50 protein-coding genes (2 of these 50 cut by a window edge) are annotated in these 57,671 nt (G+C 69.7%); 22 read left to right on the top strand and 28 right to left on the bottom strand.

Going from position 1 to position 57,671, the window contains the following annotated elements; genetic code table 11:
• The 4 genes from BUB75_RS21010 to BUB75_RS21025 all read right to left on the bottom strand — a co-directional run.
• Positions 1-1,525: the 5' end (the start) of a CHAT domain-containing protein gene (locus tag BUB75_RS21010; protein ID WP_073259354.1), read on the bottom strand. It extends 2,153 nt beyond the left edge of the window; the window shows 1,525 of its 3,678 coding nt (coding positions 1-1,525); the start codon lies at positions 1,523-1,525; its stop codon lies beyond the left edge, outside the window.
• Positions 1,526-1,533: 8 nt separating this feature from the next.
• Positions 1,534-3,093: a long-chain-fatty-acid--CoA ligase gene (locus BUB75_RS21015; protein WP_073259356.1), complete on the bottom strand. Its 1,560-nt coding sequence runs from the start codon at positions 3,091-3,093 to the stop codon at positions 1,534-1,536.
• Between the two features lie 141 nt (positions 3,094-3,234).
• A complete protein-coding gene (locus tag BUB75_RS21020) occupies positions 3,235-4,092 on the bottom strand; it encodes a hypothetical protein (protein WP_178379943.1) in 858 nt (285 codons plus the stop codon).
• 76 nt (positions 4,093-4,168) lie between these two features.
• On the bottom strand, positions 4,169-6,829 hold the full coding sequence (locus tag BUB75_RS21025) for a LuxR C-terminal-related transcriptional regulator (protein WP_073259360.1): 2,661 nt from the start codon (positions 6,827-6,829) through the stop codon (positions 4,169-4,171).
• A 265-nt stretch (positions 6,830-7,094) separates the two neighbouring features.
• On the opposite strand from BUB75_RS21025, the gene BUB75_RS21030 reads away from it, so the two are divergent.
• Positions 7,095-8,333, top strand: a complete 1,239-nt coding sequence (locus BUB75_RS21030; RefSeq protein WP_073259362.1) for an alpha-hydroxy acid oxidase — start codon at positions 7,095-7,097, stop codon at positions 8,331-8,333.
• Positions 8,334-8,351: 18 nt separating this feature from the next.
• On the opposite strand, the gene BUB75_RS21035 is transcribed toward BUB75_RS21030, so the two are convergent.
• The gene (locus BUB75_RS21035) at positions 8,352-8,765 is read right to left on the bottom strand and encodes a hypothetical protein (protein WP_073259364.1); all 414 of its coding nucleotides are present in this window, start codon (positions 8,763-8,765) and stop codon (positions 8,352-8,354) included.
• Between the two features lie 149 nt (positions 8,766-8,914).
• Here BUB75_RS21035 and BUB75_RS21040 point away from each other — a divergent pair, with 149 nt between their 5' ends.
• Positions 8,915-9,346, top strand: coding sequence for a hypothetical protein (locus BUB75_RS21040; RefSeq protein ID WP_218617678.1), 432 nt, complete (start codon positions 8,915-8,917; stop codon positions 9,344-9,346).
• On the opposite strand, the gene BUB75_RS21045 is transcribed toward BUB75_RS21040, so the two are convergent.
• Positions 9,347-10,360: a LacI family DNA-binding transcriptional regulator gene (locus BUB75_RS21045; RefSeq protein WP_073259366.1), complete on the bottom strand. Its 1,014-nt coding sequence runs from the start codon at positions 10,358-10,360 to the stop codon at positions 9,347-9,349.
• Between the two features lie 211 nt (positions 10,361-10,571).
• Here BUB75_RS21045 and BUB75_RS21050 point away from each other — a divergent pair, with 211 nt between their 5' ends.
• The 4 genes from BUB75_RS21050 (at position 10,572) to BUB75_RS21065 (ending at position 15,696) form a co-directional block, all read left to right on the top strand.
• Entirely contained in the window at positions 10,572-11,855 is a 1,284-nt protein-coding gene (locus BUB75_RS21050) for an ABC transporter substrate-binding protein (RefSeq protein WP_073259367.1), read from the top strand.
• A 65-nt stretch (positions 11,856-11,920) separates the two neighbouring features.
• Complete coding sequence (locus BUB75_RS21055) at positions 11,921-12,862, top strand: carbohydrate ABC transporter permease (RefSeq protein ID WP_073259369.1); 942 nt, start codon at positions 11,921-11,923, stop codon at positions 12,860-12,862.
• 58 nt (positions 12,863-12,920) lie between these two features.
• The gene (locus tag BUB75_RS21060; RefSeq protein ID WP_073259371.1) at positions 12,921-13,745 is read left to right on the top strand and encodes a carbohydrate ABC transporter permease; all 825 of its coding nucleotides are present in this window, start codon (positions 12,921-12,923) and stop codon (positions 13,743-13,745) included.
• Between the two features lie 16 nt (positions 13,746-13,761).
• Complete coding sequence (locus BUB75_RS21065) at positions 13,762-15,696, top strand: cellulase family glycosylhydrolase (protein WP_073259373.1); 1,935 nt, start codon at positions 13,762-13,764, stop codon at positions 15,694-15,696.
• Here the strand turns inward: BUB75_RS21065 and BUB75_RS21070 are convergent.
• Entirely contained in the window at positions 15,638-16,702 is a 1,065-nt protein-coding gene (locus BUB75_RS21070; RefSeq protein WP_073259374.1) for a zinc-dependent alcohol dehydrogenase, read from the bottom strand. The genes BUB75_RS21065 and BUB75_RS21070 overlap by 59 nt on opposite strands.
• Positions 16,703-16,777: 75 nt before the next feature.
• Between BUB75_RS21070 and BUB75_RS21075 the strand changes: the two genes are divergently transcribed.
• From BUB75_RS21075 to fxsT (BUB75_RS21085), 3 genes are all read left to right on the top strand, one after another.
• Positions 16,778-18,478: an IlvD/Edd family dehydratase gene (locus BUB75_RS21075; protein ID WP_073259376.1), complete on the top strand. Its 1,701-nt coding sequence runs from the start codon at positions 16,778-16,780 to the stop codon at positions 18,476-18,478.
• Between the two features lie 136 nt (positions 18,479-18,614).
• On the top strand, positions 18,615-20,075 hold the full coding sequence (locus BUB75_RS21080; RefSeq protein WP_143175332.1) for a hypothetical protein: 1,461 nt from the start codon (positions 18,615-18,617) through the stop codon (positions 20,073-20,075).
• Between the two features lie 628 nt (positions 20,076-20,703).
• The gene (fxsT, locus tag BUB75_RS21085; protein ID WP_178379944.1) at positions 20,704-23,259 is read left to right on the top strand and encodes an FxSxx-COOH system tetratricopeptide repeat protein; all 2,556 of its coding nucleotides are present in this window, start codon (positions 20,704-20,706) and stop codon (positions 23,257-23,259) included.
• Between the two features lie 32 nt (positions 23,260-23,291).
• Here fxsT (BUB75_RS21085) and BUB75_RS21090 read toward each other — a convergent pair whose 3' ends face one another.
• From BUB75_RS21090 to BUB75_RS45365, 4 genes are all read right to left on the bottom strand, one after another.
• A complete protein-coding gene (locus BUB75_RS21090) occupies positions 23,292-24,572 on the bottom strand; it encodes an aKG-HExxH-type peptide beta-hydroxylase (RefSeq protein WP_073259381.1) in 1,281 nt (426 codons plus the stop codon).
• Positions 24,569-25,786, bottom strand: a complete 1,218-nt coding sequence (locus BUB75_RS21095; RefSeq protein WP_073259383.1) for an FxsB family cyclophane-forming radical SAM/SPASM peptide maturase — start codon at positions 25,784-25,786, stop codon at positions 24,569-24,571. The genes BUB75_RS21090 and BUB75_RS21095 overlap by 4 nt, the downstream gene beginning before the upstream one ends.
• Positions 25,783-25,971, bottom strand: a complete 189-nt coding sequence (locus BUB75_RS21100; protein ID WP_073259385.1) for a hypothetical protein — start codon at positions 25,969-25,971, stop codon at positions 25,783-25,785. Before BUB75_RS21100 ends, BUB75_RS21095 begins: the two co-directional genes overlap by 4 nt.
• Positions 25,972-26,305: 334 nt before the next feature.
• A complete protein-coding gene (locus BUB75_RS45365; RefSeq protein ID WP_143175334.1) occupies positions 26,306-26,518 on the bottom strand; it encodes a hypothetical protein in 213 nt (70 codons plus the stop codon).
• Between the two features lie 243 nt (positions 26,519-26,761).
• Here BUB75_RS45365 and fxsT (BUB75_RS21105) point away from each other — a divergent pair, with 243 nt between their 5' ends.
• Positions 26,762-29,647: an FxSxx-COOH system tetratricopeptide repeat protein gene (gene fxsT, locus BUB75_RS21105; protein ID WP_084741553.1), complete on the top strand. Its 2,886-nt coding sequence runs from the start codon at positions 26,762-26,764 to the stop codon at positions 29,645-29,647.
• Positions 29,648-29,671: 24 nt separating this feature from the next.
• On the opposite strand, the gene BUB75_RS21110 is transcribed toward fxsT (BUB75_RS21105), so the two are convergent.
• Entirely contained in the window at positions 29,672-30,817 is a 1,146-nt protein-coding gene (locus BUB75_RS21110; RefSeq protein ID WP_084741554.1) for a S1C family serine protease, read from the bottom strand.
• 105 nt (positions 30,818-30,922) lie between these two features.
• Entirely contained in the window at positions 30,923-31,423 is a 501-nt protein-coding gene (locus BUB75_RS21115) for a hypothetical protein (RefSeq protein ID WP_073259389.1), read from the bottom strand.
• Between the two features lie 184 nt (positions 31,424-31,607).
• Here BUB75_RS21115 and BUB75_RS21120 point away from each other — a divergent pair, with 184 nt between their 5' ends.
• Both BUB75_RS21120 and BUB75_RS21125 read left to right on the top strand, forming a co-directional pair.
• Positions 31,608-33,098 carry an HNH endonuclease gene (locus tag BUB75_RS21120; protein ID WP_073259391.1) on the top strand — a complete coding sequence of 497 codons (1,491 nt, stop codon included), beginning with the start codon at positions 31,608-31,610 and terminating at the stop codon, positions 33,096-33,098.
• A 237-nt stretch (positions 33,099-33,335) separates the two neighbouring features.
• Entirely contained in the window at positions 33,336-34,442 is a 1,107-nt protein-coding gene (locus BUB75_RS21125; RefSeq protein WP_073259393.1) for a hypothetical protein, read from the top strand.
• A gap of 140 nt (positions 34,443-34,582) precedes the next feature.
• On the opposite strand, the gene BUB75_RS21130 is transcribed toward BUB75_RS21125, so the two are convergent.
• The 3 genes from BUB75_RS21130 to BUB75_RS21140 form a co-directional block, all read right to left on the bottom strand.
• Positions 34,583-35,749, bottom strand: a complete 1,167-nt coding sequence (locus BUB75_RS21130) for a hypothetical protein (RefSeq protein ID WP_084741555.1) — start codon at positions 35,747-35,749, stop codon at positions 34,583-34,585.
• Between the two features lie 232 nt (positions 35,750-35,981).
• Entirely contained in the window at positions 35,982-36,383 is a 402-nt protein-coding gene (locus BUB75_RS21135; protein WP_143175335.1) for a hypothetical protein, read from the bottom strand.
• A 52-nt stretch (positions 36,384-36,435) separates the two neighbouring features.
• A complete protein-coding gene (locus BUB75_RS21140; protein ID WP_073259398.1) occupies positions 36,436-37,296 on the bottom strand; it encodes a S1 RNA-binding domain-containing protein in 861 nt (286 codons plus the stop codon).
• A 110-nt stretch (positions 37,297-37,406) separates the two neighbouring features.
• On the opposite strand from BUB75_RS21140, the gene BUB75_RS21145 reads away from it, so the two are divergent.
• Both BUB75_RS21145 and BUB75_RS21150 read left to right on the top strand, forming a co-directional pair.
• Complete coding sequence (locus BUB75_RS21145; protein ID WP_073259400.1) at positions 37,407-38,084, top strand: nSTAND1 domain-containing NTPase; 678 nt, start codon at positions 37,407-37,409, stop codon at positions 38,082-38,084.
• An 81-nt stretch (positions 38,085-38,165) separates the two neighbouring features.
• Positions 38,166-38,495, top strand: a complete 330-nt coding sequence (locus BUB75_RS21150) for a hypothetical protein (protein WP_073259402.1) — start codon at positions 38,166-38,168, stop codon at positions 38,493-38,495.
• Positions 38,496-38,533: 38 nt separating this feature from the next.
• Here the strand turns inward: BUB75_RS21150 and BUB75_RS21155 are convergent, their stop codons facing one another.
• The 4 genes from BUB75_RS21155 to BUB75_RS48875 all read right to left on the bottom strand — a co-directional run bounded on the left by BUB75_RS21155 (position 38,534) and on the right by BUB75_RS48875 (position 41,024).
• A complete protein-coding gene (locus BUB75_RS21155; protein ID WP_073259404.1) occupies positions 38,534-38,758 on the bottom strand; it encodes a hypothetical protein in 225 nt (74 codons plus the stop codon).
• A gap of 217 nt (positions 38,759-38,975) precedes the next feature.
• Positions 38,976-39,482, bottom strand: coding sequence for a DinB family protein (locus BUB75_RS21160; protein ID WP_073259406.1), 507 nt, complete (start codon positions 39,480-39,482; stop codon positions 38,976-38,978).
• Between the two features lie 257 nt (positions 39,483-39,739).
• Positions 39,740-40,672 carry a dephospho-CoA kinase gene (gene coaE, locus BUB75_RS21165; protein WP_073259408.1) on the bottom strand — a complete coding sequence of 311 codons (933 nt, stop codon included), beginning with the start codon at positions 40,670-40,672 and terminating at the stop codon, positions 39,740-39,742.
• A complete protein-coding gene (locus BUB75_RS48875) occupies positions 40,647-41,024 on the bottom strand; it encodes a transposase family protein (RefSeq protein ID WP_425430895.1) in 378 nt (125 codons plus the stop codon). Before BUB75_RS48875 ends, coaE begins: the two co-directional genes overlap by 26 nt.
• A gap of 172 nt (positions 41,025-41,196) precedes the next feature.
• On the opposite strand from BUB75_RS48875, the gene BUB75_RS21175 reads away from it, so the two are divergent.
• Positions 41,197-41,712: a GNAT family N-acetyltransferase gene (locus tag BUB75_RS21175; RefSeq protein ID WP_245806296.1), complete on the top strand. Its 516-nt coding sequence runs from the start codon at positions 41,197-41,199 to the stop codon at positions 41,710-41,712.
• A gap of 10 nt (positions 41,713-41,722) precedes the next feature.
• On the opposite strand, the gene BUB75_RS21180 is transcribed toward BUB75_RS21175, so the two are convergent.
• The gene (locus tag BUB75_RS21180; protein ID WP_073259414.1) at positions 41,723-42,457 is read right to left on the bottom strand and encodes an SDR family NAD(P)-dependent oxidoreductase; all 735 of its coding nucleotides are present in this window, start codon (positions 42,455-42,457) and stop codon (positions 41,723-41,725) included.
• A 94-nt stretch (positions 42,458-42,551) separates the two neighbouring features.
• On the opposite strand from BUB75_RS21180, the gene BUB75_RS21185 reads away from it, so the two are divergent.
• Positions 42,552-43,430, top strand: a complete 879-nt coding sequence (locus BUB75_RS21185; protein WP_073259416.1) for a LysR family transcriptional regulator — start codon at positions 42,552-42,554, stop codon at positions 43,428-43,430.
• Here the strand turns inward: BUB75_RS21185 and BUB75_RS21190 are convergent.
• Entirely contained in the window at positions 43,406-44,791 is a 1,386-nt protein-coding gene (locus BUB75_RS21190) for a toll/interleukin-1 receptor domain-containing protein (protein ID WP_073259418.1), read from the bottom strand. The genes BUB75_RS21185 and BUB75_RS21190 overlap by 25 nt on opposite strands.
• A 198-nt stretch (positions 44,792-44,989) precedes the next feature.
• Here BUB75_RS21190 and BUB75_RS21195 point away from each other — a divergent pair, with 198 nt between their 5' ends.
• A complete protein-coding gene (locus tag BUB75_RS21195; RefSeq protein WP_084741557.1) occupies positions 44,990-45,388 on the top strand; it encodes a nitroreductase family deazaflavin-dependent oxidoreductase in 399 nt (132 codons plus the stop codon).
• Between the two features lie 6 nt (positions 45,389-45,394).
• Here the strand turns inward: BUB75_RS21195 and BUB75_RS21200 are convergent, their stop codons facing one another.
• The 5 genes from BUB75_RS21200 to BUB75_RS21220 form a co-directional block, all read right to left on the bottom strand.
• Positions 45,395-45,928, bottom strand: a complete 534-nt coding sequence (locus BUB75_RS21200; protein WP_073259419.1) for a hypothetical protein — start codon at positions 45,926-45,928, stop codon at positions 45,395-45,397.
• 9 nt (positions 45,929-45,937) lie between these two features.
• Positions 45,938-46,600 carry a response regulator gene (locus BUB75_RS21205; RefSeq protein ID WP_073259421.1) on the bottom strand — a complete coding sequence of 221 codons (663 nt, stop codon included), beginning with the start codon at positions 46,598-46,600 and terminating at the stop codon, positions 45,938-45,940.
• Positions 46,597-47,895: a sensor histidine kinase gene (locus BUB75_RS21210; protein WP_073259423.1), complete on the bottom strand. Its 1,299-nt coding sequence runs from the start codon at positions 47,893-47,895 to the stop codon at positions 46,597-46,599. The genes BUB75_RS21205 and BUB75_RS21210 overlap by 4 nt, the downstream gene beginning before the upstream one ends.
• Positions 47,892-49,025 (bottom strand): hypothetical protein, encoded by a 1,134-nt coding sequence (locus BUB75_RS21215; protein ID WP_218617681.1) that lies wholly within the window; start codon positions 49,023-49,025, stop codon positions 47,892-47,894. The genes BUB75_RS21210 and BUB75_RS21215 overlap by 4 nt, the downstream gene beginning before the upstream one ends.
• Positions 49,026-49,147: 122 nt before the next feature.
• The gene (locus BUB75_RS21220) at positions 49,148-49,819 is read right to left on the bottom strand and encodes an HNH endonuclease (protein ID WP_218617682.1); all 672 of its coding nucleotides are present in this window, start codon (positions 49,817-49,819) and stop codon (positions 49,148-49,150) included.
• A gap of 188 nt (positions 49,820-50,007) precedes the next feature.
• Here BUB75_RS21220 and BUB75_RS21225 point away from each other — a divergent pair, with 188 nt between their 5' ends.
• The 5 genes from BUB75_RS21225 to BUB75_RS21245 are packed head-to-tail and all read left to right on the top strand — an operon-like array spanning position 50,008 to position 57,101.
• Positions 50,008-52,269: an NACHT domain-containing protein gene (locus BUB75_RS21225; RefSeq protein ID WP_073259429.1), complete on the top strand. Its 2,262-nt coding sequence runs from the start codon at positions 50,008-50,010 to the stop codon at positions 52,267-52,269.
• A complete protein-coding gene (locus BUB75_RS21230; RefSeq protein ID WP_073259431.1) occupies positions 52,266-52,679 on the top strand; it encodes a hypothetical protein in 414 nt (137 codons plus the stop codon). Before BUB75_RS21225 ends, BUB75_RS21230 begins: the two co-directional genes overlap by 4 nt.
• Positions 52,676-54,301, top strand: a complete 1,626-nt coding sequence (locus BUB75_RS21235; protein WP_073259433.1) for an esterase/lipase family protein — start codon at positions 52,676-52,678, stop codon at positions 54,299-54,301. Before BUB75_RS21230 ends, BUB75_RS21235 begins: the two co-directional genes overlap by 4 nt.
• A 13-nt stretch (positions 54,302-54,314) precedes the next feature.
• Entirely contained in the window at positions 54,315-55,178 is an 864-nt protein-coding gene (locus BUB75_RS21240; RefSeq protein WP_073259435.1) for a DNA/RNA non-specific endonuclease, read from the top strand.
• An 18-nt stretch (positions 55,179-55,196) separates the two neighbouring features.
• Positions 55,197-57,101, top strand: a complete 1,905-nt coding sequence (locus tag BUB75_RS21245) for a M36 family metallopeptidase (RefSeq protein WP_073259436.1) — start codon at positions 55,197-55,199, stop codon at positions 57,099-57,101.
• Here BUB75_RS21245 and BUB75_RS21250 read toward each other — a convergent pair.
• On the bottom strand, positions 57,070-57,671 hold the final stretch of the coding sequence (locus tag BUB75_RS21250) for a Dyp-type peroxidase (RefSeq protein ID WP_073259438.1). The gene runs 1,015 nt beyond the window's last position; only the last 602 of its 1,617 coding nucleotides appear in the window; its start codon lies beyond the right edge, outside the window — the gene reads right to left on this strand; it ends in the stop codon at positions 57,070-57,072. The two genes, BUB75_RS21245 and BUB75_RS21250, sit on opposite strands and share 32 nt — an antisense overlap.

Below are 57,671 nucleotides of genomic sequence, written 5' to 3' on the forward strand. Positions count from 1 at the left end.
GGCCGCCGTGGGCATCCCGGCGGGCGCGGGTGTGGGCGTGGCGCAGTTGGCGGACCGTGGCGACGTTGGCCAGCCGCGCGGCGGTGAGCGGATCGTCCGGCCGCAGCGCGGCTGCCGCCTGTTCCGCGGCGTGCACCGCGTCGTCCAGGTCGGCGGGCATGCGCAGTCGCTGGAAGCGGGCGTGCAACGCGGACGCGAGGTTGGTCCAGGCGGCAGCGGTCTCCTGCGGTGGCGCGGCGGCTTCGTCCACGGCCTCCCGGCCGTACCGGACGGCGGCGTCCAGGTCGTCGGTGGCTCCGGTGAGCAGGAACCGGGCCCGCGCGGCGTCGCTCAGGTTGATCAAGCAGCGACGGCGCAGTGGCGTACCCGGCCCGCAGCGGTCCAGCGCTGCGGTGACGGCCGCCGTACCGGCTTCCAGGTCGGCCTTCGGGTCCGGCCCGGCACCCCGCTCGAACCGGAGGAGCAGCGCCGCGCCGAGGATGGCGAGGAAGAGCCCTCGCTCGGTGGAGGCCGGTGGGGTGGCCGCCACCGCGGACCCAGCGACCTCCACGGCCTCGGTGATGTCCGCTCGGCGTCCGATGAGGAGATACTTGATCCGGAGCGCGGCTGCCAGATTCGCCAGGCGGCGCGCACCGAGCGCCGGGTGCGCGGACCGGCTGCGCACCGCCCGGCGGCAGAGGCGCACGGCCTCGGTGGCGTCGCGCGAGTTCTGCTGCTGCTCGGCGCGGGTCGCCAGGGCGATCGCCACGGCGATCAGGTGGTCCGGACGATCGGGGTGCCTGACCGGGATGAGGTTCGCGGCCGCCTGCGCTGCCTCGACCGCCTCGTCGACGTCGGCGGCGTCCCCGGTGCCCGCGTGCCTGCGGAGCAGCGCGGTGCTCAGATGCAGCGAGTAGGCGGCCGAACCGGGAAGGTCCCGGTCCCTGGCCAGGGCGACCGCGCGCCGTCCGGCGTCGATCGCTTCGTCGAGAGCCGACCGGTCGCCGACGAGTTCGTGGCGCATCTCGAGCATCGCGCTGAGGTTCGAGAGGTACTCGGGGAGCCATTCGTCGTCGTCGGTGGTTCGCGCCACCGCCTCTCGGGCCGCCTCGATCGCCGCGCTCGCCAGCTCGAGCCGATCGTCGGCATCGAGCGGCAGTTCCGCGAGCTGCGCGAGGGAGGCGGCGAGCGTCGAGTAGTAGCGCCCCAGGTCGGGGTCGTCGTCGGGGACGCCGAGGACGGCCTCCTGGGCGAGCGAGACCGACTCGGTCAGGTCCTCGACCCGGCCGGTCCGGCTCGCGCGGACGCCGAGCGCCGCGGCCAGGTTCGCCTGCCGGTTGGCGCGCACGAGCGCGACGTCGTGGGCTCCGGACGCCTCGCGGGCGTCCGGAGCGTCCACAGCGTCCAGCGCGCGGCGGGACAGCGTGACCGCGCGCTCCAACGCGGTCGGGGAGCCGGTGCGAAGGGATTCGTGCAGCGCCTCGATACTCGCTGCCTCGTCGTCCCCGGTCGCAGTCGTCCCGGTCGCACCGGACGCGGCCCCCACTCTGATGGCTAGCTGAGTTCCCGCTTGAGGATCTTCCCGGTGGCGGTCATCGGCAGCGCGTCGACGAACTGGACGATGCGCGGGTACTTGTACGCGGCCATCTGCTCCTTCGCCCAGGCGACGAGTTGCTCCTCGGTGGTCGTCGCGCCCTCCACCGGGATGATGAACGCCTTGATCTCCTCGCCGTGGCTCTCGTGCGGCACGCCGATCACGGCGGCCAGCGAGACGTCGGGGTGGGTCATCAGGACCTCTTCGATCTCCCGCGGATACACGTTGAAGCCGCCGCGGATGATCATGTCCTTCGAGCGGTCGACGATGTAGTACCAGCCGTCGGCGTCGCGGCGCGCCAGGTCTCCGGAGCGGAACCAGCCGTCGCGGATGGCCTCCTCGGTGGCTTCCGGACGCTGGTAGTAGCCCTTCATGATGTTGTGGCCCTTGATCGCGATCTCGCCGACCGCGTCCGGCGTCCACTCGATCTCGTCCCAGGTGCCCGGCTGGAGCAACGTCATCTGGACGCCGGGGATCGGCGTGCCGATCGAACCGGGCCGGGCCGGCTCACCGAAGTGCGAGAAGCTCGCGACCGGCGAGGTCTCCGACAGGCCGTAGCCCTCCAGGATCGTGACGCCGAACCGCTTCTCGAAGTCCCGGTGCACCTCGACCGGCAACGCGGAGCCACCGGCGGCGGCGACCCGCAGGTTCCGGGCGATCTTCGCGACGTCCACCGAGTCGTCCAGCGCGCCGAGCAGCCCCCAGTACATCGTGGGGACGCCGGCGAAGAACGTGACGTCTTCCTTCTGCATCAGGGCCAGCGCCGGTTTCGCCTCGAACCGCGGTAGCAGGACGACCGTGCCGCCGAACGCGAACGCGCCGTTCTGGATGACGGTCTGGCCGAACGAGTGGAACAACGGCAGCACGCAGAGGAACGTGTCCGGCCGCTCGGCGTCGGCCTGGAACAGGTCGGTACCGATCAGCGCGTTGTCGCGCATGTTGCGGTGACGCAGTTCGGCGCCCTTGGGCCGGCCGGTGGTGCCGGACGTGTAGAGGATCACCGCGGTGTCGTCCTCATCCACCGCGACGGACTCGAACGTGCCGGGTTGGCCGGCCATCCCGGCGCCGAGCGTCTCGGCACCCTCGATCGGGGACGCCGCCGCGGGATCGACGGTGATCACGAAGAAGTGCTCGCAGCCGGGGATCTCGTTGAACCCGGCCCAGCCCTCGGCGCCGATCGGCAGTTCGGGCGTGCCCTGGAAGCAGAAGTACGCCTTCGCGTCGGAGTCGTCGAGGTGGTACGCGACCTCGCGGCCCTTGAGCAGGATGTTCAGCGGGACGACCGTCGCTCCGGCCTTGAGGATCCCGTAGTAGACGATCGGGAAGTACGGCAGGTTGGGGCAGGAGAGCGCGACCTTGTCCCCCGGCTGGATGCCGCGCGCGACCAGCAGGTTCGCGACCTGGTTCGCGGCGCCATTGATCTGCGCGTAGGTCAGCCGGAGGTCGCCCAGGACAACCGCGACGCGCTCGGGATAGGTGGCGGCGGAGTCCTCCAGCAGCGAGGAGAGAGTCTTCGGCATCGTTGCCCTTTCTCAGTGGCCGGCCGGACGCGTCGATCGTAAACGCAGGGCCGGACGCTGAGCACCAATGGCGCACTTCAGCCGGGTGGGCCGGGACAGTTTTCGTCCCGGCCCACCCGGTGGCTCGTACGGCGCGCGTCGCTAGACGATGCAGCGCACCCGGACGACCAGGCGCTCCTCGGGCCGCAGATCGACGGCCGCGGCGAACCACGCCTGCCGATCGTTGACGTTCGAGCTCGACACCCGGAGCGTGTGGATGAGGCGTCCGTTGACCGAGTCACCGTTGTTGACGTTGGTCATGTACGCGCCACCGGTGAGCGGCCGCATCCCGAACGGGCAGTTGGCGTACCCCTGCCCGACCCCGTTCACCGGTGCGAACGTCTCCTGGCGGGGCTGCGAACCGGTCAGCGGTGCGCACAGCGTCCTGATCACCAAACGATCGGTCGGTGCCGAGGTGTGGCCGGTCACCGTCCAGCCCCTGCCGTCCGCCGTGGGATAGCTGCCGACCAGCCGGGTTCCGCTGGTGGAGAAGAAAGCCTGCGAGGTCATGAAGTTCCCGCCGCCCGCGTAGGCCAGCTTGCCCACCGGGCACATCGCCGTGCCCGTGCGCAGCGTCGAGGGGGACGCCTGGGCGGTGAACGTCGCGATGCTGGTGTCGGTCGCCTGCGACACCGGCGCACACGTGGCCTGCAGGTTCATCGAGCCCGTGCCGGGACCGAGGATCTTGCCGGTCGCCCTGAGCATCCGGCTGCCGCCCGCGGTCGGGTTCACGCCCAGGCTGGTGATCGTGCTGGTGCCCGCGCCCGCAGCGACCACGATCTCGTCGTTGTTGCAGAACGCGGTGGGACTCACCTGCTGACCGGCCGTCCCGGTCGCGGTGACGTTGACCTCCCGGAGGGCGACGCCGCTGAACGCGGCGGCGGCCGGTGAGGCGGGTAGAACGAACAGCGCTCCGGCTGCCGCTATCAGAAATACCGAACACATTCGTAGTAAGCGCATGGAGGCACCCCGTGGTTGATGGCCGTTTGCCACGGCTGACGCTAGGGAGGCTCCGCGCGGGGAACGTAGGTAGTCGTTACTCAACCGGACCGCTGTCGGGCCCGCGCAGGAGCTCGGCCAGCTCCCTACGGGTCCGGACGCCGAGCTTGGCGTACGCGCGTTGCAGGTGGTTGTCGACGGTGCGGACCGACAGGTGCAGCGCGTCGGCGATGTCCTTGCTGCGTGTCGCGGCGACCGCGAGGAGGACGACTTCCCGCTCACGCGCGGTGAGCGCGTACGTGGCCTCCCCGCTCGCGAGCAGCGGAGTGCGCGCGCCCGGACAGTGGGCGGCATAGGTGCGGGCCGCGTGCGCGGCGGCGGTCGCGCGCCGGGCCCGGCCCGCCCGGCGCCAACCGGTGGCCGCGCGGGTAGCCGCTTCGGCCGCGAGGAGGTGGGCCCCGATCGTCGCGAGTTCGGTCGCCACCGCGAGGAGCCGCTCGGGGTCGTCGTCGGCGAGCGCGGTGGCCAGGTGCGCACGGGCCGGCGCGAACGCGCCGTCGCACCGGAGGCTCAGGCCCCCCAATCGGTCGGCGACCTCGGCGGCGCCACCCAGCCGGGCGACGTCGGTCAGGAGCAGCATCTCCGAGGTGAGGTGTCCGGTCTCGCCGGCGGCGGCTGCCGCGTCGGTGAGGACGGTACGGGCTCGGGACAGCCGGCCACGGGCGACCTCGAGCCACGCCTCCCCCAGGCACTCCTCACCGGCCTGGTGCCCCATGACCGGGTACGACCGCATCCGCGCCAACGCGCTCTCGGCGGTGTCGACGTCGCGGAGGACGGCGGCGGTGGCGGCGAGGCCGCCCCAGGCCTGGAACAGCGGCCGGATCTGGCCGTGCGCCCGACCCTGGGTGATCGCCTCCGCGTACCAGCGGCGCGCGGTCCGCACGTCGCCGGCCAGCCATTCCGCGCGGCCCCGGTAGACGGCGGCCCACACCCGGGTCTGCGCGGCGTCGTTGTCCACCAGCGTGGCCAGCACGCGATCGGCGACCGTGACGGCCTGCGCCAGGTCTCCCGCGTCGGTCGCCGCGAAGATCACCGGCACCAGCTGTGACGCGGGGTGCGCCGGGCCGAGCGTCCGATCGTCGACCGACACGTGCGCGGCGTGGGCGGCCAGGCCCCACTCGACCGCTTCGGTGCTCCGGCCGACGAAGGCCAGCCCGGCCGTCTTGGACATCGCGGCGAGCAACCATCCGTTGAGGTCCCGCGCGTCGTCCACCTCGGGTTCCAGCTCCTCCAACAGCGCCAACCCGTGCTCGGGCCGCCCGGAGATCGTCAGCAGGGCGCCTTCGTTCAGCGTGAGCACCTGCCGACCCGCCCGGCTGACGACCTCCTGACGCTCGGCGTCGTTCACGCCGAGGGCGTCCTCGGTGCGCGCGGCGACCCAGAAGAGGTTCCAGGTGCGGAGCATCGCCGCGGCGGTTCTCTGCTGCTCGGTCCCGGCGGCGCGCTGAGCCCGCGCCAGCATTTCGTCCGCCTCGCGCCACCGCCCGAGCTGGACCAGCGCGTCACCGTGCAGGAGCAGGGAATCGTGGTCGCGATCCGGGTGCGGAATCGCGGTCAGCAGCGCGAGCACGTGTTCGTAGTCGTGGGCGTGCCGTGCCAGCGCGGCCGCACGGCGCAGCAGCACCGGATCGGCGTTGCCGACCGCCGCCAACTGCCAGGACGCGATATGCAGCGCGTCGTCCCGGCGCCGGCCGCCCCGGGCGCTGACCCGCTCGATCTGCTGCAGGAGCAGTCCGCGCCGACGAACCACGGAAAGGTCTTCCCGCAGCGCCTCACCGTAGAGCGGGTGGCTCAACGCGACGACGGCGCGGCGTCGGTCCTGCCGGACGTGGACGAGCCCGGTGTCCTCCAGGCCCGCGACGATTTCGGTCGACGCGGTGGCCGCCGCGTCGGCCAGCGACACCGGCGCGCAGACCGCGAGCAGCTCCAGCAGACGGCGCGCGGCCGGCGACGCGGCGGCCAGCCGTGTCCTGATCACCTCGCTGAGCCGCGACGTCGTGGGCAGCGAGCCGTCGGCGAGTTCCCAGATCTCGCCGTGCCAGGCCAGCGACCCGGCGTCCAGCGCGGCGTGTACCAGCTCACGCAGGTACAGCGCGTTGCCTCCGGACACCTCGAACAGCCGGTGGAGCGTGCGGTGGCTCAGCGGCGCGCCCAGCGCGGCCCGGAGGAGCCGTTCGGTCTCATTCCGATCGAACGGCGCCAGATCGATCCGGCAGGCGGCGTCGCCGTGCACCAGCGCTTCCACCGAGTCCGCGGCGGATCCACCGGTGCGCACGGTGGCGATGAGCCGAGCCACCCCGGCGTCCGTGAGGTAGCGGAGCAGCGCCGCCGACGTCGCATCCAGGAGGTGGAGGTCGTCGACGACGATCGCCCAGCGGTGAGGTGGGGAAGATTTCAGTGCGCGCGCGGTGTCGGCGAACAGCGCGACCGGGTCGGACAGGTCGCTGCCCACCGGCACCAGGTGAGCGACCGCGCTCAACGGCACCGCAGCGGACGCCGCACTCGCCGTCACCCGCGCTCCGGTGTAGCCGCCGGCGACCGCGCGGGCCAGGAGTTCGTCGGCCAGCCGTGACTTGCCCACTCCGGCGGGGCCGCAGATCGCCACCGAGCGGCAGCCGCGCCGGCGCCACGCGCGCTCGAAGATCGCTATTTCCGAGCCCCGTTCCGTGAAGGGCCACGGCGACTCGCGAGGAGTCATTTCGATAATCTGTTCTTCACGGCGTTTCTCCCGCGGCCCGATGGTGAATGGCATTTCGCCGGCGAAGCTCATTCGCGCGCCGAATAGCCCTACCGCGAAAAACTTAACTACCTGCGACGATGGCTCTCCAGGTAGTTTTACCCAGAGTGGAATTGTGTCCGATGGCGGACTGACGAGTGCCCGGCCCACCCGCCCCGCCGGACGACGGCCGGCGGCAATATCCTCGTCCTAGCTCGTTACGAGCCTTGCACCCTGAGGAGACACGGTGGTCCAGCGACAGATTCCCAAGCCCGCCGAGATCTTCGAGCTCCTGCAGTTCAAGAAGCCGCAGTTCAACGGGCGCACGCGTCGGCTCGACGCCGCGTTGACGATCGAGGACCTCCGCCGGATCGCCCGGCGCCGCACCCCCCGCGCGGCCTTCGACTACACCGACGGCGCCGCCGAGGCCGAGCTCTCGCTCCGCCGCGCCCGGCAGGCGTTCGCCGACGTGGAGTTCCACCCGTCGGTCCTGTCCGACGTCGCGAACGTCGACACGTCCACCACGGTTTTCGGTGGCCCGTCGGCGTTACCGTTCGGCATCGCGCCCACGGGTTTCACCCGGCTCATGCAGACCGAGGGTGAGATCGCGGGGGCGGGTGCGGCCGGCGCGGCCGGTATTCCGTTCACGCTGTCGACGCTCGGCACGACGTCGATCGAGGACGTCAAGGCGGCGAACCCGACCGGACGCAACTGGTTCCAGCTCTACGTGATGCGTCAGCGCGAGATCTCCTACGGGCTGGTCGAGCGCGCCGCGAAGGCCGGGTTCGACACGCTGTTCTTCACCGTCGACACCCCGGTCGCCGGCGCGCGGTTGCGCGACAAGCGCAACGGGTTCTCGATCCCGCCGCAGCTGTCCCTCCGCACGATCGCCAACGCCGTACCCCGCCCCTGGTGGTGGTACGACTTCCTCACCACGCCGAAGCTGGAGTTCGCGTCGCTGTCGTCCACCGGCGGCACGGTCGGCGAGCTGCTCGACGCCGCGATGGACCCGACGATCAGCTTCGAGGACCTGCGGATCATCCGGGAGATGTGGCCCGGAAAGCTCGCGGTCAAGGGCGTGCAGACGGTCGAGGACGCGAAGAAGCTCGTCGACTTCGGCGTCGACGGGATTCTGCTGTCCAACCACGGCGGCCGCCAGCTCGACCGCGCGCCGATCCCGTTCCACCTGCTGCCGGACGTCGTCCGCGAGGTGGGCAACGACGTCGAGGTCAGCGTCGACACCGGCATCATGAACGGCGCGGACATCGTCGCCTGCATCGCGCTCGGCGCGAAGTTCACGCTGGTGGGCCGCGCCTACCTCTACGGGCTGATGGCCGGCGGCCGCGCGGGCGTGGACAAGACGATCCAGATCCTGACCACCGAGATCGTCCGCACGATGAAGCTGCTCGGCGCCCACAGCCTCGAGGAGCTGACCCCCCAGCACGTCACCCAGCTGATCCGGCTGGCTCCGATCCGGCGGCCCTGACGAGTCCGAACGGAGTGCTCACGGGCGTGCGTAGTAGGCGCGGCTCCGCGGGGAGAACACGAGGAGCAGCAGTACCAGGACGGAGGCCGCGAGCCCGGCGGCCGTGAGCACGCCGTCCTCGACCCGGGTGACGTCGACGACGCGGTCGGCCCCGGGCGAGACGGCGGCGGCACCGGCCGCGAGCTCGGACACCGTGTTGAGGACCGCGATCACGACCGCGACGACGTACGCCGCGCGCCATCCGCGCCAGAGGCCGAACACCAGCAGTGCCCACAGGCCGCAGAAGACCACCGGGACGACTGCCCACGGCTCGGCGTCGAGAACTTCGGTGACCGCGATGTAGGCCAGGCGGACGGGCGCGATCGCGAGCAGCACGGTGGCGATCAGCGCCGGTACCGGTGGGCGCGTCGGACGGCTCGGCGCGGAATGCATGCAGGACCCCCGTGGAGATGGACGAGTCAACATCCACGAGCGTCGCGTCTCGGGGCCGGCCGATCGGTTTCCGGCCCGACAGCACGGCTGTACCGGCGGGAACACAGCGCCCGGTGAACTCCGCCGCGCCGGACATCGTCAATGGACGTATGAAGCGGATGTTTCTGGGTGCTCTCGTCGTTCTCCTGGCGCTCGGCGCCTGCGGCTCCCCCGATGCTCAGTCGTCCGAGCCGACCGCCGCGGCCAGCAGTCCGTCGCCCCCGCCGGTCGCGACCGGAACCGTCGAACAGCTCGCCGCGCGGCTGGGATGTCAACCGCAGATCAGGACCGAGGCCGCGGAGCTTCGGCAGGGCGTCTGCCGAGCCGCGACCGGCGAATTCACCGTGACGACGTTTCCGCAAGAACGCTTCAAGCTGACCTGGCTGGACGCCGCGGCCGGCTGGGGCGGCTGGTACGTCGTGGGGCCGCTCTGGGCGGTCAGCGCGAGCACCAAGGCCATCGCGGACGACTTCCGGCAGACGCTGGGCGGGAGCCTCATCGACGGCTCGAAGATCCCCAAACCCGTCGGCCCGGGGCAGTAATCAGACCGTCGCGGTGCTTCCGCGCGGCACGAGATGCGCACCGGGCGCCTGGACGCTCGTCGTGGCGCCGGTCGTGACCAGCTCGAGCAGGCTTCGGGCGGCGTTCGTGCCGTACGCGGCGACGTCGCGGGAGAGCGCGGTGAGCGGCGGGTGGACGATCCGGCAAAGCATCGAATCGTCCCAGGCGACGATCGAGAGGTCGCCGGGCACCGCGATCCCCATCTCCTGCGCCACCGCCAGGCCGGCGACCGCCATCAGGTCGTTGTCGTAGATCAGCGCGGTCGGCCGGTCGGGGGCGCTGAGCACCCGGCGGGTGACCCGGGTGCCCTCCTCCGCCGTGTAGTCGGCCGGCACCGTCACCGCGTGCTGGACGCCGAGCCGCTCACAGACCGCGGCGAACGCCCGGGTGCGGATCTCGGTGTGCAGCAGCTCGGGCATGCCGCCGACCCGGGTGATCGTGCGGTGCCCGAGCGCGCAGAGGTACTCCACGGCCTCGACGACCGCGGCGGCGTCGTCCGACCAGACGTTGGGTAGCCCGCCGAAGTCGCCGGGTCCGGCGATCACGATCGCGGGGAGCTGGAGGTCGCGGACGACGTCGAGCCGGTCGTCGTCGGTGTGCAGGTCGACGATCAGCACACCGTCGACCCGCCGTTCCCCCGCCCACCGGCGGTAGACCGCGATCTCGGCGGCGTGGTCGGGGACGACCTGGAGCGTCAGACCGTAGGAGCGCGCCGAGAGCTCGGCCTCGATGCCGCTGATCAGCTCCATGAAGAACGGCTCGACGCCGAGGACCTTCGCCGGACGGCACAGCGCCAGGCCGACCGCGCCCGCGCTGGCGCCGTTCAGCGCGCGCGCTGCGAGGTTGGGCCGGAAGCCCATCTCCGCCGCGATCGTGAGGATCCGCTCGCGGGTGGCTTCCGAGACGCCGGGCCGGTTGTTCAGCGCATACGACACCGCGCCCTTGGACACGCCCGCTGCGCGGGCGATGTCGGCGCTCGTGGGCCGCTTGTTCACGGGTCCCCTTAACGTTCAGTACTTTCTTGACGCGTTCAGCTCGGCTCGCAGTGTAGCGCCTACCAGCGCGATCGTGGCCAGGAGCGTCCGCCCATTGACAGCGTTGCGCCCGACCTCTAGCTTCTGGTGCTTATCCGGTTAAGCAACTCGGCGCCCCGCGCCGGAGCACCTCGTATCCCCAGGTCAACGCTGACTTCGAAGGTGGAACCCCATGCGCAAACGGATCGTCGCCGGGCTCGTCGCGGCGGTGTTAAGTGCGGCATCACTGGCCGGCTGCGGCGGTGAGGACGACGGCAGTGGCCGGCCCGAGGGTGAGATCACGGTCCTGACCAACCGCACCGACATCGTCGACACGGTCTTCCAGGAGTACAAGAAGAAATTCGAGGCCAAGTACCCCGACGTCACGGTGAAGTTCGAGGCGATCACCGACTACGAGGGCGAGGTCCGGATCCGGATGAACTCGCCGGACTACGGCGACGTCCTGCTGATCCCCAACTCGGTCACCGCCGACCAGCTGCCCTCGTTCTTCGAGCCGCTCGGCTCCGTGGACGAACTCAAGGACAAGTACCGGTTCGTCGCCGCCGAGCAGACCTACCAGAAGCAGGTCTACGGCATCGCGATCGTCGGCAACGCCCAAGGCTTCGTCTACAACAAGCGAATCTGGCGCGAGGCGGGCATCACCGATCCGCCGAAGACACCCGCCGAGTTCCTGGCGGCGCTGCGCGCGATCAAGTCCAAGACCGCGGCGACGCCGCTGTACACGAACTACAAGGACGGCTGGCCGCTGACCATGTGGGAGTCCGACCGCGGTGCGGTCAGCGCGAACCCCGACGCGGTCAACGAGCTGGTGGAGGACGACACGCCCTGGGCGCCCGGCCGTGAGCACCACATCATCGACTCCCTCCTGTACGACGCCGTCCACTCTCGACTGACCGAGGCGGATCCGACCACGACGAACTGGGAGGCGTCGAAGACCGACCTGGCCGCCGGGAAGATCGCGACGATGCGCCTGGGCTCCTGGGCGATCAGCCAGATGCAGGGCGTCGCGAAGGAGCCCGCCGACGTCGGCTTCCTGCCGTTCCCCACCCAGGTCGACGGCAAGTTCCACTCGGTCATCTCGGGTGACTACAAGAACGCGGTCAACATCAACTCGAAGCACAAGGCGGCGGCGCGGGCCTGGGTGACGTGGTTCGCCGACGAATCCGGCTACGCCGCCGACCAGGGCGGCATCCCGCCCCGGCTCAGCGACCCGATGCCCAAGAACCTCGACGACTTCGCGACGTGGGGCGTCAAGTACTTCGAGCTCAACCCGGCGCCGGAGGGCAAGGAAGGGCTCGACAAGCGGATCGACGCGGCCGCCGAGATCGGGCTGCTGGACCAGAAGTACCGGCAGCGCCTGGTGGACGCCGCCCGCGGCGCCCGCGAGGAGAGCAAGGACGCGATCTTCGCCGACCTCAACGAGCGCTGGGCCAAGGCGCGCAAGACCACGCAGTGATTCCCGGCCCCGGGCGCCCGACGGTGGGCGCCCGGGCACCGCACGCGCCTCGAGGACGGAGCCCCATGGTTTCCCCGCCACGTACCGCGGACCGGGTGGCGCCCCCGGCCGCCCCGGCACCGCCCGCGGTCCCCCGGCGCCGCCGCCGCGGCATCGCGACGCCCTACCTGTTCCTGCTGGTCCCGCTCGCGTTCCTGGTCGTGTTCACCTACGTGCCGGTGGTGAACATCGTCTGGTACAGCCTGACGTCCTGGGACGGTCTGGCGCCGTCCAAAACGTTCGTCGGCGTCGACAACTACGTCGAGATCGCCACCCGCCCGGACCTGCTCGTGGTCTTCCGCACCAGCCTGTACTACCTCGGCGCGTCGGCGGTGCAGATCGTGCTCGCGCTCTACTTCGCCACCGTGCTGAGCTTCAACGTCCGCTTCCGCAACGTCTTCAAGGGGATCATCTTCTTCCCCTACCTGATCAACGGCGTCGCGATCGCGATGATCTTCCTGTTCTTCTTCCAGCCGGGTGGGACGCTCGACTCGACGCTGCAGGCGCTCGGGCTCGAGGGTCTCTCCCGCCAGTGGCTCGGCGACTCCGGCACCGTGAACTACTCGCTCGCCGGCACGTCGGTCTGGCGCTTCCTCGGGCTGAACTTCGTGCTGTTCCTCGGCGCGATCCAGTCGATCCCCGGCCAGCTCTACGAGGCCGCGGAGCTGGACGGTGCGAACCGGTGGCACCAGTTCCGCCACCTCATCCTGCCCGGCATCCGGCCGGTGGTCGGCCTGTCGGTCATCCTCGCGATCTCGGGCTCACTCTCGGTGTTCGAGATCCCGTACATCATGACGGCGGGCGCGAACGAGAGCGCGACGTTCGTGATCCAGACCGTCGAGTTCGCGTTCAAGTTCCGCAAGTACGGGCTCGCCTCGGCGATGGCGGTCGTCCTGCTCGCGCTGATCCTGCTGGTGACCTGGGTGCAGCGGCGGATCATCCCGGACGAGAAGGCGGACCTGACATGACCGCGTACCCCGGCACTCTCCTCCGCTCCGCTCCGATGCTCACTTCGGAGAGCGCCTCGTGACCGCGCGCCTGGCGTCCGCCGCGCGCTACCTGTCGCTGGTCGGCGCCTGCCTGGTCGTGCTGCTGCCGATCGTCGTGCTGGTGCTCGCCGCGTTCAAGACGCGCGACGAGTACGCCACGACCGGCCCGTTCGACCCACCGCGCGACTGGTTCCACCTCGGCAACTTCGCGACCGCGTTCACCGACGGTGGGATGCTCCGCGCGTTCCTCAACACGTCGATCATCATGGTGATCGCGCTGACCGGGACCGTCCTGATCGGCTCGATGGCTGCCTACGCGGTGGACCGGTTCGAGTTCCGGTTCCGGCGCACGGTCATCGGGCTGTTCCTGTTCGCGACGCTCGTGCCGAGCGTGACCACCCAGGTCGCGACGTTCAAGGTCGTCACGAGCCTGGAGCTGTTCAACACCCGCTGGTCGGCGATCGTGCTGTTCCTCGGCACCGACATCATCTCGATCTACATCTTCCGCCAGTTCATCCAGGGCATCCCGCGCGAACTCGACGAAGCCGCCGAGCTCGACGGAGCGAACCGGCTGGCCATTTACTGGCGGATCATTCTGCCGCTCTGCAAGCCCGCGATCGCGACCGTCGTGATCGTCAAGGGCATCACGATGTACAACGAGTTCTACATCCCGTTCCTTTACATGCCGGACCGGGATCTCGCCGTCGTCTCGACGTCCCTGTTCCGGTTCAAGGGCCCGTACGGCGCCCAGTGGGAAGTGATCTCCGCCGGCGTCCTGCTGGTGATCGTGCCCACGCTGATCGTCTTCCTCGCGCTGCAGCGGTTCATCTACAACGGCTTCACGGCCGGCGCGACAAAATAACCCCGAAGGAGCCTGCGTGAGCGTTTCCCGTCCGAGCCCCCAGCTACCCCTGCCGGCCCCGTGGGTGGGCGTCAACTACTGGTCCCGCCGTGGCGGCCCGCTGATGTGGCGCCAGTACGACGACTCGATCGTGCGCGAAGAGCTCGCGACGCTCGTCGATCACGGCCTCACCGTCACCCGGTCGTTCCTGTACTGGCCGGACTTCCAGCCGGCCCCGGACCGGATCGACGAACAGTACGTCGAGCGCTACCACCAGTTCCTGCGAGCGTGTCAGGACCTCGGCATCGGCACGATCCCGACGTTCATCGTCGGGCACATGTCCGGCCAGAACTGGGACGTCGCCTGGCGGAACGGCCGCGACCTCTACGCGGACGGGTTCATGCTCGGCCAGCAGGCGTTCTTCATCCGCGAGATGGTCCGCCGGTTCGGCAGCGCCCCGGCCGTGCAGGGCTGGTTGATCTCCAACGAGATGCCGCTCTACGGCGGCCCCACCACCCGGGAGCACGCCAGGGCCTGGGGGCTGATCTGCGCGCAGGCGGTGCGGGCGGGCGGCTCGGACCTGCCGGTGTCGCTGGGCGACGGCGCCTGGACGATGGAGGTCACCGGCGCCGACAACGGCTTCCGCCTCGCCGACCAGCACGACGTCGTCGACTTCGTCGGGCCGCACTCGTACCCGATGGGCGACGATCAGCTGCGCCAGTTCGTGCGCGCCGCGTTCGTCAGCGAGCTGTGCCACGTCGGCAAGCCGGTCGTGCTGGAGGAGTTCGGCGTCACGTCCGCGTTCGTCTCGGACGAGAATGCGGCCGACTACTACCGGCAGGTGCTGCACCACAGCCTGCTGGCCGGTGCCACCGGATGGATCGGCTGGAACAACACCGACTTCGACCTCGCCGACACCGACCCGTACCGCCACCACCTGTACGAGCTGAACTTCGGTCTCACCGCCGCGGACGGCACGCCCAAGCCCGCGCTGGCTGAGCTCGCCGCGTTCGCCGGCGTCCTCGAGGCGGTCGACGTCGCCCGCTGCCGCCGGGCGACGACCGGCACCGCGATCCTGGTGCCGTCGTACCTCGACACCGACCACCCGATGATCGACGACGTCGAGCGGACGATCATCCCGGAGATCACGCTGCACGCGTACCTGGCGGCGAAGCGGGCCGACCTGGCGCCTGCGCTGCTCCGCGAGTCCACGTGGCTCGACGCGGCCGGGCAGGCCGAGGCGGCCGAGTTGCTGCTCGTTCCGTCCGCCAAGGCGCTGACCGGGCCGATGTTCCCGGAGCTGGTCCGCCGCGCCGAGGCCGGTGCCACCGTGTACGTGGGATGGTTCGCGGGCGCCGGATCCGGCCAGCGCGGCGCCTGGTGGCCGAACCTCGAGCCGATCTTCGGCGTCCGCCACCGGCTGCGCTACGGGCTGAACGAGCTCTGCGACACCGACATCGTCGAGGTGACCGCAGTGACCGACCTGGGCGACCTCAAGTCCGGTGCGACGCTGCGGCTCCGCCCCGCCGGTCCCCCGGCCACCCGGGCCTACCTGCCGGTCGACGTCACCGACGCCGAGGTCGTGCTCGCCGACCAGGCGGGCCGGCCGGTGCTGGTCCGCCGCCGGATCGGCTCCGGTGCGCTCTACCTGGGGACGCTGCCGGTCGAGTACTTCGGCGCGGTCCGGCCCGACGCCCACCCCGACGACGAGGTCTGGCGGCTGTACCGGGCGCTGGCGGCCGAGGCCGGCGTCCGCCCCGCGGTTCGGGTGGACAGTCCGGCGGTGACCACGGACTACCTCGTCCACGAGGACGGGACGCGGTTCGTCTGGCTGATCTCGCTCGCGCCCGAGCCGCTGTCGATCGTCCCGGACGCGCCGGGGCGGCTGACCGACGTCCTGACCGGCGAGGACGTCACCGAGCGATGTGACCTCCCGGCGTACGGGGTGCGGGTGGCGCGCCTCGAGGAGTGACCGGATCGACGTGGATCTTCGGTCCCGGCCCGGCTCCGGGCGGGCGCACCCCCGCCAGCACCGCGGCGACGTCGTCCAGGCCGACCGTCGCGGCCACGAGCGGCCGGGGGTCCACGGCACCGCTCGCGAAGGCGTCGATCGCGTCGGCCAGGCCCGGTGAGGCGGAGAGGATGCCGACGGCCGTGACGTCCTTGAGCGCCACCGTGCGGGTGTCGATCAGGCTGGGTCGCCCGGCGAGTCCGATATAGACCACTCGGCCGCCGGGCTCCACCCGGTCGAGCGCCAGCGCCGGGAGGTACGCCGCGTTGGAGGCGTCGACGACGGCGTCGAACGGCAGGTCGGGAAGGGTTGCCTCGGACCAGACGTGGTCGAAGCCGAGGCTCCCCGCGAACGCGAGCGAGTCCGCGGTCTGCCCGAGCAGATGCACCTCGACGCCGTCGGCACGCAGGAACAGCGCGGTCAGCAGGCCGATCGTGCCCGGGCCGAGCACCAGGGCACGGTCGCCCGGCCCGACCCCGGCGGCCTGCGCGGCCCGCAGCGAACCACCGCCGGGCTCGACGAGCGCGCCGAGCACAGCGTCGACCGTGCCGGGCAACGCGTGCAGCGACCACGCGGGAACCGCGATCTGCTCCGCCAGCGCGCCCGGCCGGCCGCCGCGGATCCCGACCTCCTGCCGGTGCTCGCAGACGTGCTGGTGTCCTCGGCGGCAGCGGCGGCAGGTCTGGTCGCCGAGCATCGTGTCACCCATGACCCGGCGGCCGAGCCACGCCGGGTCGACCCCGTCGCCGACCGCGTGCACGACACCGCACCACTCGTGACCCAGCCGCAGCGGGTAGGCAGCATGGCCTTCGTGCAGGTAGGCCATCTCGCCGGTGAAAAACTCGACATCGGTGCCGCAGACGCCGACCCGCTCGACGTCGACCACCACCTCACCCGGCACCGCGACCGGCGCCGGTACCTCCTCGACGGTGGCTCTTCCCGGCGCGTGCAGGACGAACGCTCTCATCCTCCGATCGTGGTGCGCCACCGCCATCGGCAGGAAGATAGGTGGACGTCTCGATGGTGGAAAGGCGGCGGTTCGATGACGCTCCGCAGCGCGCACTGGTATGCCGGGGACTACCGCAACGCCTACATCCACCGAGCCTGGATGCGCCGTGGCTCCCCGGGCGACGCGTTCGACCGTCCGCAGATCGCGATCGCCAACTCCGCGTCGGATCTGACGCCCTGCAACGCGCACCTGACCGAGGTGGCGCGCTCGGTGGCCAACGGCATCTACGAGGCCGGCGGCATCCCGCTGGAACTTCCGGTGGTGTCGCTCGGCGAGACCAACGTCCGGCCGACCGCGATGCTCTGGCGCAACATGGCCGCGATGGCCACCGAGGAGATGCTCCGGGCCAACCCGATCGACGGCGTCGTCCTGCTCGGCGGGTGCGACAAGACGATCCCCTCACTGCTGATGGCCGCTGCCTCGGTCGACTTACCCGCCGTCGTGGTTCCCGGCGGTCCAATGCTCACGGGGACGTTCCGCGGCGTACCACTCGGCTGCGGAACCGACGTATGGCGGCTGTCCGAGGAGGTCCGCGCCGGAACGCTGTCGCAGGCCGACTTCACCCGCTCAGAATCGTCGATGATCCGCAGCCGCGGTCACTGCAACACGATGGGCACCGCGTCGACGATGGCGCTGGTCGCCGAGGCCCTCGGCACCACCGTCCCCGGCATCGCGGGCACCCCCGCCCCGGACAGCCGCCTGCTGGAAGCCGCCCACGGCACCGGGCGGCTCGCCGTCGAACTCGTCACGGCCGACCGGAGGCCGTCGACGATCCTGAACACAGCGTCCTTCCACAACGCGATCGTCGCGCTCGCCGCGATCGGCGGCTCGACCAACGCCGTCGTGCACCTGCTGGCGATCGCCGGACGCCTCGGCGTCGAGCTCACGCTCGACGACTTCGACCGGATCGGCTCCCGGGTCCCGGTGCTCGTTGATCTCCTTCCGGCCGGCCGGTTCCTCATGGACGACTTCCACCGCGCCGGCGGCCTGCTCGCGGTGCTGCGCGAGGTCCGCGACCTGCTCGACCCGTCCGCCCTGGCCGTGACGGGGAAACCGCTCGTCTCCTACCTGGACGACGCGTCGATCTGGGACGCCGAGGTGATCCGGCCCCGCACGGAGCCGCTCGTCGCCGAGGGCGGCATCGCGGTGCTGCGCGGGTCGCTCGCACCGTCCGGAGCGCTGATCAAGCCCGCGGCCGCCACGCCGGAGTTGCTCCGGCACCGCGGACGGGCCGTCGTCTTCGACTCGATCGAGGACTTCCACGCCCGCATCGACGACCCCACGCTGGACGTGGACGCTTCGTCCGTGCTGGTGCTGCGCGGCTGCGGCCCGCGCGGGTACCCGGGCATGCCGGAGGTCTCGAACATGCCGCTGCCGCGCAAGTTGCTGGCCCAAGGCGTCCGGGACATGGTGCGGGTCTGCGACGGGCGGATGAGCGGAACCGCCTACGGCACCGTCGTCCTCCATGTCGCTCCCGAGGCCGCCGCAGGCGGCCCGCTCGCGCGAGTGCGCACCGGGGACCCCATCTCGCTCGACGTCGGCGCGCGCCGCATCGACGTGGAGGTCGCGCCGGACGAACTCGCCGCCCGAACCCCGAACACCGACGGGTTCGCCGACCCGCGACGCGGCTGGGAACGCCTCTACGTCGACCATGTCCTGCAGGCCGACACCGGCGCCGACCTCGACTTCCTCGTCGGTTCCAGCGGCTCGGAGGTCCGCCGCGAGTCACATTGAGGCGCTCCGCACCCTTCAAAGTGTACGGAGTGGACAGTCGGGGCCGTCGCCTATCCGACAGCGACGCGGACGCGGTCCGGCGGGCACCTAGGCTCCAGCGGACGCGGGTGTCGGGTGGGCAGGAGCGGGAGCGTCGGTGGAAGACCGTCCAGTGTTCGTCGTCCGACGCGGTGCACGGCCAGAGCCCCAGCCACCCGAGCCGCCCGTCGCCCCGCCGACCGTCACCGCGCAGGCGGTCGGCTCGGAGCCGGCCACTTCGCAGGCAGCCGCACCGCGGCCGGCGATGTCGCAGTCAGCCGGCTCGGAGCCGGCTGATTCGCAGACAGTCGCGCCACAGTCGGTCGCCCCTCGGTCGATCGCACCGCAGGCGGCTGGTCCGCAGGCCGTCGCCTCGCGCTCGGACGAGCCGAAGCCACACGACGCAGAGGCTGCCGAGGCAGATCCGACCGACAAGGACCCCATCGGCACGGATCCGACCGCCGGGGATCCGACCGCCGGGGATCCGACGGCCGGGGATCCGGCCGCCGACGATTCGGCCGATCCGGACCCGGGCGAGGCGGAGTCCGTCCCGCGTCTGGCCCGACCGCCATACCGACTGATCGCCGGCTATCTAGCCCTGGCCCTCGGGCCGCTGCTCGCAGCCGCTGCCGTTCTCGCCGCTTGGGTCGCCGTGCAGGAGCATCGGCTGTCCGAGCTCACCAGCCACCTGACCGCCTCCGCGACCGGCACGATCACCTACGTCGAGGAAGACCAGGTCACGGTCGAGTGGACCGACCTGAACCGAACGCTCGGCGAAACCCGGTTCGCGATCCGCGACGACGCCTACCTCTCCGAAGGTGAGAAGTTCCGGATCCTCTACGACGCCGCCGACCCCAACGACCGGACCACCACAATTCCCGCCGACGGCTACCCGGCGATCAGCCCCTTCGACGAAGAAGTCTGGTACCTCGTCGTGAAGATCGCCATCCTCGTGGCGGCAATTCCCCCGCTGATCGCCTGGACGATCCGCGCGCGGCTGTGGACCCTCGGCGCCCGCGCCACCCGGCGCGACACCGACGAACAGCGCAGCGTCCTGGTCACGGCGTACACCGCCGACCAGCGCAAACTCCGCACGTCCTCCTGGCTGTCGATGCCCACGCCGCAGGACATCTGGCCGGATGGTCGCAACCGCCCGGAGAAGGGCGACCGAACCCTTCTACGGGTCATGTGGCGCCCCGTCTGGCACGAGCTGCGCCGCGACACGCCCGCCACACTGCACTGCGCGAGGCCGAATCCCCGTGGCCGCCTGGTCGTCTCCGCGGTCGAACTTCCCGACGGAACCCTGCTGCTACCCGCCGGAACACTGACCACCATGGTGCAGCCGATGTCGTGGCGTCTCCGCACACGCACCCAGGCCGAGTTCGGAGCGCCGCGGCGGATCCCCCTGCAGTCCTGGCCCTACACACTGATCGGCACCGTCGCGTCGACCGCCCCGTTCTTGGTGCTGTTCCCACGATTCGACATCGTGGGGACGCTGTGCGTCGCGCTGTTCGGCGCGACGATCGGGTGGACCAGTTGGGCGTGGCGCGGCGCGAACCCGGACCGCCACCTCAACTAAGGCGAGTGAGTCAGGACCACGCCGGCGGCAATCCACCCCGTGGCGCAGAGACGGCCCGAGTGGATCCCATGCCGCCGCGACCGACTGTGGAAAGTGAACCGCAGCGTGGTCGGATCCGTTTCCCACGGAGATGTATGCTCGTCCGCGAGAAGCGGCGGATCCGTGTTTCGGGTCGCACGGTGATTCGACCTGAAATAGCCATCGCAAGTCGTGATAGGTGTTCACTTGTGTATTCTCGCCACGCCGAGCCGCGACGTAACATCCGGCGGCCTTGACAGCTGAAGGATGTCCTTGTACGACACGCATACCACAAGGCGTGCTCGTGTGAACCACTCTGGGTCAAGAACCATTAGTCGGCTCCTTCGCCGATACTGGCAGTCGGTACCCAACGATCACCGATCCAACCGAGATTCCATCCCCAGCAGGGATTGACGCAGAATCACAGGTTGGTCGCGATAAGGCGGCACGTCGCATCCTAATTGCTTCGAACCGAAAGCACCTCATCAGCGGATAGGTTTAGCCAAGCCCTAACCCGGAACAATGTAGCGAGGTGAAGAAGGTACTCTTCCCACCGATCCGCCGAGACCGACCTCCCCCGGTCAACGTGTCTCAATCCGATGGAGACCCCGTGCGAAACCACGCAGTGCAGGACGAAGTATCGCTCAACCCGGAGCGAGTCGTTGACGGCAGTCGCCAGATCCGCGGAAACATTCCGATTCGTAACCCCGACTTTACCGGCCGAGAAGACTTGCTGGAGGCGCTCCGCACGGGGCTGTTCGACAGCCGCACAGCAGCCGTCCGTCCGCGCGCACTACACGGCCTGGGTGGCGTGGGGAAATCTCAGGTCGCACTCGAGTACATCTACCGCTTCACCGACGACTACGACCTGATCTGGTGGATCCCCGCGGAGCAGACCTCACTGGTGCTGACCTCGCTGACCAATCTTTCGAGCGATCTCGGGATCCCGCAAAACGTCGATCAGCGTCAGACCGCCGACGCGGTGCTCCGGAAGCTCGGCGAGGGAGACCGGCGCTGGCTGTTGGTCTTCGACAACGCTGATCAGCCGGGCGAGATCCTGCCGCTGGTGCCGTCCGCCGGCGGCCATGTAATCATCACTTCGCGCAACTTTGACTGGGCTGCCGGCGCGAGCGAGCCGATCGAGGTCAACGTATTCTCCCGCGACGAGAGCCTCGCGCTGCTCCGCAAGCGCCGCGATGCCACGACCGCGGAGGACGCCGATAGGCTCGCGGAAACGCTGGGCGACCTGCCTCTCGCACTGGACCAGGCCCGGGCGTGGCAGGCGGCGACCGGCATGGGCGTCGCCGAGTATCTCGACCTGTTGACCACGCATACACGTGAGTTGATGGACGAGGGTAAGCCGCCGCAGTATCCAACGACGATCGCCGCATTCGTCAGCCTCGCTCTCGAGAAGTTGCGCATCACCAATCCGGGGGCCGCTCAGTTGCTCGAGCTTTTTGCGCACCTCGGCGCAGAACCGCTATCGGTCGACATGTTGCGGCGCGCGCGAGAGGCGGCGATCTCCGAGCCGTTGCGTCCGATGCTGCGGGACGCCATTCGTCTCAACCGTGCGATTTGCGACCTGCGTCGATTCGGCTCGGCGAAAGTCGGCGCCCCTCAGCGCATCCAAGTTCACCGGCTGGCCCAGATGGTGCTGCGGGAGTCGTTGAACGATGCGCAGCTCGCGCGGAGCAAAGAGAATGTGCAACGCATCCTCGCGGCCGCTAACCCGACGGATCCGGATACGGTCGGCCGTTACGGGAACATTTACGACGAGATCGGGTCCCACATCGAGACCGCCGAACTCATTAATTCGCAGGTTCATGGTGCGCGCCACGCCGTATTGGACCAGATCCGATACCTCTACGTCGTCGGCAATTACAAGGACAGCCGAACACTCGCTGAAAAAGCTGCCGGGAACTGGGATAGGGCTACCGGAGACGGAGTAGGCCCAATGGGCGAGTTGACGCTGATCGCGAAACGCCACCTCGCCAATGCCCTGCGCGACCTCGGGAAACGGCAAGACGCGCGAGCGCTGAACGCCGAGGTTTTCGCGAGCTTCGAACAGAGCCCTGAATTCGGCCCCGATCATGAGCACACCCTGGCTGCCGCGTCCGGCGTGGCCGCTGACCTCCGGCTCGCCGGCGACTACCGCGGGGCGCTAGAAATCGACGAACTGAACGTCGAGAAGCATCGTCGGATCTTCGGGGACGAGGACTCCCTGACGCTTCGCGCGCGGAGCAACAGCGCGGTGAATCAACGCATGCTCGGGGAGTTCTCCGGCGCGTTGGACGTGGACAAGGAGCTAGCCGAGGAGTGGCGCAAGACCGTCGGCGAGGATGATCCCCGCTACATGTTCTGTGTCGTCAACAGTGCGCTGGATCTGAACGGCCAGGGCCGATACGCGGAAGCCCTCGACGCCCTGAACCGAGTGTTTCACCGCTACCAGGCCCAGCTCGGCAGTGGTCATGTCTTTGTACTGCGAGCAGCACGCGCCCGCGGCGTAGCGCTGCGCAAGACAGGTGCCTACAGCAGCGCGCTGGCCTGGTCGGGCGAGAACCTCCACGAGTGCCAGGCACGGCTCGGTGACAACCACGAGATCACGCTCGCCGCCCAGATGAGCTACGCCAACGCGCTGCGGGTGTGCGGCCGGCCGATGGACGCGCGAAAGTTGGCCACGGACGCGGTGGAACGCTACGGGCGAACCTTCGGCCCCCGACACCCGCTCACGCTCACCGCCCGGATCAACACGGCCATTGCCTACCGTGCCCTCGGCGAAGTACGGGAAGCGCGTCAGATTGATGAGGCCGCGCTTGCTGACATGACTCAACTGCTCGGCGAGGACCACGGCTACACGCTGTGCGCTGCGGCCAGCTTTGCGAGCGACCTCTCGCTCGCCCACGATGTCAGGGACGCTCAGGCCCTCTCCGAAGCGACGCTGCAACGCTCCCGCAGAGTGCGGGGCGAACTCCATCCGTACACGTTGTCGTGCGCGGTGAATGCCGCCTTGGACCTGCAAGCGACCGGCAGGGAGCCGGATGGCCTCGCTCTGCTGGAGAGGGCGGTGGCCGACCTCATCCAGGTGCTGGGCGCCGACCACCCGGAAACGCTCGACGCCGACCGCTACAAGCGCGCCGAGTGCGACATCGAGCCGCCGCCCACCTGAGGCAAAGCGTCAGCGCACCTGGCCGCGCGGGCTCAGCCCGTGCGGCCGTTGCGTTCCTGCCAGGAAACCCGCGCGCCGTCCAGCGCCTGCATCGCCGCCTCGGCCGCACGCCGTGAGACAGACGCCTTCTCCAACCGCACCAGCCGCTGCTCCAGGCCGATCGCGAGCGTCCGACCTGCCGGTGTAAGGCTCGGGGCGTCGACAAGCGCACCGATCGCAGCGCGAAGCTGCGCACGAACCAGAGCGAACTGACTCTCTGCGGCCGCCTCGTGCGAAGGCAGAACCCGGAGCCTGTCCAAAACCTCGGCAAACGCCAGGAATGCAAAGACCCCGTGGAAGAAGCCGCCGATCGGGCGCGGATCGTCTCGCCAGGGCGCGAAGTACCGCTGCGGATCCTCGGCGGCGAACAGCGGCTCGATGGCGATGACTGCGTTGAGCTTCGAGTGCTCGAACTCGTGGACCACGGTGAGGGCCAGCGCGGCTCCGGAGCCCGGCCGCGTCGCTCCCAACGCTCCGAACACGCCACTCGCTGTGGCGCTGCGCGCGACTACCGTTCCGTCGTCGTGAAGCGGAACGATTGTGCGCAAGCCGGTGCGCACCTCCTGGGCTTTGTCGTCCGCGCACGTCGTGAGCAGATGCCACGCTTCGATCCAGAGTCGCCGCCAGCGCTGGAACTCGTCGTCGCTGAGCCGATCGGCCGCTGCGACATGGAAGGTGTTCCGCGCCGGGCTGACATCGTCCAGCGTCAACAACGCCGTTTGATCGTCGGCCCCGGCGGAGAGCTGTCGTAGGGGCAGCCAGCCGTCGATCGGCGTACCGGGTTCAGGCGGCAGGTTCATCACCCTCGTCCCGCTCACCGTCAGTTGGCCGCCTCGCGCGCTCCACCGCTGGGGACCCTCGATGCCCGAACCGCGAAGCAGTCCCATCGTGGGCACCGTCGTGGAGTGTGCGGCCCGGTTGATCGTCAGGTCCGCGTCGATGCCCGAGCGGGCACCCGCCACCGCAGCCAACAGCGAGAGTTGGTCCGCGATCGCCTCCGGGCTGCCATCGATACGACGCACCGTGCTGTTGAGCCAGGCGCCGACCATCGGGTCGAGCACGACGGTGGAGGCAGCTGCGAAGTCGGCGGCGCGGGCCGCGTCGAGGACGGCAAGTGCCTCCTCACAGGAGCCCGCTCGGTCGGCGAGGTATGCGATCAACAAGAGGTGGCGGCTTAGTTGAGCGGCTCGGAGTTCGTTCAGCAGCGACGCACCGCAGAAACCAGTGGACACCTCGACCAGTTGCTCCGGCGCGAGCTCGTGGCACTGGATCATGCGGGAATCGACCCGATTGCCGGCATCGCGGAGAGGTCCGCGACGACGCGTTCGTGCACGTGGGTGATGAGCCGCTGCAGGTCCGCGCAGTAGACGGTTCGGTTGAGAAATCCGCGGTCGGACGAGTACCTGTGGGCATAGTGACCCGCGCCGCATACCCGGTGGAGCGGGCAATCGCGGCACTCACCGCACAGCGCGTTCGCACCGAGCTGGCGGGCCATGACGCCGGGATGCTGTAGCGCGCGATCGAACGAGTCGGTCGTGATGTTCAGCCCTGTCGAGCATGCCCCGGCATAGGCCGATTTCAACGAGTCAACCTGCTCGATCGCCCCGTCGGATTCGACGACGACCACCGTCACCGGACTCAACCCGACGTGCTCGGATCTGCTCGAGCCGCCGAGGATCAGACGGAGGATCTCGTCGAGCGTCTTGACGCTCGTCTCTCGACGCGGCGCCGAGTACCAACGGTCGAACACCGCGACCAGCCAGTCGCCGTAGGGGGTGTCGCCCGCGTTCTCCGGCCGGTGGGGAGGCCGAGTCCAGTTTGCGTGCGGAAGAAGGAAGTCGATGGCCGGCGGTTCGTACTCGAGCAACGCTTCATACGTGTCGCGGGGATCGGTCGTGGGGTCGACCGTGCACAGCAGCCCGGCGAAGCTCGATCGGTAGCGGTCACTGGTGAGCAGCCTGAGCGCCCGATCGACCGCACGGGAGCTACCGCGCCCGTCGGCGTACCGACGATGCCGATCGTTCGCGACGCCGATCCCGTCCAGGCTCACGCCGACTTCGATCGACTCCGCGGTGAGAAGGTCCAACATGGCCTCATCGAGAAGGATCCCGTTGGTCTGCAGGCTCAGGCGTACACCGCAGGTATCGGCGAGCGTACGCCGCAACGTCGTCGCAAAAGCGCTCAGCCGTTCCGCGCCGGCGAGTAGCGGTTCACCACCGTGGAGCACGACACGGACATCGGCCAGGTGATGGGCGCGGGCGTGCTCGCGGATCCGCAGGGCAGCGCTGTGGCAGACCTCCGCGGACATCGCTGCCGGTCGGTGTCGCCAGCTCTGGTCGGCCATTGTGTACACGTAGCAGTAGTCGCAGGCGAGGTTGCAGCGTTGATGCACCTTCAGGATGAACTCGCGGAACGCGCGCGGCCGGAAGCTCTCCCCCGCCGCGAGATCGATACCAGGGCTCGTCGGCCACGCCGGCGCCACCGTCATGGGATGTTGCCGAAGCCTGCCGTGAGTTCGCGTTGGTTGACCACGTCATCAACCACACTGCGGATGGATGCACCGAGGACCGAGTCGCCGCTGCCGACCAGGCCGAGCAGGGGGAGCTGCGTGACGTCCAAAATGACGCTGCTCGACGCCCGAGCATCCTCCGCCTCGTCGCCTGTCTCGTTCATTCACCGGCCTTCCGCGTCAGCGGCGAAGAAGGGTGGAAGGCGTTGCTGCCGGTCTTGCCCATGACAATCACGGCGGACGCCTCAGTAGGACTGGAACAGCTTCCCATACCCCTTTGCTAACGGGTGCAGTGACACGGGAGCACTGGGCTCATTGGCGGGCGCGTGGCGATGGCCGGGGCCGCGGACGTCACACCGGCAGACGGTGGCGGCTCCGCGCCGCCCGGTTCACTCGGCCGTTCGGGTCCGGGGTGAGACCCGATGATTCTCGCGGGCGGCCGGACTCGACGGCGGCTTCGCCCTGGGCACCCCGCCCCGGACCTGACCGGGGCGCTCCTCAACCCCCGTCGTGATGGTCGCCTCCTCGCGGGTGCTCGGTCTGCCGCGAGCCGCGACCCGCGAGATAGGCAGCTACGAGATTGACGAGTGAGTTGAATAGCGACGCGTCGCTCTCGGCTGTGGAGATTATGACGACGGTCAGCGCCAGGACGGCGAAGCTGCCGACCAGGGACATGTGCTTGATCAGGAAGGTCTTGAGGGATTTCTTCACCATCTTCTCCTGCAGGCCGATGACGTTTCTTTAATCGTCCGGCCACGCAGAAGACCCAAACCATCTTCTGCCGGGGGTTGCCAGAGGTTTACAGAAGGTCGCCCTCTGAGGCAGCATGCCACCTGGGGCTTGACAGAAGTTGACACAACTTGGCGTCCCGTCTGCATGCGATCGTCCCAGTTGTCCCTGATCCACCGTGGACTTGATTCAGGCAGGCCGACGTTTCCGGGGGGAGCGTGAGGGGTGGCGCCGAGCGAGCTGGTCGTCCAGTTGAACGATCTTTGGCGTGCAGCGGGCCGCCCTTCCTACCGCCGAGTGAGTAAGGCGATTGACGACAACGACGGGATGCGGGACACGGTCAGTCACGAGACGGTGAGCGCCCTGCTCAACGACAGAAAAGTGCCGCAATGGCCGAAAGTCGAATGTGTAGTGCGGCAGTTGGCGCTGATGTCCGTGCGGAAGCTGGACCCTGATGCGGAAGTTGCTCGCTTTCTTCCGCTCTGGGAGATCGCGAATAGTGAGCGTGGGGAGACGGCCGCCCCGTCTCGCACCAACGTCAACCCGAGTGGGCGTACTCCCCTGCCCTCGGCAGCAACGAACGGCCAACCATCGGACGATGTCCAACAATTCGGATCGACGCCCGCCCGGAATCCGCATTTCACCGGCCGGGACGAGCTTTTTTCTTTGGTACCGACGCTGCTCGGCCACGAGCCGTGGCGTCCGGTAATACTGCACGGTTTCAGCGGAGTTGGGAAAACCAGTACGGCGATTGAATACGTCTATCGTGAGCGGAGCCACTATGACTTGATCTGGTGGGTCGCCGCTGAGCAACCCGCGCAAGCGCGGGCCGCGCTGGTCGCACTCGGCGAGCACCTGGAACTGCCGACGAGCCAAGATATACGCCAAACCATTCGCAGCGTCCTTCTCCATCTGGAGTCCGCAGACTTCCGCTGGCTGTTGGTCTTCGACAATGCCGCCGGTTCTGAAGAAATCGCCGAGCTTCTTCCTGCTGCTGACGGCGCAGCCGGAGGGGCCGTCATCGTGACGACGCGTGACTCCGCCTGGCTCGACCGAGGACGAGCGGTGCTCGTCGACGTTCTTCCCCGGCCGGACAGCATTCGTCTTCTACAACGCCGCGGCGACATCACCTTCGATGACGCAGACAGACTCGCGTCCTATCTCGGCGATCTGCCGCTTGCCCTTGAACAGGCGGCAGCGATGCGGGCGGAAACTCGGATTACCGTGGCGGACTACGTGCGCCTTCTGGACGAAGACGCATACGCCGTCCTCGACACGAACCAGCCCCCAGGTTATCGGGCAACGGTGGCAGGTGCATTCCGGTTCGCTTTTACGCGGCTTCGCCGCGAGCGCCCAGCCGCGGCCCAGCTTCTCGAGTTGCTCGCGTGCCTCAGCGCTGAGCCTATCGCGCTCGCCTTTCTTCGCAGCTCGGGCGAACGACTGGTTCCGCCGTCCCTGAGCCGTCTCCTGCAACGCGACGACCAGCTCGACGACGCTGTACACCTGCTGCGTCGCTACGGCCTGCTGACTACCGTCGACGGGGCTCAGCGTCTGCAGGTGCACCGTCTGGTCCAGTTGATAGTACGCGATCACCTGCTCACCGAACACGAACGGGAGCGCGCTTATCGCAACGCGAGCTTACTATTGGTTGCGGCCAACCCCGGAAATCCCAATGATCAGATCAGTTGGGAAATGCACAAAGAGGTGAGCCCGCACGTTCGTCCGGCACGCTTGATCACGTACACCGATAGAGCAGTGCGTCGCGTGGTGCTCGACCAAGCCCGTTTCCTCTACCTGAGCGGTGACTTCGCTGCGAGTCTGCGGCTAGCTGAAGAGGCACTGAGAGCATGGGCGGGGCCCGAGGGCGCCTGGGAAAACGAACACGCCGACGACGCCTGGGACGACGACGAGACCTTTTCCTGCCTCAATGCGATAGTCACCGCGCTATGTAGCCTCGGCCGCTACCAGGAAGCCGGTGTACTGGCCGAGAGGATGCTGAATCGACTCAACGCCCTACCCGAGTTCGGCCCTGACCACACGCTGACCGCCGGCGTGGTCAATACGGTGGCGTACGCGCGCCGCGCGCTGGGTAACTACACGGAAGCCCTCCAACTCGATCAGTACCGAATCGATTTCTGCACCCGCCGGGGCCTCCGCCCGGAACTCCAACGAGCCCGCAGCAACCTCGCTGTCGGCCTTCGAGCAACGGGCAACTTTCGTCGGGCCCACGAGATCGACCGGGCACTGTTCGAAGAGCGCAGGCACGAGTTGGGCGAGGATCATTATCTGACCGTCTTCTCAGCCTCGAACTTGGCGCGCGACCTTTACGGTCTAGGTCGGTACGCCGAGGCGCTTCGCCTGCAGGAGCGGAGCCTGCCCGCATTGCGAGCGAGGCTCGGACTGCAACATCAGCAGGTCATGTGGGCAAACCGCACGGTAGCGGTCTGTTTACGGAAGACTGGACGCCTTCTCGAGGCCCTCCACCACAGCGACAATCATTTCCGCGCGTGCACGGACGAGTTCGGCGCCGAACACGCTGACGCGCTCGCAGCCTGTTTGACGTACGTGAATTCCATCCGCGCGATCGCCACGGCCGATCCGGATAATTACGCCAACTCTCTTCCTGCTGCGTACAACCTCAGCCTTTTCGCCGTGAGCGCTTACCGGCGGGTGTTCAACGAACGAAACCCGCTCACATTGGCGGCCGCGACCAATCAGGCGGCGATCCTGCGAGCGATGGGACAGCGCAACCGCGCGCGCATTACCGCGCAGACGGCATACCACGGACTCGAACCGCTGGGTCTGACCCACCCGTACACTCAGGCGGCCGCTATCGGGTTAGCCAATGATCTGGTCACGGCACACGAGGAAGATGACGCCATCCGCCTCTTGCAGACCGTGACGTCGATGACGCCGGAGAGTCGCAGAAGTCATCCGGACATCTTGGTGGGCGAGATCAATCTGGCGCTCATTACCAATTCGACCGCCGACGAACCGGTCCGGCGGGCGCTGGACGCACTCCAACGGGCCCTGGGGTCTGACCACCCAGATGTTTTGGCGGCAAAACGAGGTGCGCGCCTCGAATGCGACATCGAACCCCCGCCATTCTGAGCTAGCCCCCGCAGCCGGGCGGCGTCACGGAGGGCTGCCGAGCGTGAGCGTGGTTCGCTCGGCGGTCCCGGCCCGGGTGTACTCGACCGCGACCTGGTCTCCGGGCTTCTTGCTCACCACCGCGAGGAACAGGCTGTCCGCGCCCGCCGTCGGCCGACCGTCGACCGCGGTGATGACGTCCCGGGGGCGAAGGCCCGCCTGCTCCGCCGGGCCTCCGGACGTTACCGACTGCACGAACAGCCCGTGGGTCACGCCGAAGCGCTCGGCCGTCGCCGCGGGGATCGGCACCGCCACCATTCCCAGGTACGGCGGGCTGAACTTGCCTTGGTCTATCAGCTGGTCCGCGACCACGGTGGCCACGTCGACGGGGATCGCGAAACCGAGACCGACGCTGCCGCCGCCGGGGTCTCCCGACGCGGTGGGCACTGTGGCGATCGCGGTGTTGACTCCGATCAGCTTGCCGGCGCAGTCGACCAAAGCCCCGCCGGAGTTGCCCGGGTTGATCGCCGCGTCGGTCTGGATAGCGCCGGGAAGTACCGCGGTCTGGCCGTCCTCTGAGGGGACCGGCACATCGCGGCCGAGCGCGCTGACGATGCCGCTGGTCACGGTCCCGGTGAGGCCGAGCGGTGAGCCGAGCGCGACAACCGGCTGGCCGACCTTCAGCGGCGCGGACCGACCGATCGGGATGGTCGATACGCCCTCCGGCGGGTCGGCCCTGACCACCGCGAGATCCACCTCGGGCGCTCGCCCGACCACGGTGGCGCGCACGGTCTGCCCGCCGCTGAATAGCACGTCGATCGTGCCGGTGGACCCCGCCGGGGAGATCACATGGTCGTTCGTGAGGATGTACCCGCCGTCGCGGATGACCTCCCCGCTGCCGTTGCCACCTGACGTCCCGTTGGAGACCAGCAGCGTCACTACCGAAGGCTGCACCTCGGCGGCGACGGTGGACGCCACACACGAGGCTGCGGCGACATCCGAGGTCGCGGCAGCCTCGGCGGTCTCGTCATCGTCGTCAGTCGCCCAGTACACGACCGCGCCGCTCAGCAGCCCCGAGACGAGCCCGATCGCGATCCCCGCCGCGGCCAGAGCCCAGATCGACCGCGGGCCACGGGTGCGGGTCGGCGGCGCCGACGCCGCGTCCGCATTCGTGCTCGGTGGCGTCCCCATTCGGTCACCTTCGCCGGGTGAGGTCGGTCTCCACCTCGTCCTCGCCGGGTGATTCAGGGCGGGCTGCAATGCCCTCGCTGTGGAGATACTTGACGCCGCAGAACATCAGCGGTTGTCGCGGCGGGCCTGGCGCCGGGCGCCGCTGGCCCGGGTCGAGGCGCGCTGTTTCGGGATGCCGGCGTGGTCGGGTGTCCGATCCAGCCGCTGCGACGCGCGTCGCCGCGCTGCCGGGGCTTCCGGAGGACCTGGCGGCACCGGGTTGCCCTGCCGCTCTGCCTCGGCCAGCCGCTCGGCGCGCAGCGTCGCGGCGCTCTCCCGCGCCACCGCAGCGAGCCGCTCGCTCACCCGGGCCAGTGCCTCCTCGAACACCTCGGCTTTCGCCCGGCTGCGGGTGTTCTTCGGGTAGGCCTTTCCCCGGCCGCCGATGTCCTCGACCCGGGCTGCTGCCTGCCGCCGGTACAACTTGACCTGCTTGTTCCGTGCACGCCGTACCCGGGTGTGCAACTCGACCAGCGCATCCTCGTCGAGACTCGTCAGCCGTTCCGGCTCTGTTTCCCGGGCCAGCAGCAACTCCGTCTCGGTGAGCGAGTTGAGTAGCGCGTCCATCTCCCGGCCTCCTCGGTCGCCTCGCCGTGTGCATCAGCGCACGATGTCGACGATTGCCGACGTCGGACGGCAGCGACTCATGCCCAGAGGATGAAGACTGGGCTGGCTGGCGGTGGCCTGCGCGATCCTCATATGTGCCTGTGGACAGCGGTTTTCTGTCGGTGGGCGGCGATAGCATTCGCACATGGGTTCGAAGTTCGAGCGCGCCGTCGCGGCGTTGCGGGAGCTGGCCGAGGATGACCTCGGCGGGTTCCCCGACGCCGGGCAGCTCGACCGGGTCCGCGAATGGCAGCACCTACAGCATCTGGTCGACGCGAACCTCGCCACGACGATCGGCGCGGTCCACCGGCGCGGCGCTGTCGGGCACGACGGCGCCCCGACAACCAAGTCCTGGCTGCAGGGCCGGTTGAAGCTCACTTCGACCGAGGCCGGGAAGTTCGTCGACACCGCCCGCGCCCTACCGGAGTTGCCGCGATTCGCCGAGGCGCTGACCGCGGGCAGGCTGCCGCTGGCGCATGCGGCGGTGGCGGCGTGGCTGTACCGCAAGGTCAACGCGGTAGACCCGGGCCTCGTCGCCCGGGCGGAAGAGATGCTGTTCCCGCACGCGGAGAAGCTGAACTCCGCCGAGCTACGGCAAGTCGCCAAACGGATCCTGGAACACCTGGTCCCGGAGAAGGACCACCCGCCAGAGCCGGAACGGTCGGTGTTTCTGGCCCAGACCTACGACGACATCTGGGACCTCAAAGGCAGCCTCTCCCCCGAATTCGGCGCGATGCTCCAGACCTACTTCACCTCGATGCCCAAGCCCGATCCTGACGACACCCGGTCAGCGGCCGAGCGTCGGCACGACCTGATGGCCGAGTTGGTGCGGCGGATCCTCGACAGCGGCGAGCTGCCCACCAACGGCGGTGAGCAGCCCCACCTCACCGTGCTCGTGCACGTCGACGATCTCCGCCACACCCCCAGCGGTCGCACCGTCCTCAGAAGCCGGGACACAGCCGGAAGCTGGGACAGCACCGGCGACTGGGACAGCACCGGCGACTGGGACAGCACCGGCGACTGGGACTGGGACATCGTCGCCGACTGGCTGACCGACCCCGATCCCGACCTCGCCCCTGCGCCGGAGCCGATGGCAGCGGGAGCGGCGGCCGGGATGGCGGCGGGGAACACGCCTGGGACGGTCCAACCCCGCGCATCCTGGCCGGGTCACCGCGGAGCTGGCGACGACAGCGCCACTGACTTCGCGCCGACGCTCCGGTTCGGACGGATTCCCGGACCCGGCGACGGCGGACGCACGGACTACGGCAACCACCTTCCCCTAGCCGCAGTCCACCGCATCAGCTGCGACGCCGCCGTCAACCGCATCGTCCTCGGGCCCGGAGATGTCCCCCTCTCCGCCGGACGACGAGCCCGGGTGGTGCCACCCACCATGAGACGCGCCCTCGTCATTCGCGACGGCGGCTGCCGATTCCACTACTGCACGCGACCCGCCCAATGGACCCAGGCCCACCACGTCGTGCATTGGTCTCACGGCGGACTGACCGATATGAGCAACCTCGTATTGCTTTGCGATTTTCATCACCACCGCGTCCACGACGAAGGCTGGACTCTCGAATTCGACGGACGGGAACTCACCATCCGCCGACCCGACGGCACCACCCTCGACCCACCCTGAGCCCCCGGGCACGCAGGCACGCAGGCACGCCCCGGAGCGCGGACATGCGCTCCGGGGCGTCCTGCTGCCCAGAAACGGTGCCGCCCAGAAACGGTGCCGCCCAGAAACGGTGCCGCCCAGAAACGGTGCCGCCCAGCGACGGCGCTACCCAGCGACGAGGGGTCGCTCCCGCGGCTATGAGAGCGGGTTGCTCGCAGCCACACAGGGCTGGGCCACGTGAGCCGTAGGATCGCGCATGTGGCCGATCTCGTCGCGCGGTTCGGCAAGCTTGCCGACGAGTACGAATCCCGGAAGAGTGCGGCGACCGCGCTTGTCGAGCGCTGGGATTGGTACACCTGGCCGGGCCTCGATCTGCGGCCGTTGTTCTTCGAGCGGGACCTGCTCAAGCCCGGCCGGCGGATGGAGACCCGCCCGCCGATGGATCAGAACGTGATGCGGATCGGCTTCGACGCCGCGGGCCGCATGACGGTGACCGAGGGCTACAGCGGTTTCCTGAGCGGCCGTCTGCACTACGAGACGTTCGTCCGCTACGACGGTGAAGCGGTCGAATCAGCGCACTTCGATCCGATGGGCCCGGTCTACCTCCACGAGTACCGCTTCGACGGCACCCTGATGCGCTCGGCGCACACCGTCGCGAGAGGCGGCTCGGGACGGGAGACCTATGCCTATTCCAGCGGACGGATCAGCCGTGTCGAAATCGAGCATGATCGTCGCCCTCGGTCGGTGCTGACGGCGGAGCACGACGACCGTGGACTGGTCAGTCTCGTCGAAGTCGTGGGCCAATTTTCCACGATGCGCTACGAGCGACCACCGGCGGGATTCGACCTTGACGCGGAATGCCAGGCGGTAGCGGACTCACTGGTGGAGCGGATTCCGGCTGTCGCGGCACGACTCGCGGTCGATGGGCCAGTCGACTGTGTCGCACTCAGCTACTACCGAGCGGCCCCGTTGTCCTTCGAGATAGCTGCGGCCACCGCGGACGAGCGTGCCGAGTTGCGATCAGTCGACCCGGAGCTTGCCTGGTCGCCGGCGGAGTTCGACGCCAACGCCGACATCGACCTCGACGAGGTGGGATCGCTCCGGTTGGTCCGGCAGGAGCTCGCTCTGCTCGATGCCGAAGACGTTGACGCCGCCGCCGGGGCACAGGTTGGCCGGCGGCTGCTCTGCGCGGTTGCGGCTCGATTGAACCTGCTCGACTGGTCGCGCACCCTGACGGTGACCGACGACTTCGTGGTGTACGCGGTCGACCTCGAGCTGGTCGACCTGGAGGCGAACTTGGCCGACTGCCTCGCACCCGACCGCCTCGCCCGCTTACGCGAGCGCGGTTGGTGGCCGAACAGCTAGCGGAGTATCACCCGTCCACTGCGGCAGGTCAGCGCCCACGCGGCCGCCGCCACAGGGTGGAACGCCGGCCGTGGCGGGCGAATCACGGAACCGCAGGGGATGGTGCATGGCGTGGCCACAGGACCCGAGGTCTGACCCGCTCAGCGTCGTCCCGAGACGGTCCACACCACCGGCGTGGTGCCACCGGTGAACGACCGGTCGGCGAGCACCCGACCGCCGCCCGCGATGTCAGCGGCCGCGGTCAGCCCTATGAGCGGCTGGTCCGGACGCGAGTCGGCCGGTAACGGCAGTGCGGTGATCGCGCCACGCCACCAGACCACCGGCCGCCGGATTCCGGCCGCGTCCTCGCTCTCGCCGAAGATCAGACCGCTGTCGGTGATGAACCACGCCCTGGCCGATCGGCCGCCCAGCGTGCCGAGTTCGCGGACCTGCCCGCCGGACCACAGCAGCGCCCGCCACGTCCCATCGGGCGCGTCGGCCCAGCCGACGATCCGGCCGTGGTTGTCGATGTCCCTGGCCTGGCCGGTGCTCAGGCCGGTCGGCATCGGCAGCTGGCGCACCCGGCCCCGGACGGTGTGCTGCGGCCGGAGAGCCGCGTCGGAACCGACCAGCTCACCGTTTCGGCCCACGTCGCGGAAGCGGTAGTTCTCGCCGTCCCCGATGTATCGCACCGGGCCGCCATCCCACTGGAAGACCTGGAAACGCGGACCGGTCACCACGTAGCCGGTGACCAGGCCGGCGTTGGTCAGCTCCAGCCCGAGCAGGCGGCCTCCGGGGAACTGGTGGGAGTGCAGGATCCGGCCGCCGCGCCACAGGGCAAGGGTGTCCGGCTCGCCGCCGGGCGCCGAGTAGGTGAACGCCACCGTGCCGCTGTCGTTGAGGGCCGCGGCGTCGCCGGCCGAGGTGCCCGCTGGGTTGATTCGGGTGCGGGACCCGTCCAGTCCCCAGAACTGCACTTCCCGGCCGCTGCCGCCGGGCGTCGTCGTGGTCAGGACCGCCTGGCCGCGGGAATTCAGGTCGACCGGCAGCACGTACTCGGCCGCGCCGCCGATCAACTCGGTGCGGCCGCCCCGGATCCGGAACGCCTGCTGCACCTGCACCGGGTCGTAGTCGATGGTGTTCATGCCGATGACGTCGCCGCGGCTGTTGACGTCGATGCCCCGGGCCTCATGGCCGCTGACCTTGCCGAGGTCCGTGAGGGCGATTCGCGGTGGCGGCGGCTTCGGTGCCGCTGCGGCCGGTGCCGCCACCGCGGCGACGACAAGGGCTGTGACCAGTCCGGCCCCGAGGGCCTTCACTACCGACATGTCCGCGCGCTCCCGTTGACTCGGCGACGCTGCCAGCGCGCGGTGGCGCCGTGGCGGTCAGGCTCTCACGGGGTCGTCGGCCCGGGCGACGGTTCGATGCCGCTGTACCGCTTCAGGGCCGGCACTATTCAGGTACCGGGCCGGGCGGTGATGGCCGGCGGTTTCGGCTGAATACAGTACGGCCGCGCCTGTATTCGATGACAGTGCTCGTGGCAGGAACGCCGAGGACTACCTACTGCTTCACGATGGGCATCTGCACTTCTATCGACATGCGTGGGCTCTCGACCGACTGCTGACCGATCTCGTTCGGCTGGAATACGAAGTGCTCACTGTCGACCTGTCCACCTGCGTCGAACCGTCCGCGATGCGTGGTGCCGTCATTTCCGCCGTACCGGGCTGGCCCAGTGGGTATGGCCAGGGAACATGGCTCGGGTTCCGCGACGGTCTCACCGACTGCCTGCTCGACGCTGACCGGCCGCAGGTCGTGCTGGTCATCAACGGCTGGGACCAGGTCGCGGCTCATGCCCGCTGGCATCTCCTGTTCGGGCGGCGGCTCATCTGCCTGATCGAAACCGACGACGTCGACCTCCAACTGCGCGAACTCGGCGGCGAGGAGGTGGGGTGGAATCGACACGAGTGGATGCATCTCCATCGGTCAGGAGCTCGCATGCCACCCTGGATACAGGCTACGAACGAGGAGTGAAGCCCCCGCTCCCATCGCGACTGTTGTGGCCGGCCCCGCTGCGGCGGCGCGAGAGAGCGAGCCGGCGCCGCACCAGGTCGATGTCGGTGACGATGGCCGCAACCTCGTCGCCCTCTCGGACCGCTTGGTCGGGTGATTCGAGGGGTGCGGCGGGGAGCTCACTGAGGTGAATCAGCCCTTCGATGCCCTCCGCGACGCGGACAACGGCTCCGAAGGGCAGCAGCCTGGTGACCGTGCCGTGCAGAGCCTGCCCGACGTGAGTGTCACGGGCGAACTGCTGAAAGGGATCCGGTTGGGTGGCGCGCAGCGACAGCCGAGCCTCACCGTTGCTGGTGTCAAAGGCGAGGACCTCGCAGGTGACGTACTGTCCCACGGCGACGATCTCGAACGGATCCTCGAAGCTGCGCCAGGAAAGCTCGGGCATGGTGATGAACCCGACGCCGGGGAAGGACGGATGCTTCGGCCCCTCGTCCAGATCGACGAAAATGCCGAAGCTTTCGACGGCCGCCACCGTGCCGGTCAAGCGCTGTCCTCGGCGCAGCGCCGTGAGGAAGGCCCAGAGCTGAGGGTTCTCCGTCGCTGACCGCGAGAGCCGAACCGTGCCGCTCCGCGGGTCGACGGCGATGACTTCAGCGGAGACCCGATCACCGACCTGCAGGATCGTCGATCGGCGGAAGGACCGCCAGGAAAGATCAAGAGAGCCGATGACGCCGACCGGCGCGCCGGCGAAGGCATCGAGGAGCACCGTCGTCTGCGAGCGCGTGACCTCTGCCACGGTGCCGGTGAGGATATCGCCGACGTTCACGGTGGCCAGAAACGCGGCAAGAAGCTGATCGTCCGCCATTGTCCCGGTGACTGTAGGACTCCTGGACAATGACGCACAACGATCCGTCCACTTTGGTATGCCCGGCGAGGTGGCAGTGCCGGTAGCGACCCGTGGAGGGGTGAGGCGCGATGCCGCGCCCGGAGCGTCCGGTGGACCCGGCTGACGGGCCGGTGCAGATGCTCGCGGCGGAGCTTCGTGATCTGCGCCGGCGGGCGGGCAACCCGGGGTACCGGGAACTGGCCGCCACAGCTGGCTACTCGGCGGCGGCGCTGGCCAACGCTGCGGGCGGTCGTCGGCTGCCGAGCCTGCCGGTGACCCTCGCCTTCGTCCGGGCGTGCGGCGGGGCGCCGGAGGTCTGGGAGCGGCGGTGGCGGCAGGCCTCCGCTGAATGGGTGGCGGCGCAGGAGAACGGCTCGCGACAGCCCTCGCCGGCGAACGGACAGCCGCCGTATCTGGGCCTGATCGGGTACGGCGTGGACGACGCGGATCGCTTCTTCGGACGGCGGGCGATCGTGGCGCGGTTGGCGGAGATGCTGGACGAGCACCGGTTCGTGGCTGTGTTCGGGGCGTCCGGCAGCGGCAAGTCCTCGTTGCTGCAGGCCGGGTTGATCCCCCTATGGCGGGTCGGCTGCGACGGCACACTTGTGAAAGCACTGCTGGCCGTCGGGCCCCAGACCGAGGGCGCCGTGCGTACCGCGCAGGGCCGCGAGGGCGTCGCCGCAGATGGCCGATTCGGGCCCCATCACGAGCGCCAACTTCAAGTTCCAGATCTACGACCACTGGAACGGCGGATCCCACACGGGTGACTGCGCCCACCGCTGAACCTCGACCGCGGTGCCCGCACGGCCCCTGGCCGTGCGGGCTGAGCAGTCGGCTACGGTCCCCGCATGCGTGACGACGACAGACCCACCCTGGTGACCCTCGTACCCGACGGCTACCAGACCGAGTACGTCGGACGCCTTTCCGATGGGCGCCAGTTCGTCCTCACGTGGCCCTTCATCATGGGCCGCCCGGCGGGCGGTCCCACCGATTTCACCGCGGTGTATCTGTTCGACTCAGCAGGTCGGTTCCTCGACGCGCAGATCCAGCCACTCCCCGTGGACCTGCCGTCCACGGGCCTCCAGCCGTTTCTGGACAGCCGTCTCGCCGAGCTCGGCGAGGTCGTGGGTCAGCGCGGAACCCGGGAACTACCTAGCGTTCTCCGAGCCGTGGGATAGCGGCGACTACGACACCTGACACGACCCTGCGCCGATACTCAGATCGTGCCGGCCTCCGTCGGCAGGCCGGACCCGGCTCGAGTTCGGCGCAGCCGGCCGGTCCGAATCCAGCCCACCCAGACGCGGCGGAGCGGACCGACGGCGCTCAGCGCGGTCACCAGCAGGACCGTGAGAAGAAGGACGGCCGCCGGATCAGGCGTGACGAACCCACCGATCAGCAGCCAGAGCGCCAGCGGCACGACGATCGCCCGAGCCACCGTCATGATCGTTGAGGATGCCCAGCGCAGCGTCATGCCGCCTATCTTCCCGCGTGCTGGCGAATCGGCGTGCCTCGGTGAGGAGCGATCCGTCGTGATGCTCGGACGGGGATGTCGGGCCGGGCGTCGGAGCGCAACTGACCGGCACCGATTCCTACCGCCTCGCCCAGGCCAGGACCCGTACCGAACAGGCAGGCTAATAGCCCTCGTCGCTGGCAGGGACTCACTCGCCGGTCATGCCGTCGATCCGTTCACGGAGCAGATCCGCGTGACCATTGTGACGGGCGTATTCCTCGATCATGTGGAGCAGGACATAGCGCAGCGAGAAGACCTCGCCCTCGAAGCCCACCGTCGTGTCCAACGACGGCTCAGCCTCCACGATCGATCGGGAGCGAGCGCACGCTGCCCGCCAAACCTCGAACGCTTCCTCGGCGCTAGCCTGCGTCGCGTCGAACTCGGCATAGGTGCCGTTGACCATCCCGGGCCAGTGAGCCTCTGCTTTCTCGCCGCTCCACGCAGCTTGAAACCAGCTTCGCTCGACCTCGGCGGCATGCCGGACCAAGCCCAGCAGGGACAGGCCCGAGGGCGGCACCGCCTTCTCCCGCAGCTGTTCCTCGGTCAGGCCCTCGCACTTCCAGGCCAGCGTCTGACGCTGATAGTCCAGGAACGCCACCAGCGACTCGCGGTCGCCAGCGGTCCGAGGCGGCTGGTCCCGGCGATCATCATCCACATGCGCATGATGCCCGACGCGCGGCCGCAAGCCCGGTGCTGCAGCCGCTGCCCGGCCCGGCGTGGCGCGGCCCACCTCCCCGTCGAGGGGTTCCAAACTTTCTGGCCGCCCTCCGGGCGCTAGCGCTCGGCCAGAAACTTCGACCTCGTCCCTTGACGGCGAGCCTCCAGGACCGTGCCAGGCCCCGATAGGCGTTCGCAGCTCGGCGCATGAATGCGCGTCGCTGGGGTCAGCGCGTGCGCGATCCGCAGCGCATTTCAGGGCTGCCAACCGCTGCGCTGAGCCCACCGGGCTGCCCGCGTCAGCGCAGCGTGGATCCAGGGCATCTTGTCGCGGCTGTAGTCATCGACATGGGTCCCATCAGCTGCCAGGCCACGCTTGAGTGCGGCATACTCCATCCGCTCGGGAGGGGTCGCACGCAGCCAGTCCCGGAACAGCAGCGCCTGACGCCACACCGGCGCGTCCACCGCCCGGATGTTGATGTTGACCGGGCGTCCCGGGTCGGCGTCGACGACCACCTCCTCGGGGTGCTCGACGCCGTACTGGTCCAGGCCGGTCCAGCGTCCCGCTCGGACGAACCCGGCAACCCGCACGGCCTCCGCCACCTCGACGGCGTTATCAAGGTCAGCGACGACCATTTGGATGTCGATGAGGTCCTTGGCGGGTAGGCCGGCGACGGAGGTGGAGCCGATGTGGTCTACGCGCAGTATCCGGCCATCCGCGGCGGCTACCAGCCTGGCGATCAGACGGCGGGCCTGCACCGGCCAGGTGGGATCGGAACCGGACAGCACCGGCTGGCGGCGCCTTGGAGCCCGCCGACCATCCCGTAGGTTCGCCTCGAACGGCACCAGACGATCACTCCACACCTGCGACACGGCGCGGCCCAGCTCGTCGGCCGCGACGCTGGTGTCAATACACACGTCAGCGGCCTCCTGCGAAGAAACGTCGAAGCCCGCCCCCGGCACGCCAGCCAGCAGCACCAGAGGAAGCACCGCAGCCGATCCAGCGACCGCCGCCGGTGGGACCCGCTGGATGACGATGGCGTCGCTGCCCTCGACCTGTTCCCGCGTCAGCCCTACATCAGGCCCTGCGGCGTCAGCCGGGACCGGACCGACAACCGTCGCACCGAGTTCCGCTAGCAACCCGGCCAGGCCGGGCCCCGCTTCATCGATCAGCCCGATTTTCAACACGTTCAGAGCCTATCCACCGTGGAAGAACCGGCCAACGAGCACCGGCTCGACCGGCCAGCGCCAGCCCCAAGGCGGTCAACATCCGCCGCAGCCCATCGGTGCAGCGCGCCCACCGGCGCGTCAACCCGGCGACCTGCTCGACGAATGTCCTTTTCTCGCCGGCGGTGTTGTCGCAGAAGAACCGGCGCACCCGCAGCCAGATCCAAGTGGACCGACCAGCCGCCGGCGGGTCGGCGATCCTGCGCCGATACCGCGAATGCACTCGCGTCGAGGACGCGGCGCACTCTGGACATTCGGCTCGCTGACCACGAACTCTGGCAGCCAGCAGCACTCCAGACTCGCCGCGAACCACCTCATCGATCTCGATCCCAGCCAGATGAGGCAGCAACTCTTGACGGCGTCACACCGCTGGACAACGAGCCACGGACGCGTCAATCACACTCTTTGAGCCAGAACCTACAACTGCCGAGCCAAATCAGATGCGGACAGTAGGTCGCAACGCCGTTGGAGGAGCCGATGTGTCGATGGTGCTGATCCAACCCTGGACCGAGACAGACCTGGACTTGCTCCGGCGCATCAACACTCCCGCGATGAAGATGCATGTCGGTGGGCCGGAGACCGAGTCGGCACTCCTGGTGCGACACGGCCGCTATCTGAACTTTCCTCGCGAGGGGAAAGGGTGCATGTTCAGCATCCGGCTCCGCGCGACCGGCGACCCGGTCGGTAGCGTCGGTTACGCGGAGCGGACGTGGCAGGGCGAAGCAGTCTTCGAGATGGGCTGGAATGTGCTGACGGAGTTCCAGGGCAGGGGCATCGCGGGCAAGGCTGCGGCAGCAGCCGCGGCTCACGCTGCCGGAACCGGCCGGTTGCGGTGGCTGCATGCGTTCCCATCGGTGGACAACACGGCGTCCAACGCGGTGTGTCGCCGGGTCGGATTCGAGCTGGCCGGCGAGTGCGCCTTCGAGTTCCCGCCCGGCCGGTTCATGCGCAGCAACGACTGGCGGTTGGACCTGCCGGCGTTCGCCTCCCCGATCGAGTAGTGCACGGGCGTCACCAGGGGATGACGCCGTCGTCGTTGAAGAACGAGCCGGTCGGGCTTCCGTCGGGCAGCGTGGCGAGACGAATCGGTGTGGCGGCGGCCTCCCGAGGCGAACGCCCGTGGAAGCCGGTGAAATCGGTCGCGACCAGGCCCGGGCAAGCAGCGTTGATGAGGATGCCCGTACCGGCGAACTGACGTGCGTAGTGCACGGTGACGGCGTTGAGGTACGACTTCGTCGGTGAGTAGGCCGCCATGATCGGGCCGACGTTGATGGCCGGGTCCGCCTGCCAGGTCACCGACCCGACGCTGCTGGAGACGTTGACGATGCGCGGCGACGCGGAGCGTCGCAGGAACGGCAGCATCGCGTTGGTCACCCGGATGACCCCGTAGACGTTGGTCTCCACGACCTGGCGGACGACGTCGAGGTCGAGCGTGGTCGGGTCCTGCGTCCATCCCGGTCCCGTCTCCCCCGAGATGCCGGCGTTGTTGACGAGAACGTCCAGGCGTCCGCCGTGCCGTCGGATCAGTTCCGCGGCCGCGGTGACACTCCGGTCGCTGGTGACGTCCAGCGGGACCGCGAACGCGTCCACCCCGGCGGCGTGCAGCGTCCTGACGGCGGCGTCGCCTCGGGCCTCATCCCGGGCACCCACCGCCACCCGGTAACCCCTGGCGCCCAGGCCGGCCGCGATCTCGAATCCGAGTCCCTTGTTCGCGCCGGTCACCAGCGCGGTCTTCGTGTTGCTCATGTCCTTGATGCTGGCTCGCCGCCGGTCGATGTCCCAACACCGATCAGGTGCGCTGTGATACCTGCCCGGTATCACTGCGCGGTACGGTGGTGCGGTGGATACGGTGGAGACCCGCGAGCTCAGGTACTTCGTCACCGTCGCCGAGGAATTGCACTTCGGCCGGGCAGCCGAGCGCCTCGGTATCGCCCAGCCACCCCTATCCCGGGCGATTCAGCAGCTCGAACGGCGCGTCGGCGTCACCCTGCTCGATCGCAACCGCCGCGGCGTCACCCTCACCGGCGCGGGTCAGGTCCTGCTCGACGAGGCCCGCGCCGTCCTCGACGGAGCTGCGGCGGCTGTCCGTCGCACCCGCCGCGCTGCCTCCGCTACGAACCGCCTGACGCTGGCCACAAAAGCCGGCGCGAATCACGAACTCCTGCAGAAGCTGCTCGACGCCCACGCCGCCGAGCCGGATGCCGCCGAGATCGACGTGCTGCTGTGCGGAATGGGAGAGCAGGCGCGGATGCTGCGCGACGGCCGCGCCGACGTGGCGCTCATGCAGCGCCCCTTCGACGTTCTGGCCGGCTTCGACACCGAGGACCTGCTGACCGAGCAGCAGATCGCCATCGTGCCCGCCGGGCATCCCCTCGCCACGCGCACGAACCTGACCATGGCAGACATCAGCGACCTAGCAGACCTGCCGGTCGCCCGCTGGCCCGGTCACGACGGCACCTACGAACCCGGCCCCGGCCCCGAGATTCACGACCTGTCGCAGCTGGCCCAGCTGATCGCCCTCGGCCACACCGTCGGTGTCATCTGCGCTTCTGCCCGATCCTGGCTGTGGAGCGCGCACGCCGCCATCCCGCTGACCGACTCACCTCACGTCACCACGGTCCTGGCCTGGCCCCCGCACAGCCGCTCCCTGGCTGTCGCCGGACTCGTCCGTACGGCAGCGCACATCGGAGTTCGTCAGCCCTTCGCGGCCTCGAGGTAGGCGGCGCGCACCAGGTCGAGCACCTCGTCGTCGAGCGGCGCGGTCACGTAGTTGCCCTGCCGGACGTCGCCCGGAATTCTCTCGTCGAGCAGGGCCAGCGTGCGCGGAGCCACATCCGCCAGCACCGATCGGAACGGCGAGAGTGCCGGTCCGTGGTCGTTCCACAGCGCGACCAGGCCACGCCGCTGGCCCGCCACGTGCAGACGCAGGACCCAGCGGCCCTGACCGGCGGAGGTCGAGAGTTCGGCCAGCCCGTCGCGCTCCAGTTCCCGCGCCCAGCCGAGCAGCCGGTGGAGCTCCTTCTGCTGATCGGCGGGCGCGAACGCGATCGCGTCCTCGAAGACGGCGCTGCCTCGTTCCGGCTTCGCCGATACCCGCGGCGGCGAGTCGGTAGCGATCGTTGGTGCGGTGGGCAGAGCGGCACGCAGGCTCCGCACGGTCTCGACGATCGTGCGCTGTTCGGCGACCACGACGTCGGGCGCGAACCGGTACGCCTCGAGTTTCGGAGTGCGGACGGCGTCCGACACTTCGGACAGTGCCGCGAGGTAGGCGTCCAAAGCAGGCGTGGCGTTCGGCAGGCTCGCGGCGGTCGCGGGATCGAAGCCCAGCGTCAGATCACGCAGGCCGTACCACCCGGGCTCGCGGGTGAAGATCCACCCGACGGAGACCGGTTCCGCACGACCGGGGAACCGCAGGCGGAGGCTGGCGCCTGCGGTCCCCCACTCGAACGTCAGGCCGAGCGTCCGGAGGTCCGCGAACAGCTTCTCCAGCGCGTCGGCGTAGCCGGCGGGGTAGTCGCTGTTCCGTACACGGTCGAGGAACGCTGCCTCGGTCAGCCGCTTCGCGCCGGCGCCCCCGCGCGGGAAGGCCGGGTGCGCTGCGGTGGGCTCCGGCGGTTTGCGGGTCGGCCAGTCGGGGCGGCGCGGGGGCGGCGCGGATCCCTGTTCGGCCGCACGGACCCCGTCGATCAGAGCGCGTCGGGCGTCGTCCTCGGTGTCACGGTCGAAGAGGTCGATCCCGACGATACCGTCGAAGATTCCGCTCCTCGGGCAGTCCTCGATGCGAACCGGGATCAAGCGGCGATCGGACCCGCGAGCGTCGCGAATGTAGGCGGCTTCGGCTTCGACCGCTCCGTGCGGCGACTCCAGGTAGGCCTTCGAGTAGACCGCGACGGTCCGCTCCGCGCCGCGCATGCCCTCGGCCATGCGCGCGGCCCACCGCATGCCGGGCACCATGTGCCACTTCTGGAACAGCACCGACCGGCCGCTCTCCTGGAGTGTCCAGGCGATCCACTCGGCCCACCTCTCGTCCGCCCCGGTGTAGGAGACGAACACGTCCCAGCGCTTCGCTGCTGCGTCCATCGTCGAATGCTCGCAAGCGCGGGCAGGCGCTGCAGCGGTTTGGACGCCAGGACGACGGGACCTGCCCCGATCGGATGACGGCGACGCCGCGAGGTCCTGACTGCTGGCGGCCGTCCCGGTCGCGGATCCGCGTCAGCGGCCCCCGCGCATCACCGGAGACCGGACACGCCGCAGGGACCTGAGGAGTACAAAGGCCGGATGGGACTCCTCAAGAACCTGATGATCAAGCTGCACCGGCGCAGCGGCGACCGGTTCATGGGCATGAACCTGCTCTACCTGACGACGGTCGGCGCGAAATCCGGCCAGAAGCGACAGTCCCCGGTGGCGCGCTTCGCCGACGGGGACGATGCCTGGCTGATCGCCGGCACGAACGGCGGTAAGCCGCAGCACCCCGCCTGGTACCACAACATCAAGGCCCACCCCGACCAGGTCTGGTTCGAGTACGGCGGACAGACCGTCCAGGCCCAGGTCGAGGAGCTGGACGGCACCCGCCGCGACGAGGCGTGGCAGAAGATCCTCGTCGACCAACCGCGCTTCGACAACTACCGGACCAAGACCGACCGGGTCATCCCGATCCTCCGCATCACCCCCGTCTGAGGAGCCTCACTCGAACGTCTCGCTGAAGCCGGGGATGCCGAGCGGCGTCCACGAGACGCCGCCCGGGCTCACGATCGGCCGGCTCTTCTCCGGCGCCCATCGGGTCTCGACGCCGGTGACCCGGGTGGCCTCCTCGGCGATCGCCCAGCTGACCGGGCCCGACCACGACCGCACGCACGACCGCCGGTCCCCGTCGAGCAGTTCGAAGTAGACCCAGCCCCAGTCGTCGCTCCGGTACTGGAACCAGATTCTGCGCAGCTGGTCGCGCGGGTACGTGCGACGCCGGTAGCGGCAGACGAGCGTGACGCGGCCGGCGGTCACCTCGGCGCTGGTCACGGACTTGGTCGGTAACAGGTTGCCGATCAGGATCGCGAGCGCCACGGCCCCGATCAGCGCGCCGATCGTCGCCAGCACGCGCGCGTGGAACCCGGTGCACACCACGAGGACCCCGGCGAAGACCAGGACCGAGCCCAGCTGCCAGCCGCCCTCGCGCGCGACGTAGAGCAGTGAATGCCCACGCCGCCACCGCCACGCGCCCACAGAGTGATTCTACGAGCACGCAGGCGTGATGAGACCCGACTCGTAGGCGGCAATTACCGCTTGGGTGCGGTCGCGGGTACGGAGCTTGGCGAGCACGTTCCCGACGTGCGTCTTGACCGTCTCCACACTGAGGACGAGATCGTCGGCGATCTCGGCGTTCGACCGTCCGGCCGCCATCCGACGCAGTACGTCCAGCTCGCGAGCGGTCAGGCGCGCGTCGGCGAGCCGGGCCGCGCCCTCGCTGTTCGCGTAGGCGCCCGCCAGCCGCCGGATCGCCGCCGGGAACAGCAGGGAGTCTCCCCGGGCGACGACCCTGACCGCGTCGACCAGCTGCGTGGGACGGGCTCGTTTGAGCACGAACCCGCTGGCGCCGGCCCGCAGCGCGGCGTAGACGTACTCGTCGTTCTCGAACGTGGTGATCAGCAGCACCCGTGGCGGGTGGTCGGCGTGGGCCACCAGCTGCCGGGTCGCCTGGATGCCGTCGGTGGCGGGCATCCGCACGTCCATCAGGACGACGTCCGGGCGCAGCCGGGCCACGAGCGGCGGCACCTCCGCGCCGTCCGCCGCCTCACCGATCACGCGCAAGTCCGGCTGGGCGTCGATGACGGCGCGCAGGCCCATCCGGACCAGTTCCTCGTCGTCGACGAGGAGCACGCCCGTCACCTGGCTCATCGGTCCTCACCCGGATCGCGGAGCGGCAGTCCGGCCGCGACCCGCCAGACACCGTCCTGGTGGCCGGTCTCGAGCCGGCCCCGCAGCAGGTCGACCCGCTCGCGCATGCCGTCGAGCCCGCGTCCGGCCCGGCGCGGAGCCGGTGCCCGGTCCACGACCGGGTTGACCACCTCGATCGTCAGCGCGTCGGCGCCCACGGTCACCCGCAGCGTCGCCGGTACCTGACCGGCGTGGCGGGCGACGTTGGTCAACGCCTCCTGCACGATCCGGTACCCCTCCCGGGACACGACGGCGGGCACCGCCGTCAACGGGCCGGTCACGGTGGCGTCGACCGGCACCCCGCTCGCCAGCGAGTCGTCGCACAGCCGGTCGAGATGCGCCAGCGTCGGCTGCGGCCGACGCGGTACGTCGTCACGGTGGTCCCCGTCGGCAGGGTCCCGGCCGGAATGAGCTCGGTCGGCAGGATCTCGATCGCGGAGCACGCCGAGGACGTGGTCGAGGTCGTCCATCGCGGTCCGGCTGGTCTCCTCGATGACGCTCAGCGCCCGCCGCGCGAACTCCGGATCGGTGTCGAACAGTTGCCCCGCCGCACCCGCCTGAAGTGTCGCGAGCGTCAACGCGTGTCCGATCGAGTCGTGCAGTTCCCGCGCCAGCCGGTTACGTTCGGCCAGCCGCCGCGCCCGCGCTTCGAGGGCGTGCTCACGTTCGAGGGCCGAGGGGCCGAGCAGGACCGGTGCCATCAGCGTCGCGAGCGCTCCGAGAGCCGCCACCGCGTAACCCGTCACGACCAGCAGCCCGGCGGCCACGGCGAGCCACAGCGCGACGTCGTAACCGGTCGGCGGGCCGGTCACGCCCGGAAGGTCTCCCGACACCAGGCCGAACCAGTGGCCGAGCACCAGCATGGCCACCGGAACGGCGGTGAACAGCAACGTCGCGATCACGGCCCCGGCCACGAGATGTAACCCGAACCAGAGCGCGGACCGCATCCGGGTCTCGACCGCGGGCCGCCTGCCGGGCGCCGGGTCCGGCAGGTCGACGCCGAGCAGCGACCGCGCGGCGGCGATCTCCAGCGCGCGGGTGCCGCCGAGGAACGCCGGCGCCCCGGCGATGACCGTGGCCACGACCGCGGTCATCAGGAGCGCCGGACGGTTGGCCGGGTCCTCGGCGACCACCTGCCAGAACGCGCGGGCGAGCGCCAGGTACGGCAACACGATCACCGCGCCGAGGAGCAGATGGACCCCTCGCCGGTACGTGACGCCGCTGACCAACGGCACCACCGCCCGGGGAAGACTCACCGGCCCATTGTGACAACGCCGGCCGCGACGCCGTCGCGCCGGACGTCGTCCCCGGGCTCGTCGCTGCCCAGGCCGCAGTGGCGGCAGGCGCCGCGGCGACGCAGGTGGTAGGTCACGGTGGCGGCGCCGAGCCCCGCGCCCCAGGCCAGCCACAGCAGGCTCGGGACGTAGAGGGCCCAGCTGTCCCGCATCTCGGTGGTCCAGAGCATCATCAGCCCGGCCGGGACGAGCGTGACGGAGACGATCGACGCCGGAACGACCGCGAGTGCGGGTGGCACCCGCTGTCCGGCCTTGAACCAGATCCAGCGGGGGTAGACCTCGCCCCATCCGCTGACCAGGCCGTGGGTGAGGACACCGCCCAACGCCGAGGCGACCGCGCAACCCAGGCCGATCTCGAGCATCCCCGGCGTGTCCTGCATCATCCGGAGGAAGTCCGGGCTGATCCCGAGCGGATACCCGAAGTACCAGGCCAGCCGGGTGATCTCGTACGGCAGCGGCGCCAGGCAGGCCACCGCGACCGCCCAGCGACCCCACCGCAGCAGCTGCTGCCGCGACGGGCCGCCACCTGCCGCGCCGCTCCGGCGTCCACAGTGCCCACAAGCGGCGCGCGCCCGCCGCTGATACACCAGCGTGGCCGCTGCCCACAGCAAGCCGCCCACGAACACGATGATCAGGTTCGTCCGGTGCCAGTACAGGATGTCGCCGATGCCCTCCTGTTCGCCCGGCACACCGGTGAAGACGAACACCAGGAAGAGCGGCGCGAACGCCAGCACGGCGAGCAGGGTGTAGTCGGGAATCACCAGGGTCAGACCGGCCGCCATGGTCCAGCCGACAGCGATCAGCGCCGCCGACACGCGGCGGTTGCCTGTCCCTCGGGCCATCACCAGCGCGACGCCCGCGCCGAGCAGGCCGAGTACCGCCATGATCGGAGCGACGACCTCGACGCGGCTGCCCTCCAGGACCGACCCCGACATCCGGTCCTCATGGACCGGAGCGAACGGGAACCCGCTCCCACCGGCCGTCCAGTACAGTCCGAGCACGCCGTAGAGCAGCGACCAGCCGGCCGCCGCGTACGCCGACCACTCGGGCCAGCGCACCCACCACCGGTAGAGCGCAGCTGTGGTCTTCACTCTCGACATGGCACTCCCTACTCCGGGCTGAGCTCGACGTGATCGAGCATCACCGCCCGCGAAGCCGGGAGGATCCCTCTGGCGCGCCAACCGGCTCCCTCGGAGGAGGGAGATCGGGCGCCTCAGAAGATTCGGCCGAAGATTTTGTCGTTGTGGTAGATCAGGCTCTCCTCGGCGATCTCATGTCCGTCCACCGCCCGAATGTCTTCCCGCTTCAGCGGCATCGCCCCCATGTCACAGAGCGCATGATGGTTCGGGCATAACACGATGATGTTCGAACCGATATCTGCTCCGGCGTGGTGCTTCCCGAGCGGAATGATGTGATGAGCCTCCGAGTAGGTTTTGGTGGCGGAGATCCGCAGGACCTCGCCGCAGATCTGACAGGCGTCTCGGTGGAGCAACTTGATCTGCCGCGCCAGAACCGTGTCCCGCAGGATGCGGTACGTCGTTTGCCTCGTACGTCCGGGGCTCTCGTTTCCTTCGGGAAGGTCAGCGGCGATCGGCGTGGGCTCTACCAGCCGGCGCAGGCCCCAGACGCCCCGGCCGAGGCCTTCCACCGAGAAGAAGAGGTCCGCGCCCTTCTTCCATCCGGCCGAGTCGGACGAGCGATCCTGGATCTGGCGGCGAATGATGTCTTTCCACGACGCCGGTAGATCGGAGCGGATCGCCGCCACCGCGCCGTAGATTTCCGCATAGGTGCCGGTGCCGCCCAGATTGGTCAGAGCCGAAACGATGTCCTCTTCCCAGGACGGCATTCGACCACGCTCCTCGCCGAGTTCAGGTTCGCGCGGCACGATACCGCCACCGGTAACCCGCCGAGCTGGCACGTCCGCGGCGCCATGCAAGACGGACCAATCACGACACGCGGGATAAACTTCTCTTAAGGTACATCCGTGTCTTAAGGTCGACGTGGCTCAGCGCAGACTGCCGCATCCCTCCCGAGCCGTTCCCCCGTTCCTCGAACCGGAAGCGGCAATCCGCGATGACGACAGTGCTCAGCATCCGATGGTCCACGAGCGCGATCGCCTATTCGATCACCGGCCTCCTCGTCGTCGCGTTCGGCGCCAGTGCGCTGAGCCATGGCCCTGCCCGGGTGACGATCTTCTTCGCCGTCCTGGCGGCCACCGTCCCGATCGTCAACACGATCGCGCAGAACCGAACGCGCGCCACCACCGTCGACGATCCGGAGGCGCTGCTGGCCGAAGAGGTCCACGACGAGTGGGCGAGTGAGGCACAAGCCCGGCGAGTCCACGAACCGTTTCCCATTCCGGTGCGCTGGACCGTGGCCGACCCAATGCTGTGCGACCACCCGGAAGCGGTCTATCGTGCGCCCGCACCGCCGGCCGCGTTCCGCGAGGGCGTTCTCACCGACCTGAACGCCGTCCTCGACGGCGTTCCGTCGCATCGCCTGGTGATCCTCGGCGGTCCGGGGTCCGGCAAGTCGGTCGCTGCGATCCAGCTGGCGCTGACGATGCTGGCCGACCGCGATCAGGCCGATCCGCAGGGGACGCGCGCGGGCTGGACGAGCGACGCCGTCCCGGTGATCGTCAGCGTCGCGTCGTGGAATCCGGTCACGGAGTCGCTTCGAGACTGGCTCGCCACCCACCTCGCACTCACCTACCCGGTGCTGGCCGCGCGGACGATGACCCGCAGCACGCTGGCCCACGACCTCGTCGCGGACGGCCGGGTGCTGCCGGTCCTCGACGGCTTCGACGAGCTACCGGAGGCGCAGCGGATCGCCGCGTTGCGCCGGCTCAACGTCGGACTGCCGTTGGTTCTGACCAGCCGTCGCGAGGCCTACGCTGCCGCGGTCGAGAGCACCCGGCCGCTGCCGGGCGCGGCGGTGGTCGAGTTGTGCCCGCTGGACGCCGACGTGCTGGCGTCCTATCTGCCGCGCACCACCGGCGCCCACCCCGACCACCGCACCAAGTGGCAGCCCGTGCTCGATCGAATGCGGGAGGCCGACCAGACGGCTCTCCGGCAGACGCTGAGTACTCCGCTGATGGTGGGCCTGGCTCGTTCGCTCTACAGCGACACGCCCGCCGACCCCACCGAACTGCTGGACAGCGCGCGGTTCGACTCGGCCGACTCGCTCCGGACGCACCTGCTGGACGCGGTCGTCCCGACCGCCTATCTGGAGGGTGCCGACATCGGCCCGCGGCCGTGTCCGGCTCGGGTGGCCGAACGTTACCTGTCGTCGCTCGCCGCCCTGTCCGTCCGGCTCGGTAGCCCCGATCTGGCCTGGTGGCGGTTGCGGGACGCCTATCCGCGGCTGCTGCCGGTCCTGGCCGGGATCGTGGGGCTGACGATCGCCGCGTGCTGGGGAGGCGCCTACGCCCTTCGATACGTCGAACTCGGCTACCGGGTGAGCGTCGCCACCGCGATCGGCGTCTTTTTCGGACTCTGCTACGGGGTGCCGTTCGTCCTGGCGATCCGCTACGCCGGGCGATCCCGGCCGCTGCGCCGGTTCGTCGGGAGAACGAGCCCGCGACAACTGCTGCGCGCGCTGGTGCTGGCCGTCGCCGCCGCCGCGTTGACGCGCGCCGGCGCCGGTCTCGTCCTGACCGAATGGTCGGCTGAGCTCGTCGCCGACCCCGACGACTGGGGTTATCCCCGCGCGGCCGCCTGGGGCGCTGCGGCGATGGTCGGGATCCTCGTGCTCGCCGTCGCCGGCTGGGACGAGCCGGTCACCACCGTGGTGGGCACGTCACCGGAAGGCCTGTTCCGCGCTGATCGGGTCTGGGCGATCGCGCGAGGCGTCGCGGTCGCGCTGCTCACGCCGCTGGCGTTGTACGGGGCGCTGATCTGGCTGGAGACCTCCTACTGGGACGTCGTGCTCGCACCCATCCGGGAGGGCGAGTGGTCAACCGGGACGACCACCGTCGACTCGCGCTTCAGCAACCTGCTCTTCGACCGCGGAGGGCCGTGCACGCTCGCGGTCGGCGGCATCGTCACCGGTTTGGTCTCCAGTCACTGGGGAGTGTTCTGGCTGGTCCGCTTGTGGCTCTGGACCGCCGGCCACGTGCCGTGGCAGCTCATGCCGTTCCTCGAGGACGCCTACCGCCGCGGTGTCCTGCGCCGCGTCGGTGCGGCGTACCAGTTCCGCCACCTGGAGCTCCGCGACCGGCTCGCCGCGCCGCGAGCGCCGCGCCCGGGCTCGACGCCCGGCCCGCCGAACCATTCGGCGGACCCACCCACCGCCGCGGCCCTCGACGTCGCGGCCCCACCGGAAGGAAAGCCGTGACCATCACACCTGACGAGCCCGCCACGTTCCGGTTCGACGAGACGTGGGCGCACGCGAGCGACTGTGGCCACCAGAAGTTGCGTACGTGGCTGCGCGAGGAGGTCGCGCGCGGTCTGGAGTGCCCTCGCGACCCCGACGAGTTCTCCGACGACGACCTGATCCGCCTCCGCGCCACTCACCTGATGTGGTGCGACACCGACATGTGCCTCAGCGACGGCAGCTGGCTGGACATCCTCGCCATGGAGCCGGTCGACGTCGAGGACGACGACGAGGACGCCGCCGGCTTCGCCCCCGAGGTCCGCAGCTGGCGTCACCAGGCGCGCGCACTCCGCGCCCGGCACACCAGCGCGCGTTGCCCGAAGGCCTGCAAACCCCGCGATTGCGATCGCGACAAGCGCGGGCGCAGGTGATCACCGCGCTGCGGCCCCTGGTGCTCATCCGCGGCTTCGGTGGACTGGACGAGCGCGACGAGCAGCGCAACGCCTACCAGGGCTTCAACGACGGCACCGTGTACCCGGGCAAGCGCGGGGAGAGCTACATCTACGAGGGCTTCCTGCTCCGCGCCCTGAAGTCCGAGGTCTATCCGTACAGCGATGCCACCAACGTCGTGGGCTACTACGCCTCCGACCTGTCCACACCGGAGGACTGCGCCGACTGGGACCCCGGCGTCGTCAGCGGCAGCATCGTCATCGATCCGGCCACCGCCCGTACCGCGCTCCGCCACGGCGTGGCCGGCACGATGTGGGTGTACCGGTACTACGACCTCATCCCGCGCAGCCTCGCCCGCTACGGCGAGGGGCTGACCCGGCTCATCCGCCTCATCCAGACCGCGGCCGCGCGTCACGACGAGGAGTTCGACGGCGTCGACGTCATCGCGCACAGCATGGGCGGGCTGGTCCTCCGTGCGGCGCTGAGCCAACTCGAGCAGCAGTCCCCCGGCTCGGCCGCGAAGCTCATCCACCGGGTCGTCACGCTCGGCACCCCGCACCGCGGGATCTCCTTCCAGCGGATCCCGCGGTGGCTGCTGGAACGGCTTCCCGCGGTCGAGCAGTCCGCCGACGAGATCGCCGCGTTCGACCCTCACAGCATCGCGTTCCGGGACGTCGGCCGATGGTTTCCCGTCGAGCGCATCCTCACCGTCGTCGGCACGAACCACCGCACGTACGGCAACTCGGCCGCCGACCTCCTCAACCGGCTGTTCTCCCTGGTCGACGAGGGCAGCGCCGACCGGCGCCGCACCGACGGCCTGGTCACCCACTCCGGAGCCCAGCTTCCCGGCGCGCCGCGGACGTTCGTGCACAAGTGCCACGGCGGCCCGGACTCGCTGGTCACCTCCCGCGAGGCGTTCGAGATCGCGATGCGCTTCTTCCACGCCACCCACCGGGCACGGCTCTGGCTGGACGAGGCGTTGGTGCGCGGCGGTAACCGGTCCCCCGGCTGTCGCGAGTACTGGTTCGGCGTCTCGATCAAGCCCCGGTTCGTCGACTTCGACCTGTTCCACCAGAGTCCGGAGGCGGAGAACTGTTACGGCCCGTTCCAGCGGCCGGACCTCACCGACGACCTCCCGGATCTGGCCACCGAGCTGTACAAGTCCCTCGCCGAGCCCGGCGACCGCACCACCGGCTGGGCCGGTCCTGACCGGCTCATCTGGGACGGCTGGTTCGACGAACGGCTCCGCCCGGAGGCCGCCCAGGGCCTGGTCTTCCGGCTCGACGTCAACGTCGGCGAGCGCGATCTGAGCGGCCCCGGCTTCTCCGACAACATCGTGTTCCGCAAGCAGTACTTCGCGCAGATCTTCCCGGACTCGCCACCGGCGTTCTTCCTGCACACCGGGGAGCGCTACCTCGACGTCCGCAACCCGGTGACCCGCGAGCAGCTCGACGAGCTCGCCGGCACCGGCCCCACCGCCCTCGTGCAGCGTCCGCAGGCCGCGCCGGAGAGCCGAGCGTCCACCGGCACCTGGAATCTCCAGGTCGGCGGCACCGACTTCGCGGCGACGCTCCGGCTCGAGATCACTGCCGTGACGAACTGACTACCGAGGATCCATGACCCGCAGCAGCACCGACGCCACGCTCACGGCCGGCTACGACCCCGGCTTCCTGGGGCTGACCGTTCCGTTCCCGACCCTCCCCGGAACAGCGACGATCCGGCTCGACTACACCCACTTCTCCGTGCTGATGCACCCGCTGCGGCGGCTGGCCGCCACCACCGCCGTCGCCGTGGACGGCGCCCGGCTGGTCGACCTCCCGCGCGGCGACGACTGGCAGCTCGATCCGCGGATCCCCGCCGACGCGCAGACCGGCAACGAGTTGTACCGGGACAACCGCCTCGACCGGGGTCATCTGGTGCGCCGCCGCGACCCGGTCTGGGGGCCGCGCCACGTCGCCGCGACCGCCAACGCCGACACGTTCCGCTTTCCGAACGCCGCGCCCCAGGTCGACGAGTTCAACCAGAGCCACGAGCTCTGGCTGGGGCTGGAGGATTACGTCCTCGACCACGCCGAGGTGCACGACCGGAACCTCGTCGTGGTCACCGGTCCGGTGCTCGATCCGTCCGACCTGCCCTACCGCGGCGTTCAGATCCCGCGCCGCTTCTACAAGGTGGTGGCGTTCGTCCACCGCGGCGCGCTCGCCGCGACCGGCTACCTCCTCGACCAGAGCAGCCTGCTCGACGGCCTCGGCGTGGCCGGGCTCGAGGACACCGACGTCCCGCCGCTCGGTGCGTACCGCACGTTCCAGGTGCCGGTGGCGCAGGTCGCGGAGCTGACCGGGCTCGATCTCGGGCCGCTGCCCGCCGCCGACCGGCTGACCGCGGCCGCCGTGTCCCCGGCGCCCACCGACGCAGCCCTCACCGACAGCTGGATCGAACTGCACCGCTACCGCGACATCGCAGGCCTGGAACCCCGATAGTCCCCGAAGGAGCTACCGATGGCACGAGAGATCGACGTCCGGGACGCCGCAGCGCCCATCGTCACCACGCGGGAACGCGAAGAGGATCTGCTGGCCGAGGCGGCGCTCACGTCCGAGGAGTTGCCGGGCGCCCATCGCGTCCGCATCGCCGCGTTCGACCAGCAGACCGGCAACCCGTCGGTCGTCGTCTCGTCCGCGGCACCGGCGGAGCCGGGACAGTGGGTGGACCGGGCGCTCTCGCACGTCGAACGCATCGGACCGGTGCTCGGGCTGACCGGCGGTCAGGCCGCCGAGTACCGCGCCGACCGGCACCCGCAGCAGACCTCGGCGTCGGCCGTGGCCGTCCATCTCCGCCAGATGCACGCCGGGATCCCCATCTACGACGCCACCGAGACCGTTCGCTTCGCTCCGGACGGCCAGCTCCTCGAGGTCGCCGGCCGGTCGTACTCGATCACCGAACCGTTGGCCGTCGAGCCGCGGCTCGGCCCCGGCGACGCCGTCCGGATCGCGCTACTCCATCTCGCCGACGACGACCGGGAGCCGGAGACCGACCCGTACGGTCAACCCATCCCCGAGCCCAGCGTCGACCCGGACGCGATCGACACGCGGGTCGTCAGCACCGCCGCGGACGATCCCGAGCGCGAGACGCTCGTGGAGGGGGCGCCGCTCGCCGCGCCGACGGTCGTGTCGCTGGCCTGGTTCCCGCTCGTCGCGGGTCTGCGGCTGGCCTGGCGGCTGCGGCTCGAGGTCGGCGACGCACCCGCCTACCGATTCCTGGTGGACGCCGAGGACGGCCGCATCCTCCTGTGCCGGCGCGTGGAGCACGGTGTGCTCGGCCGGGCCACGATCGTCCTGCGGTCAGGTGGCGCGCCGGAGGACGTGCCGCTTCCGCTGCCCCTCGACCGCTACGGGCTCCCGATCCCCACCGACCTGCCCACCGTGTTCCCGGACCCCTGGCTGCTGGACACGACCACCATCGGCAACGCGGTGCGCGCCGTCCGGGGCGACACCGAACGGCCCGCCAGCGGGCACCGGGCCGGCGACGGGGTCGAGTTCCGCCCGGAGCCGGGCTCGTTCGACCACCTGGTCGTCAACGCGTTCGCGCTCTGCGGCGCCGCGCACGATGCGTTCTTCCTGCTGGGATTCCGGGAGGAGGACGGAAACTTCCAGTCCGACGGCTTCGGACGCGGAGGCAGCGACGGTGACGCCGTGCTGGTCCGGGTGCATCCGCAACCGGTGCACGGCACCGCGAACATGGCGACGCCGCCCGACGGCCGGGTGCCGCGGATGAACCTCGGTCCGGTCACCGCGACCGGGCGGCACACCGCGCTCGATCCGGACGTGGTGTTCCACGAGTACACCCACGGCGTCACCAACCGCCTCGTCGGTGGCCGCGACGACTGGGAGTCCCTCGACGCGGTCCAGTCCGCCGGGCTCGGCGAGGGCTGGAGCGACTACGTCACGTGCACGCTGCACGACAAGACCGTGATCGGCGACTGGATCGTCGCGCGCCCCCAGGGCCTGCGGCGTCAGCCGTACACCGAGGACTTCACCGGGTCCTACGCCCAGCTCGGCACGCCCGCGTACTCCCGGCCGCACGACATCGGTGAGCTGTGGTGCGCGGTCCTGCTGTCGCTGGGCCGGCGCCTGGGTCCGGACGAGACGCTGCAGATCGTCGTCGACGCGTTGAAGCTGACGGTCGCGAACCCGAGCCTGCTCGCGGCCAGGGACGCGATCCTGATGGCCGCCGACCACCGGGCGGCAGCCCTCGGCGCGAACGAGTTCGAGCAGGCCGAGCAGCGAGCGCTGGTGTGGTCGGTGTTCGCGCGGTTCGGCATGGGCCCGAGCGCCGGCACGATCGGGGCGACGCTGAACGGGATCAGCGCCGACTTCAGTCTCCCGGCCGCTCCGGCGCTGGCCTGACGGGTGCGGCCAGCACGTTCCGGATCGCCGTGATCGACGGTGTGAAGAAATACTCGCCTCCGGTCGGCGTCACCCACGAGGGGCTCGCCGACACGGTGTGCGGGCGGGCCTCCGCGTCGAGCAGCGTGGCGAACAGCCCTTCGCCCTGACCGAGCAGCAGATCGTGGCCGGGCGGCCGGCCCCGCGGTACCGCCGGCCGCTGAACCCAGCTGTTGGTCAGCTTGGCGAACTGGTCGACGATCGACGCCTGGTAGCAGGCGAAGAGCAGTCCGCGCTCCGCGGCGGGATCACTGTCGTAGGACGGACCGAACGGCAGACCGCGCCGCAGGATGGTCCGCCGCAGGTTGTCGATCGCGCCCCCGACGTCACTGGCCTCGTCGCGTGGGTTGATCTTGCGGATGTGCGCCGCGGTGGGGCAGCGGACGGCGTCCGTATCGGCTTCGGGCCAGGGAAACCCGTCGGTCCGGGAGACGCCGCGCGGGAGGGGAACGTCGCCGCGCAGACGCGCCGGGCCCGTCGCGTGCGTACGCCACGCGGAGGCGAAGCCGAAGTCGTTGGCGGCGAAGTCGT

Origin of the sequence: Cryptosporangium aurantiacum (genome assembly GCF_900143005.1) — a bacterium.
Taxonomy (GTDB): Bacteria; Actinomycetota; Actinomycetes; order Mycobacteriales; family Cryptosporangiaceae; genus Cryptosporangium; species Cryptosporangium aurantiacum.

Coding starts and splice junctions, on each gene's coding strand:
- BUB75_RS21015 (WP_073259356.1), bottom strand. CDS start 3,093: ATGCCGAAGACTCTCTCCTCGCTGCTGGAGGACTCCGCCGCCACCTAT.
- BUB75_RS21020 (WP_178379943.1), bottom strand. CDS start 4,092: ATGCGCTTACTACGAATGTGTTCGGTATTTCTGATAGCGGCAGCCGGA.
- BUB75_RS21025 (WP_073259360.1), bottom strand. CDS start 6,829: ATGACTCCTCGCGAGTCGCCGTGGCCCTTCACGGAACGGGGCTCGGAA.
- BUB75_RS21035 (WP_073259364.1), bottom strand. CDS start 8,765: ATGCATTCCGCGCCGAGCCGTCCGACGCGCCCACCGGTACCGGCGCTG.
- BUB75_RS21040 (WP_218617678.1), top strand. CDS start 8,915: ATGAAGCGGATGTTTCTGGGTGCTCTCGTCGTTCTCCTGGCGCTCGGC.
- BUB75_RS21050 (WP_073259367.1), top strand. CDS start 10,572: ATGCGCAAACGGATCGTCGCCGGGCTCGTCGCGGCGGTGTTAAGTGCG.
- BUB75_RS21055 (WP_073259369.1), top strand. CDS start 11,921: ATGGTTTCCCCGCCACGTACCGCGGACCGGGTGGCGCCCCCGGCCGCC.
- BUB75_RS21070 (WP_073259374.1), bottom strand. CDS start 16,702: ATGAGAGCGTTCGTCCTGCACGCGCCGGGAAGAGCCACCGTCGAGGAG.
- BUB75_RS21075 (WP_073259376.1), top strand. CDS start 16,778: ATGACGCTCCGCAGCGCGCACTGGTATGCCGGGGACTACCGCAACGCC.
- BUB75_RS21090 (WP_073259381.1), bottom strand. CDS start 24,572: ATGATCCAGTGCCACGAGCTCGCGCCGGAGCAACTGGTCGAGGTGTCC.
- BUB75_RS21095 (WP_073259383.1), bottom strand. CDS start 25,786: ATGACGGTGGCGCCGGCGTGGCCGACGAGCCCTGGTATCGATCTCGCG.
- BUB75_RS21100 (WP_073259385.1), bottom strand. CDS start 25,971: ATGAACGAGACAGGCGACGAGGCGGAGGATGCTCGGGCGTCGAGCAGC.
- BUB75_RS21110 (WP_084741554.1), bottom strand. CDS start 30,817: ATGGGGACGCCACCGAGCACGAATGCGGACGCGGCGTCGGCGCCGCCG.
- BUB75_RS21115 (WP_073259389.1), bottom strand. CDS start 31,423: ATGGACGCGCTACTCAACTCGCTCACCGAGACGGAGTTGCTGCTGGCC.
- BUB75_RS21120 (WP_073259391.1), top strand. CDS start 31,608: ATGGGTTCGAAGTTCGAGCGCGCCGTCGCGGCGTTGCGGGAGCTGGCC.
- BUB75_RS21130 (WP_084741555.1), bottom strand. CDS start 35,749: ATGTCGGTAGTGAAGGCCCTCGGGGCCGGACTGGTCACAGCCCTTGTC.
- BUB75_RS21140 (WP_073259398.1), bottom strand. CDS start 37,296: ATGGCGGACGATCAGCTTCTTGCCGCGTTTCTGGCCACCGTGAACGTC.
- BUB75_RS21145 (WP_073259400.1), top strand. CDS start 37,407: ATGCCGCGCCCGGAGCGTCCGGTGGACCCGGCTGACGGGCCGGTGCAG.
- BUB75_RS21150 (WP_073259402.1), top strand. CDS start 38,166: ATGCGTGACGACGACAGACCCACCCTGGTGACCCTCGTACCCGACGGC.
- BUB75_RS21155 (WP_073259404.1), bottom strand. CDS start 38,758: ATGACGGTGGCTCGGGCGATCGTCGTGCCGCTGGCGCTCTGGCTGCTG.
- BUB75_RS21175 (WP_245806296.1), top strand. CDS start 41,197: ATGGTGCTGATCCAACCCTGGACCGAGACAGACCTGGACTTGCTCCGG.
- BUB75_RS21180 (WP_073259414.1), bottom strand. CDS start 42,457: ATGAGCAACACGAAGACCGCGCTGGTGACCGGCGCGAACAAGGGACTC.
- BUB75_RS21190 (WP_073259418.1), bottom strand. CDS start 44,791: ATGGACGCAGCAGCGAAGCGCTGGGACGTGTTCGTCTCCTACACCGGG.
- BUB75_RS21195 (WP_084741557.1), top strand. CDS start 44,990: ATGGGACTCCTCAAGAACCTGATGATCAAGCTGCACCGGCGCAGCGGC.
- BUB75_RS21205 (WP_073259421.1), bottom strand. CDS start 46,600: ATGAGCCAGGTGACGGGCGTGCTCCTCGTCGACGACGAGGAACTGGTC.
- BUB75_RS21225 (WP_073259429.1), top strand. CDS start 50,008: ATGACGACAGTGCTCAGCATCCGATGGTCCACGAGCGCGATCGCCTAT.
- BUB75_RS21240 (WP_073259435.1), top strand. CDS start 54,315: ATGACCCGCAGCAGCACCGACGCCACGCTCACGGCCGGCTACGACCCC.
- BUB75_RS21245 (WP_073259436.1), top strand. CDS start 55,197: ATGGCACGAGAGATCGACGTCCGGGACGCCGCAGCGCCCATCGTCACC.